This window comes from Pedobacter polaris (genome assembly GCF_005116505.1).
Classification (GTDB): Bacteria; Bacteroidota; Bacteroidia; order Sphingobacteriales; family Sphingobacteriaceae; genus Pedobacter; species Pedobacter polaris.
In genome coordinates this window covers 1-57,671 of sequence record NZ_SWBR01000001.1, presented here as the reverse complement: position 1 = coordinate 57,671, position 57,671 = coordinate 1, and the positions used below count along the sequence as shown (strand labels likewise).

The following is a 57,671-nucleotide window of genomic DNA, read 5'->3' as shown; positions in this document are numbered from 1 at the left end:
ATTGGCGATATGCCTTTGAAAAAATTTGGTTCACAAGGACAACAAAAATCATTTTTAATTGCACTAAAACTGGCGCAGTATAGTTATTTGCAAAAATTCAGAGATTTTAAGCCACTGTTATTATTGGATGATATCTTTGATAAACTAGATGATTTACGAGTGCGCAAATTAATGGAAATGGTGTCTCATCACGATTTTGGGCAAATTTTTATTACTGATACAGGAAAAGAAAGAGTGCTATCTGTTTTTAATGAGATAAAAGTTGATGTAACTTTGTTTGAAGTAGATAATGGAATAATTAAACATGCGTAAGCCCAACGATATCACCCTAAAAGATGCCATTACAAAGATGCTTTCTGTGTATCGTTTGCGTGGCAAATATGATGAGACAGGGGTTGTAGCGCATTGGCCAGAGTTAATGGGTACTGCTGTAGCTAATAGAACAACTCAAATCTATGTAAGTCAGGGAAAGTTATTTGTTCGAATAGAATCGTCTGTAATTAAAAATGAACTATTGATGGTTAGAACGGGTATCATTCAAAAACTGAATGAACGAGCAGGTTCAGCTGTAATTACAGACATTGTATTTTTATAAAAGCCCTCTTTTAAAGGGCTTTTATTTAACCCTTGCCGCCAAACACTTTAGATACTAGCCAAATAATTAGCGCTAAAATAATAACAACTACAATTACGCCAACCCAAACGCCAGCTTTAAAAATTCCTTCAACCAATTCGCAACTGGTTAAAGTTGTACATAACAAGGCAATTGCTGCCAGAGGGATATATCTTCTCATCGTAATTTCGGTTTAATTTTTACTTAAACACGTCAAATCACGAATAGTTTTAATTTGGTATTGATAAAAAATAATCCACAAAAAAAAAGTTCATCTTTTGAATGAACTTTCTATTTGAATTGTAATGTAATTATTGGCCTACTTTAATCAGTTCTACTTCGAAAATTAAAGTACTAAAAGGCGGTATTGCGCCACCTGGAGCTTCTCTTGATCCGTAGCCTAAATTATATGGCACAAAAAAACGGTATTTAGATCCTTCTTGCATTAATTGTAAACCTTCTGTCCAGGCAGCAATAACTTGATTTAAGCCGAAAGTTGCAGGTGTACCTCTCTTGTAAGAGCTGTCAAATTCATAACCATCAAGTAAAGTGCCCTTATAATTTACAGTTACTTGGTCTGCTGCAGATTTGGGTTGAGCACCTGTTCCTTGTGTAATCACTTCATATTGCAATCCACTAGCTGTGGTTTTAACACCTGCTTTAGTTTTATTTGCAGCTAAAAAATCAGCACCAGCTTTAACATTTGGTGCATATTTTTTCATGTCTTCACTTTCTCTCTGTTTGCTAAAACTCATAAAAAGGTTATTCACTGCTTCTTGGCATTTCTCTTGAGATAACAATGGATTAGCTTTAGCAAAAATGTCTTTTAGTCCTTTGTTAAATAACTCATAGTTAAGCGTACTCATTCCTCCAGATTTAAAACTACTTGCCACATTAACCCCTAATGCATAGCTTGCAGAGTCAAGCGTGGTTCTAAATAGAGGCGCTTTGTTAGGCACTACTTTAGATACGTTTTTTACAGTACTTGTAGGTTTTTTAGCTACTGTATTGGTTTTAGTAATCTTTTGAGCATTTACACTATAACTTAACATTGAAATTATAGCTAAAACAAATATTTTTTTCATTTATAGGATATGTTTTGATGGTGATAAATCTAACATGATTTTTTAATTCATTGTATAATTAGTAGATCATGATGGTTGAGCATAGATTTAAGGTCGGAATATACAAAATTAAATACTCCTGTAAAAAGAACGTCACCTTGTAATTAAAAAAGGTGACGTTTAATCTCTACGAATATTTACTTAGAAACGCTCATCTGCTTTGAAGAAGAAATCGCCTTCAATTTGAGCATTCTCATCAGAATCAGAACCGTGAACTGCATTAGCATCAATAGATTTTGCATATTTCTGACGGATAGTTCCTTCAGCAGCTTCTGCAGGGTTAGTAGCACCAATTAAATTTCTAAAATCTTCAATTGCATTTTCTTTTTCTAAAATAGCAGCTACGATAGGTCCTGAAGACATAAAGCTCACTAAATCATTATAGAAAGGACGTGCATTGTGCACTTCATAAAACTTTCCAGCTGTTTCTTCTGTTAGTTTTGTGTATTTTAATGCGATGATTTTAAAACCAGCGTTTGTAATGTCATTTATGATTGCGCCAATATGCCCGTTTGCAACTGCATCTGGCTTAATCATGGTAAATGTTCTATTTGTACTCATTTGTGTTTTAATTGATTTTTTTTGCAAAAATACAATACTTTAACTTAATATTAAAGCTAATCCAATAAAAGCTATCTATTATACCTAAAATTATTAGCTTTGCAGGCGAAAATTATGATATCAATTTCAGAATTAAAAACATTACTGGCAACGCCACAAAAGATTGTAATTACTACACATCATAAACCAGATGGTGATGCGATGGGCTCATCTTTAGGTTTATATGCGTTTTTAATTCAAAAAGGGCATCATGTTACAGTAATAACACCAACAGATTATCCAGATTTTTTACATTGGCTACCTAACAATAGCGAGGTTGTTATTTATACAGAAGCACAAGAGAAATCTATAGCACTAGTTAATGAAGCTAATTTAATTTTTTGCTGTGATTTTAATACGTTAAATAGGATTAACGAATTAGGAGAGCATATTAGAAATGCATCGGGCTTAAAGTTAATGATCGATCATCATTTGGAACCTGAAGATTTTGATGATTATCGCCATTGGAACATTAATGCATGTGCTGCAGCTCAATTGGTGTACGATTTTATCAAAAATGAACTTAATGAAGAAGCGCTGATCAACAAAGATGTAGCCTCTTGTTTATATACTGGAATTATGACTGACTCAGGCTCATTCCGGTTTCCTTCCGCAACATCTTCAGTATATCGCATTGCAGCAGATTTAATAGATTTAGGGGCAGAGCATTGGAGAATACACCAATTAGTGTACGATAATGCATCAGAAAATCGCCTACGTTTTCTTGGTCATTGCTTATCAAACAAACTTGATATTTTAAGAGATTTTAATACTGCAATAATTACGGTTACTGCTGATGAGTTAAAACAATATGATATTGCAACAGGAGATACAGAAGGTATTGTAAATTATGCTTTATCTATTAACGGAATAAAATTAGCTGCCTTTATTATAGAAAGAACTGATAAAGTTAAATTATCTTTGCGCTCCACAGGCGATTTCCCTGCTAATGAGATATGTAAGAAGTATTTTAATGGGGGTGGACATAGAAATGCTGCAGGTGGTGCATCAGATAAGAATTTAGCAGATACAGTAACAGAATTTAAATCAATTTTACCAGAGTATAAAACTCAATTATTACAATAAAAATAAAACGGAGACTTCGTTCTCAATCAATCAAAAAAAATAGAAAATGAAAAAAAGTTTAGTAATTCTTTTAGCTGCAACATTAGGTTTAGCAGCTTGCAACAGAGAGAAAAAAGGAGCTGGAGGTTTGTTGTATACGATCCACAATTCTGAAGAAAAAGAAAAGATTAAAGAAGGCGATATTGTTAAAATGAACTTCGTTCAGAAAAACGATAAAGATTCTGTTTTTTATAGCTCATATGAAAATGAAGTACCACAGGTTTTTCAAGCACAGAAAAAAATGTATGCTGGAGATAACCAGGATGCTTTAACATTGCTTGGAGAAGGCGATAGCGCTACCTTCAAAATCAACTTGGATACAATGGCTCATTATACTAAACAACCTAAAAATGAGATGTTTAAAAACGACAAATACATCACGTTTGTTGTTAAGATAGAGAAAGTATTTAAAAAGAATGCTGGTGAAGCCGATTCGGCCTTCCAAAAAAGAGCAAGTGAATTTTTCCAAGCAGATTTTAAAGCCACTATGGATAAAATTAAAAACGCTGAAGATGGTAAGCTTAAAAAGTATGTTGAAGATAAAGGTCTTAAAACTACAGTTGCCGCAAGTGGATTACATTATGTGATTAAAACTCCAGGTTCTGCACAAAGACCAGTTTTAGGTGATACCGTAGAGATTAACTATACAGGTAGTGCAACTAAAAAAGATAAAGACGGAAAATACACTGTTTTTGATACAAGCGATCAGAAAACTGCAAAAGAAAGTGGTTTAGATAAAAAACAAATGGGTAGAACTTACGGCCCTACTAAAATGGTATATGGTCAAACAGTACCAGGTTTTACAGAAGCATTATCGCTTATTGGTCCTGGAGGTAAAGTTACTGTTGTTATGCCTTCTAAATTAGGTTATGGAGAACAAGGTAACCCTCAGGCAGGTATTACCCCTTATGCGCCAATTGCTTTTGATATCGAAATTGTTAAAATTATTAAAGGTAAGCCAGCTGCAACACCTGCACCAACAATGCCGGTAACTGCAAAACCATAATTAAATAAATTAAGTTATTAAACCCTGTTCTTAACTGAACAGGGTTTTTTTGTGAGTTATAATTTTAAACAGCTAAGAATTAAAAATACCTTTGTATATGCTTTTAACAGATACCCATACTCATCTTTATTATGAAGCTGATTTAGATAAACAAGCCTTATTAATGGATCGCTGTTTTGCATTAGATGTAAAAAGGCTTTTTTTGCCAAATGTAGATGTGAAATCTATTGCAATGATTGATGATTTGGTAGCTAAATATCCTGATAACTGTTTTGCAATGGCTGGCTTGCACCCTTGTGATGTAAAAGATGATTATGAAAGCCAATTATCAATTATTTATAACAGCATAGCTGATAGAAGGATTTATGCCATAGGTGAAATCGGGATAGATTTATATTGGGATAAAACTACATTAGCAATCCAACAAGATGCGTTTAAAAAACAAATTGCTTGGGCAAAAAATCTAAATCTGCCAATTGTTATTCATTGTCGTGAAGCATTTGACGAAGTTTTCGAAGTTTTAGATTCTGAAAAGGATGAGAAATTAAGAGGGATATTCCATTGTTTTACTGGAGATTTAGCTCAAGCTAAAAGAGCCATAGACCTAAACTTCTACCTAGGGATAGGGGGAGTGGTGACTTACAAAAAAGCAGGGTTAGATTTGGTATTAGCAGACATTCCACTTAACCATATCGTTTTGGAGACAGATTCCCCTTATCTAGCGCCCGTTCCTTATCGTGGTAAGCCTAATGAAAGTAGTTACCTTATACACATCGCTCAAAAAGTTGCAGATATTTATAATGTGAGTTTGGATGAAGTGGCAGACGTAACTACAGAAAATTCAAAAAAGATATTCGGAGTTTAATTTAACCGCAAAGAGCGCTAAGTACGCAAAGCATTAATTACAAGAATAAAAAAATTGCTTAATAGTTAAATTAACTATTTGATATACAGTAGCTTATATTTTTGCCCTAAATTGCGGGATGAGAGAAGATGAATTATCAAGTGAAATAATCGGGTTAGCAATTAAAGTTCATACAGCATTGGGACCAGGGCTATTAGAAAGTGTCTACAGGGAATGTTTGTATTATAAGATTAATTAAAGTGGCTTTAAGGTTGAGAAGGAGAAGTCCTTGCCTGTGATTTTTGAAGGTGTAAAATTAGATTGAGGCTTTCGCATAGACATTTTAGTTGAAAATAAATTGCTCATAGAACTAAAAAGTGTAGCATCTTTAAATGAAGTTCATTTGGCTCAGACCTTAACGTATCTTAAATTAGGTGATTATAGACTTGGCCTACTTATAAATTTTAACGTATACAGGCTAAAAGATGGTTTAAAAAGAGTAGTTAATAACCTGTGAGTAATTGATTTTCTAACTTTGCGCTCTTAGCGTTCTTTGCGGTTAATCGTTATTATTTCGCTGTGGTAAAAATAGCTATCTTTGAGGCGTATGACCAAAATTCTTATCATCTATACTGGCGGTACCATTGGGATGGTTAATGATGCTAAAACAGGCACTTTAATTCCATTTGATTTTGAACAAATTCAAGATAATGTACCAGAATTAGCCAGATTAGATTATCAACTTTCAGTTCACTCTTTTGATCCAATTCTAGATTCATCAAATATGAACCCAGAAGTGTGGGCAGAACTTGCGGAACTCATTAAAGAAAAGTATGATGTATTTGATGGCTTTGTGATTTTACATGGATCAGATACAATGTCATTCACAGCTGCGGCACTAAGTTTTATGTTGCAAAATTTAGCAAAGCCAGTTGTTTTAACAGGTTCTCAATTGCCTATAGGAGAGATTAGAACAGATGCTAAGGAAAATTTAATCACAGCGTTAGAAATTGCCGCAACCAAAAAAGATGGAAGGGCAATGGTTCCAGAAGTATGCGTTTATTTTGATTATCAGTTGTTTAGAGGAAACCGTTCCATTAAATACAATTCAGAAAAATTTGAAGCATTTGCATCTCCAAATTATCCAATCTTAGCAGAAGCTGGTGTAAATTTAGATTTTTATCCAAACTATATTTTACCAACCCCAACCCAGCCTTTTCAAATTCATACTTCATTCAATTCAAATATTGGGGTATTAAAAATGTATCCAGGCATAACCGAAAATGCAGTAAGAGCTATAACAGAATCTGATGCTGAAGCCATTATTTTAGAGGCATTTGGGTCAGGAAACACAACAACTGCACCTTGGTTTATTACTTGTTTAAAAGAAGCCGTTGCTGCAAACAAAATCATATTAGATATTTCTCAGTGTAAAGGTGGCTCAGTTCAATTAGGGTTATACGAAACAAGTAGAAAATTGCAGAAAATGGGTATTTTAAGTGGCTCCGATTTAACTTTTGAAGCAGCCGTTACAAAGTTAATGTATCTTTTAGGGCAGGGTTTAAGTACGGCGGAGGTAAAGAGGTTGTTAGAGGTTTCTATTGCTGGGGAGTTGACTAATTAGTTCATTTGTTCAATAGTTCATTAAGGAGAAAAATACTTCTCAATACACTCTTCTCGTATCTCACTTAAGTAAAATTGCTGTAATTATGATGAAAATCATTCTGCTTATAAATTTATAACCCTATTTTTGTTTTTGATTTGAGTGATGTCTCACATCACAAATCTCAATACTCATATCTCAGCAAATGAAAATAGAGCAAATATATACTGGATGTTTAGCCGAGGCGGCTTATTATATTGAGAGCAATGGCGAAGCTGCTATTATTGACCCTTTACGCGAAATAGATCCTTATTTAAAAAAAGCGGCCCAAAACGGAGCAATCATTAAATATATTTTCGAAACTCATTTTCATGCTGATTTTGTTTCTGGTCATGTTGATTTAGCCGAAAAATCTGGTGCAACTATTGTTTACGGACCAACAGCAACAACAAATTTTAAATCTCATATTGCTAAAGATGGCGAGCAATTTAAAATAGGCGATTTAACTATTACAACTTTACATACACCTGGTCACACGCTAGAATCTACTACCTATTTATTAACTGATGCAAATGGAAAAGATTATTGTATTTTCTCGGGTGATACGCTTTTTATAGGCGATGTTGGTAGACCCGATTTAGCACAAAAGGGAGAGTTAACAATGGATGATTTAGCAGGTATGCTTTATGATTCGTTAACTATAAAAATTAAGCCTTTGGCAGACGATGTAATTGTTTATCCTGCCCATGGTGCAGGTTCTGCTTGCGGTAAAAGTATGAGCAAAGAAACCTTTGATACTTTAGGTCATCAAAAAGAGGTTAATTATGCTTTAAAAGCGAGTTCGAAAGAACAATTCATTAAAGAAGTAACAGACGGAATTTTGCCTCCACCACAATATTTTGCTAAAAATGCAGCAATGAATAAAGGTGGTTACGAAAGTATTGATGAGGTTTTTGAAAAAGGACTGGTAGCATTACCTCCTAAAGAGTTTGAGTCTGTTGCCAATTTAACGGGTGCTTTAATATTAGATACAAGAGATCCTCAAGTTTTTGCAAAAGCATTTATTCCTAATTCAATAAATATTGGCTTAAACGGTCAATTTGCACCTTGGGTTGGTGCGCTAATAACTGATTTGAAACAAGAATTATTATTGGTAACAGAAGATGGCAAGGCTGAAGAAGCTATAACTAGATTAGCAAGGGTTGGATATGATAACACCATTGGATATTTAGATGGTGGAATTGCTGCTTGGCAAAATGCAGGAAAAGAAATTGATGAAATTAAATCTATCTCTGCAGCAGAATTTGAAGCAGTTTTAAATACAAATAAAAACATCAATGCATTAGATGTTCGTAAACCCGGTGAGTATGAGTCAGAACATTTAGAAGCTACTTTAACTCGCCCACTAGACTATATTAATGATTGGACTAGTGAAGTTCATCCTGATGAGACTTATTACATCCACTGTGCAGGTGGTTACCGCTCTATGATTGCTGCTTCTATTTTAAAAGCTCGTGGCATAGAAAACGTGATTGATATTGCGGGTGGTTACGGTGCTATTAAGGAAACTAACTTAAAGCGAACTGATTTTTCTTGCCCAAGCAAAGCAATGGAAGGTTAAGGTAACAACTCTGCTAATTTCTTTTTGAGTTCTTCACCTCTTAGGTTTTTGGCTATAATTATTCCCTTCTCATCAATAAGATAGTTTGTGGGAAATGCATTGATGCCATAAATCAAAGCCGCTTCATTTTTATCACCTTTTAAGTCGCTTACATTTTCCCAAGGTAAATTATCATCCTTAATTGCTTTTAGCCATTGTTCCTTTTTCTCATCGGCTGCTACTCCTAAAATCTCGAAGCCCTTGTTTTTATATGCATTGTAAGTTTTAACCAAATTCGGGTTTTCTTCTCTACATGGACCGCACCACGAACCCCAAAACTCTAATAGAATATATTTTGCCTTAATAGCTGATAGTTTAATCTTTTTACCAGTAGCATTAGCCTGTTCAAAATCAACGAATTTTCCTCCAATTTTTATTTCCTTGTTGAGCATTATAAAATCGCTTATAGTTTTTCCATAAGTTGTATTCTTCATATCTGAGCTCAAGTTATTGTAAAGTTCAGCAGATTTTTCTTTCCCCCAATTAGAGGCGTAAACACTTAATATATATGCACTTATTAAGGAATTTGGATTTTCCTTAACATCGTTTATATCAAATTCCCTCTCTGCATTTTTTGCGGTATTTAGTTTTTCTTTCAATTCTTGTTTAGCTGCAATGTCTTTTTCTTTAGCAAGAAGCTGAATTAAACTGTCTTGTAGTTTTCTGTTTGGTTCTTTAAGCTTATTACGAAGATCAGCTTGTAGTTGTGTTTTAGAACCAGTAATAATAGCTTTTTTAAACTCTCCATTCTTTAACTGCAAATGAGTGTTTTGCTCTGCCCAAAAAAATACATAGTTTTCATATTTAGCAGTATAAACAGCTAGTTGGCTAACTTTTTCGTTTGTCTTTCCAACTAAATTAAATTTGCCGTTCTTCACTTTTGTTGAATCTAAAGTTTTTTCTGGAGAGGAAGTCCTGAGGTACAACCAAGTTCCATCAGCAAGCCCTGTGGTTGTACCAGTAATGTTAAAGGTTTGCGCTATAGCCGAAACTGAGGAAATTAATAGCATCAATAAAATGCTTAAGTTTTTTAGGTTTTTCATCATTTTAAAATTTATGTCCAAAAGTAATTGATGGAAATGGTTTCTTTTTTCTAATTAGATTAAAGCCCTAGTTAATTCGACAAATAACCATAATTGGTTTTAGTCTAAAAAATTATGGTTTTAGTCGAAAAATTGTTTTGTGAAAATAGGCTTGCATAAATATTATTTACCTTGGTAAAATGTTAAGGCTTAATAACACATTTGATAAGAAATACTTTAAGATAGAACTTATCTTCTTTGTGCTCTACTTTTATGTTTTCAGGTTTTTAACAGATTTCGAATACAATTTTTGGGAAAGAAAAAAATCTGGAATTTCTTTTTTTGAAGTAGAGTATAACTTGTTGTATGGCACATCTGCACTAATTGCATATTGGATCTTTTATCAAATTATTAGAAGATATCTAATTAGTAAGCGCCTTTTTATATTAATCGCACATATTTTATTATTTCTGGTTTTTTATTCAATTTACCTGAAGGCTACGAGCTATCTTTTTGCTCATTTAGATTTTTTGTCTGAAGAAATGAGAAAATCAGCCCTTCGGCAGTTTAACTTTAAATCCATTGGTTATAGTTTAGCTTATGTGTTAAGAGAGTTTTTTTCAATTAGTTTTTTAGCCTATTTTATTCATGTAGATAAACAGAACGAGCAAGTAAAGTTGTTAAAGGAGCAACAATTAATTTCCGAACTCACTTATTTAAAAGCACAACTACAGCCTCATTTCTTTTTTAATACATTAAACAATATTTATGGTTTAGCTTTAAAACGAGATGAAAATACTGCCCCTTTGGTAGCTAAATTGGCAGAGATGATGCGATACATTTTATACAAGGCTGATGAAAAATTGGTGTCACTAAAAGATGAGATAACGTTTATTCAGAATTATGTTGAGGTAGAAAATATTAGGTATCGCTCTGCAATTAACATTAAGTTTGATGCGCAAGGTATTGATGATAACAGTAAAATAAGTCCGTTATTGTTATTACCTTTTATAGAGAATGCCTTTAAACATGGGATTGAAGAAGAGGAAAAAGAAGGTTTCGTAAACATTATAATTTGTAAAACAGAGGAAGAATTAACCTTGGAAGTGAATAACAGCATAGCAAAAAATAAAGAAAAAACAGGCGGAATAGGTTTAGTAAATGTTAAAAAAAGATTGGAAATTTTATATCCAGAAAAACACAAGCTGGAGATACAAAATGATGAGAAAATTTATCAAGTAAGCTTAACATTAGAAATGAAATGATCAATTGCCTTATTGTTGATGATGAGCCTTTAGCGCAAGATATTTTAGAAGGATATATAAATAGTAAAGAAAATTTATCCTTGGTAAGGAAGTGTAGCACGGCTTTCGAGGCTTTTGAAATATTGCATCAACAGCAAATAGATTTAATGTTTTTAGATGTTAAAATGCCTGGGTTAAATGGAATAGATTTTTTAAAATCACTTAAGAGCCCACCTGCAGTTATATTTACAACTGCTTTTTCAGAATATGCGGTAGACAGTTACAATTTAGAAGCAGTTGATTATTTATTAAAGCCAATAACAATTGATCGTTTTGATAAAAGTTTAACCAAGTTCTTTAAACTACAACCAATTACCATGCACGAAGAAAAAACCTATACCTATTTTAAAGTATCTGGTAAACTGTTGAAGGTTGAGCACTCTTCTATCTTTTTTGCACAGTCAATAAAAGATTATTTACTCTTACATACCAACAATGGAAATTTAATAGTGCACATGACGATGAAATATTTAAATGAATTGATGCCTGAAAAATATTTTGTTAGGGTGCATCGATCTTATTTAGTCAACCAGGCTTACATCACGGCAATTGGTAAAAATCAAGTTCTTATCAATAAAGTAGAAATTCCAATCGGAGAGAGTTATAGAGAAGTTTTATTGCTGAAAAAACTAAACTTATAACTAAGGTATTCTCACATTCTTATCCTTGTTTTTAAGTTGAATGATTAGTTTATCAATGTTTTTCATAATTGTTTCTTCAGTTTTTATAAAACTTAAATATTTGAGGATATCTTTTTTTCTAGCTTCACTTAGTGAATTAAAATTATCATTTAAGTTTTCCTTTTCTAGAATATTAGAAAGTAGCTTAGGCATTGCATACATTTTTACCAATTCTACTTCATTCTGCTCAATAGCAAAAGACGCAACTTTGCCTAAAGCAGTTTTTCCACCTTTCATCATGATAAAGTTTACAAATAGACGATAAGGCGAATTTTTAACAGGAACTAAAGTTTGGATAAAATCGAAATCATTAATTTGACCTTTAATCCGAATATAACCTTTCTCGGGTTTCAGTTTTGCAGTAATTTCCAGTGGAACATCTACCGCCCAATTGATGCCTATTTTATAAATTTTTGCTTTGAAATGGTATTTCATTGTTAACAGTTCTGGCTTCTTCCATTGTTCTCTAAACCCGACAGTAACGAAAATCTCCCGATTCTTTATCGGGAATTGCAGTGTATGGCGGGACTATCCTGCGGCTTAAAATGCTGGCTTCCCTTTTCAAAAAGCTTTTTTATAACCGCAAAGAGACAAAGAACGCTAAGTAATGATGTTATTTTTGTCTAACTAATAGACGATAATATTTATCCCAAAACATGGTGTGCCAATACATTTTGCACCTCATACACATTAACGGATTTGTTAAATTTCTTTTTAATACTTGGTATAGTTTCGCTTGAAATCCATATTTTCAATTCGGCCTCTAAATCGAAAGTCCCAGCAGTTTCTACGCTAAATTTTGAAATGCTTTTATAAGCAACAGATAAATATTCTGTTTTACTTCCTGTTAAACCCTGTACATCTATCAGAATTAAGCGCTTATTTGTAAATATAAAAGTGTCTCTAATTAATTTAAATCCAAGCTCAATTTCTTCGCCATCTATTAGCAACTGACCATAGTTCTTTTTTAAGTCTTCTTGGCTAACTGCTCCTGCATTGCCCATTAACGATGAAAATAATCCCATATTCTATTTGATTTTTTTAACTAGTAGTCTGTTTTGTCTTTAGTCTTTCTCTTTTAGTCTTTCAGCTATAAATCCATCCATCGCATGCTCAACCCCTAAAATATCTTTGGAGGTAATTGCTGATCCGATAACATGATTGCCGGTATTGGGCAAGGCTATTTTTTGTTTTAATGAAGAAGGAGTTCCTAATTCATTGAACATTTTTAACATTGCATCTACTTTTACAACTGGATCTTGCTCTGTTTCACTTTTGTAATAGTATAACATTAAAACTGGTTGTTTCACTTTCGCGAAAAGTTCAGGAGTCATAGTACTTTCTAATAATTCTTCTAACTCTACAAGAGATTCTAAACGATAATTGGTATACCAGAATTTTTTATACGCTATGGTTCTTCCATCTACTTTACGTTCATCCGATCCAACAACTTTACGAGCAATTTGTAAGCCCCAAGGATCATTTAAAAGCCAAGCATTTTTATCATTTATGGCAATATTAGGCGACATTAAAACCAGGCTATTTATTTCTGGATAAGTTGCTGCAAGTTGTAAGGCCAATGTACCACCTGTTGAGGTACCTACAATTATTACTTTTTCACCTAATTTTTTGCCTATTACATAAGCTTCTTTTGCAGTTTCCCAAAGTCTTTCGGCAGTAAAATATTGCATAGGTGCAATAGTGTCTATTCCGTGATCTGCTAAACGAGCCAAATACATATTTGCATGTAAAGCTTTTGCTAAATAATGATATGCAGGATTTCCTTCTTCTTTCGATGCCGAAAAGCCATGTAAATAGACTATTGCATATTCAGTTTGAACAATTTTTCCGCTATCAGCCCATACAATTTCGGCATCATTACCTGGCTTTATTTTATATTTTGCTTCTTGTGAGATTACATATGATGGTAAAACTGGCAATTCTGGTACCACTGGAAGACCTTTTGAATAAGATGGCTTTGCTGGCTTTGGCCCAATAAAATAAACAATCGCCAAAACGATAACTAGCGCAAGTAGAATGTATAAGAATATTTTCACGTTATTAATTTGATTAAAAATACGCTTTTAATAAGTAAGTTTGCAAACACATTTTTTAGCTGAATGCCCGGAATAAATCAGATAAAACTACCCATTGCCGCAGAAATAGATGCATTTGAAGCAAAGTTCAAAGATTCTATGCATAGTGATGTACCCTTACTTAATCGTATAACTCATTATATAGTTAAAAGAAAAGGTAAACAAATGCGACCAATGTTCGTGTTTTTTGCTGCAAAACTGTGTGGTGGGATTATCGAAGCAACACATCGAGGAGCTGCATTAGTAGAGCTCTTACATACTGCAACTTTAGTGCATGATGATGTGGTTGATAACGCTTATGAACGTAGAGGCTTCTTTTCTATTAACGCGCTGTGGAAGAATAAAATAGCAGTTTTAGTTGGTGATTACTTACTGGCAAAAGGCCTATTATTATCTGTAAACAACAGCGAGTTTGCTTTGTTAAAGATAGTATCTACTGCTGTGCAACAAATGAGTGAAGGAGAGCTTTTACAGATAGAAAAAGTAAGAAGGATGGATATTAGTGAAGAACTGTACTTTGAGGTCATTCGACAAAAAACAGCTTCGCTAATTGCTTCTTGTTGTGCTTGCGGTGCTGCATCGGCAGGTGCTGATGAAGAAACTGTAGAGAAGATGCGATTATTTGGAGAGAAAGTTGGAATAGCTTTTCAGATTAAAGATGATACTTTTGATTTTGGAACTGATGATGTTGGCAAACCATTAGGCATAGATATTAAGGAGAAAAAAGTTACACTACCTTTAATTTATGCTTTAAACAGAGCCGAAAAACCAGAAAGAAAAAGAATAATTAATTTAGTTAAAAACCACCAAGACGATCCTAAAAAAATACAGGAAATTATAGATTTTGTAAATAGCAAAAATGGTGTTCATTATGCAAATGAAAAAATGGAGGAATACCAAAAACAAGCTTTCGATATTTTATATCAATTTGAAGAAAGCGATGCTAGAACAGGTTTAGAACAATTGGTTAGATACACTACAGAACGTAAAAAATAATGTCAAACGAACTCTTATTTATTGGTGGCTTCTTGGTTTTTATTGTGCTTATTTTAGCATTAGATTTAGGCCTATTTAGTAAGAAAGACCACGTAATTAGCCTTAAGCAGGCCGGTATCATGAGTTTTATTATGGTAATGCTTGCACTTGGTTTTTACTTCTTGTTAATATTGGAAGGACAAGAGCTGCATGGCATTCGAGATTATACAAAACTGCAAGAAGTTGTAGCTGCACATAAGCATCAAATTACTTTAATACCTGGAAATTTTGAAGAGAGTTTAAAAATTTACAACCAAAACTTAGGGATTGAATTTTTAACAGGATATGTAATTGAATATGCACTTTCAGTAGATAATATCTTTGTAATTGTATTGATTTTTTCTGCCTTTGCTGTGCCAGAAAAGTATTACCATAGAGTTTTGTTCTGGGGTATTTTAGGTGCTATTATTATGCGCTTTATCTTTATTTTTGCCGGAGCTGCACTAATAAACGAATTTTCTTGGATTTTGTATGTTTTTGGAGCATTCTTGGTTTTTACTGGTGTGAAGATGTTTTTCTCGAAGGATGAAGATGATAAGATTGATACTGAAAAACATCCTGTAGTTAAATTTGCATCAAGATTTTTTGCTATTCATCCTAGATATGAAGGGAATAACTTCTTTCACAAAATAAACGGCAAACGCTTACTTACCCCATTGTTTTTAGTATTGTTAATTGTAGAATTTACTGACCTAATTTTTGCTGTAGATTCAATTCCTGCAATTTTTGCCGTTACTAAAGATGCATATATTGTATTTTTCTCTAACATCTTTGCAATTATGGGCTTAAGATCGATGTTCTTCTTGTTGATAAATATCATTCATAAATTTCATTACCTGAAAACAGGATTGGCATTTTTGCTAACTTTTATTGGTGTTAAAATGTTAGCACATCATTACTTAGAAATGTGGGGTTTTACTACCGAGCATTCCTTATTGATTATACTTTTTATTCTTACAGCTAGTATTGTAGCCTCACTGGTATTTCCTAAAAAGAAAGTGCATGTTGTTAAGTAGTTCAATGTTTGGACTAGTTTGAGGAACACGTCTTATCGACAGAGCGCAGCGACGAAATATCCATAGCCTATGGCCACTATCTCTAATCAAGGATTAATGTGTGTTTGTACCCAAGTAACTTAGAGATTTCTCCCTGCGGTTTGAAATGACGGCACCCGCGATTGTAAAAATTCAAGTAGTTAATCTCCATTGCAATCAAAAAATACTATTTTCATCAAAAAATAATATTGATGAAAAATTTCTTTCTTCTGGCACTTGTTAGCATGGGCCTAAGCGTAAGTGCACAAGACAATTTTGGTTCTGTTTTTAATCAGATTAATACTGAAGTACAAGCGAATTCTAAAGCTTATAGCACATTAAAAAATGCTTCCGAAACCATTGGACACCGTTTAACTGGTTCTATTAATGGAGCAAAGGCAGAAGAATATGCCTATAATTTGTTAAAATCTTATGGTTGCGAGGTGAAATATCAACCATTTGAAGTAGAAAGTTGGGATAGAAAGACACTTGCAGTGAAGGTTGGAGGTTCAACAAATGATTTGGCGCCTATGAAAGCGGTAACGCTAGCTCATTCTCCAGTTTCGGCAAAAGTAACTGCAGCTATTATTGATGCAGGGAATGGTTTAGAAACAGACTATCAATCATTAGGCGATAAAGTAAAAGGAAAAATAGCTTTAATATACTTAGGTGTTTTACCAGGCTCGCCACAAGGAACACGTTCATTACATCGCTCTGAGAAAACGGCAATCGCAACCAAATATGGCGCTATTGGTGTAATGATTATCAATACAGTAAAAGACGGAGTTTTATTAACTGGAACTGCTTCTGTTACGGGGAAATTAATCCCTATTCCTGCAGTTTGTATCGGCTTAGAAAATGGAATGGCATTGAAAGAAAAATTGAAAGCTGGTAATCAGATTGCTTCTATTGAAATGACTAACTTTTCTGGTTTAATTAAGGCTCGAAATGTTATTGCCACTTTTAAGGGAACAGCATTTCCTAAAGAAAAAATTGTAGTTGGGGGTCACCTAGATAGTTGGGATTTAGCAACAGGTGCAATTGATAATGGAATTGGTTCCTTTGCGATTTTAGATATGGCTCGTACTTTTAAAAAGTTAAACTTAACCACTAAAAGAACATTAGAGTTTGTATTGTTTATGGGCGAGGAGCAAGGTTTATTAGGTTCTAAAGCTTACGTTGCAAAAGCTAAAAAAGACAAGACTATTGATCAGATAGTGTATATGCTAAATTATGATATGACTAACGATCCAAAAGGTTTTTCTACAACAAGAAAAGAAATGGAACCATTGCTTAAAGGCTGGGGAGCGGAGATTGTAAAGATTGATACTGGATATAAAAATTTATTTCAGGCAGGAGCAGGTCTGCATAGCGATCACCAACCATTTATGCTAGAAGGTATTACAACAGGTGGCGGTGCTGGTGGTAGATTACCCAATAACTCTGGCCCTTATTATCATTCGGATGGAGATTCGTTTAAATTAGTGGATGAGCAAGGGTTAAAAAATACGGTTCGTTTCTCTGCAATGCAGGCATATGCTTTGGCTAACACACCAATAATCCCAGTCACCAAACAAAATGAAGTTGATTTAGAAGCTTTTTTAAGAGCACAAAATTTAAAAGAACCTTTAAAAATTGCAGGCGAATGGAGGTGGAAGGATTAGTTAGTTCATTAGCCATTGGTTCATTAGGGGTAACTTCCAACGAAAAACAATAGTTAGCTTAGAGTAGAGTTATGCTTAACCTTTTAACATCTGAACTGCATTAACTGTTAATATAGTTTTCTAACTGCGATATTGTCTGTTTCTGGTCGGCGATGATAAATTTAACTACATCACCAATAGAAACCATTCCAGCAGTTTTATTGTCTGCTAAAACAGGTAAATGTCTAATGTGTTTTTCCGTCATAATTTCCATGCAAAGATCAATGCTGTCGGATGGGCTAACAGTAATTGGATTGGCAGTCATCGCTTCGCTTATTGGTGTATCTTTTGAAGCTTTACCATATAAAACAATTTTACGAGCATAATCTCGCTCAGTAAAAATACCAAGCAATTGTTCTTCTTCCATAATTAGTAACGCACTAATGTTTTTTTCAGTCATTAGTTTTAGCGCATCCAAAACTGAAGTACTTGCGGTAACACTAAAAATTTGAACAGGTTTTGTGTTAAGGATTTGTTGAACTGTTTTCATATACGGTTGTTTATTAGCTACTTAAATTTACTGAAAATAATAGTAAATCCAAATAGCTACACAACTAAATATGGATTATCTTTTTCTGTCCATCTTTCCAAACTTGATATTTGTCTAATTCTTTAATAACCTGTTTATATACCAAGCCTAAAATAAACGCATCATCAACAAACCCCAATCCAACAAGAAAATCTGGAATGATATCTAATGGAGAAATGAAATAGAGCAAAGCGGCTAAAATTGCAATTATTGAGCTTTTTGGAATAGAGGTGTAAGTTCCATTAGTGTAATCTTTAGACAGGGAAAAGAGCAGTTGTAACTGATCCCATACATTGCTTAGTGAGCCTTTATTTTCTGTGGCTTTTTTTAATCCCTCTTGAACCTTATTTAAGGTCGCTTTTTTGTCTTTTAATAGCACACTGGCAATTTTGCTAAAAGCGGTATAGCTTGATTTTAGTTTGTTGAAATTCATAGCTTGTAGATTTACTAATAGCTATCAATAAACGTACCTAATTAAAGCAATTCTAATATTTCATCAACGTATTGCCTATCGTTAGCTAAACGTGGAACCTTATGTTGTCCGCCCAATTTGCCACGTGCCTTTAACCAATTGTAAAAAGTGTTGGTTGGTGCATTGTGAACTTTTGGTCTACGAAGTGCCATATCCTTAAATCGTTTGGCATCATAATCTGAATTTACTTCACGTAAAGTTTGATCTAGGACATCAACAAATTGCTCAAAATTAATAGGTTGTTTCTCAAACTCTATAATCCATTCGTGGCCACCAGCTTCTTCCCCTTTAAAATAAATAGGGCAAGCGGTATAGTCCTTTATTTTAGCTTCGGTTACACCACAAGCTTTAATTAAAGCATTTTCTGCGTTGTCTATAATTAATTCTTCACCAAATGCATTGATGAAATGTTTTGTACGGCCTGTAATTTTTATTCTAAAAGGAGAGAGAGAAGTAAATTGAATGGTGTCTCCAATCATATATCTCCATAAACCTGCATTAGTAGAAATAATGATAGCGTAGTTTTTATGAAGTTGAACTTGCTCTAATGTTAATGTTTTTGGGTTTTCATCCTCTAAATTTTCAATTGGTAAAAATTCATAGAAAATGCCATAATCTAACATCAACAATAACTCTTCAGACTGATCTTGGTCTTGAATACCAAAGAATCCTTCAGATGCATTGTAAGTTTCTAAATAATACATTTGGTCTGATGGGATCAGCTCTTTAAAATGCTCACGATATGGCGCAAAGTTTACGGCTCCATGAAAATACAATTCTAAGTTAGGCCAAACCTCCAATAGGTTCTTCTTACCTGTAATTTCGAGTACTTTTTTAGCCAATACAATAGTCCATGTAGGTACGCCAGATATGTTGGTTACGTTTTCTTTAATGGTAGCTTCAGCCATTTTATCCATTTTTTCTTCGTAATTATCCATTAATGCGATAGAAATATCTGGAGTTCTATAATATTCGGCCCACATAGGCAGGTTTTTAATCAGCACAGCAGACAGATCCCCATAATGGATATCTTCACATAGTTGGTTAATTTGATGGCTACCGCCTAAAACTAAGCCTTTACCCGTAAACATTTGTGTGTCTGGACGATTATTACAGTAGATAGAAATCATATCCTTACCGCCCTTAAAATGACACTCTTCTAGTGCTTCTTCAGAAACTGGAATAAATTTACTTCGATCACTTGTGGTACCGGATGATTTAGCGAACCATTTAATGTCTGAAGGCCATAAAATATTCTGCTCACCCTTAAGCATCCGCTCGATGTAAGGTTTAAGCGTATCGTAATTTTGGATAGGCACACGCTCTTTAAATTGGGCAATAGTAAGGATGGATTTATACTCGTATAACTTTCCCCATTCTGTATTTTCTGCACTTGATATTAAGGTGTGCAACCATTCTTCTTGAACATCTAATGGGTATTTCATGAATAGCTCAATCTGATGAATGCGCTTTTTCATGTACCAAGTAAAAATCGAATTTACGATTGCCATTTATATCGAGGGTTATAAATTTTTCCTACGCAGTACAAAGTTTGAGCCTAAATATACCTTTCGCACCATTTCATTTGCTGCAAGTACCTCTGGTGTGCCAGATTCTAGGATTTTACCTTCAAAAAGTAAATATGCTCTATCTGTAATAGATAAAGTTTCTTGCACATTATGATCTGTAATTAGGATGCCAATATTTTTCCTCTTCAGTTTTGCTACAATGGTTTGTATTTCCTCAACAGCAATTGGGTCTACACCAGCAAAGGGTTCATCTAATAAAATGAAATTTGGGTTTGCAGCTAAAGCACGAGCAATTTCAGTTCTACGACGTTCACCTCCAGAAAGTAAATCTCCACGATTTTTCCTTACTTTATGTAGGCTAAATTCATTAATCAATTCTTCTAGTTTTTCTTGCCGCTCCTCTTTGTTTAGCTTAGTCATTTCTAGAATGGCCATGATGTTGTCTTCAACCGTAAGCTTCCTAAAAACACTTGCTTCTTGTGCTAAATAACCAATTCCTTTTTGAGCCCTACGGTACATTGGGTTTTTGGTAATGTCTTCACCGTCTAAAAGAATTGTTCCTTGGTTTGGTTTAATTAAACCAACAATCATATAAAATGATGTTGTTTTACCAGCTCCATTAGGACCAAGTAAACCAACAATTTCTCCTTGACTTACCTCAAAAGATACATCATTAACAACAGTTCGCTGCTTATACTTTTTTACCAGATTTTCGGCTTTTAGAATCATTTAGAATTTACGAATTACGGTTTTAGATTTACAATTTGTTGCTAAAGTTAATCCTTATCAATTTTTATTCCTTTTATATTTAGCTGCAAACGCTTTTTATCCTTCCAAACATTTTCTTCAATGGTATAACAAATAGAAAACGGTTTGTTTGGTAATAATATATTTTCAAATTCACCCAATCCAAAAGCAATGCTTTCAAAAATAGCTGAATTTTGTTGTTTTATACTTAATTTTAAATGATTTGTGCCAACAATTTGCGGATTGCCAACCAAAGTTACTCCCTTGCTAACAAATACTGGAGCCATATTTTGTGGTCCGAAGGGAGCCATTTGCATTAATATTCTGTAAAATTTAGCATCAATTTGGCTCAATTCAATTTCACAATCAATCTTAATTTCTGGAATTAAAAGGTTAGGACTGATGGTTGAAGAAACTACTTCTTCAAATTTATCAGAGAATAAGCCTAAATTTTCTGGCTTAATAGTTAAGCCGGCAGCATATTTATGTCCGCCGAATTGTTCTAATAATTCACTACATGAAAGCAGTGCCTCATATAAATCATAACCGACCACAGAGCGGGCAGAACCTGTATAATTTCCATTAGATTCTGTGAGTACTATGGTTGGCCTATAATAGGTTTCGGTTAAACGGGAGGCTACAATTCCAATTACCCCTTTATTCCAATCTTTTTGGTAAACAACAGTAGTTTTTCTGTTTACTAATATTTCGCTTTCTTGAATTATAGCTAATGCCTCTAATGTGATATTTTGATCGAAAGACCTGCGTTCTGTATTTTGAGCGTTAATAAAAGTGCTTTGCTCATCTGCCAATATAACCTCATCACTCAGTAGCATTTTTACTGCATCCTTAGCATCACCCATTCGCCCGGCTGCATTGATACGAGGTGCTAGAAGAAAAACAACATCAGTTATAGAATACGATTCGGTTTTACCAGAAATTTGCATTAAAGCTTTTAGGCCACAGCAAGGGTTTTCATTTAGCTTTACTAATCCAAAATGAGCCATTACTCTGTTTTCATCAACTATGGGAACAATATCAGCTGCAATACTTACCATGCATAGATCTAAGTATTGTTCATACATTTCATCTGGCAAATCATTAGCTTGACAATAGGCTTGTGCTAATTTAAAGCCAATTCCGCAACCAGATAATTCTTTAAAAGGATATTCACAGTCTGCTCTTTTGGGATCTAATACAGCAATGGCCTCTGGTAAAATTTCTCCAGGTAAGTGGTGGTCGCAAATGATAAAATCTATACCTAACGTATTGGCATAAGCAATCTTATCAACAGAACGAATACCGCAATCTAAAGCAATAATTAAGGTGAAACCATTCGCTGCTGCAAAGTCTATTCCGGCAGTAGAAATGCCATAACCCTCTTTATGTCGATCTGGAATGTAATAAGCAATTTCCCTTGTAAACTGACTAAAAAAGCTATATGTTAAAGCAACCGAGGTTGTTCCATCTACATCATAATCTCCATACACCAATATCTTTTCTTCGTTTTCTAGTGCCGATGTAATTCTTGTAATTGCCTGCTCCATGTCCTTCATTAAAAAAGGATCATGCAACTGTGTAAGTGTAGGCCTAAAAAAGTAACGGGCATCTTCAAAATTAGTGATGCCTCTTTGCACCAATATTTGGGCTAAACATTGGTCTATATTCAGTTCGCGGGCAAGTGTTTCGCTTATTTCTTTTGCACCTTGATCAACCTGCGCCCATCTTTTTTCCATCTAGTTTTAGTTGTTATTTAATTGTGACGGAGCTTGTATGACTAACTTTTATAAAGGTTGAAATCATGGTAAGTTCATACAGGTTCCATATATTTGTGGTATTCGTTCGTAAATATATCATTTAATTTCTTTTCATAAAATAGCTATGTCTTTGCAAGTTTACACGTTACATGAAGGTTCTTATTCTGTAGATGCTACCAAGAAATTTATTCCATTTGATCCTGCAATTCATAACCCAAAAGATAGGCCAGCTTCTTTATTTATTCATGTTCAACCATTTTTAGTAAAGCTAAATAATAGTTTAGTTTTATTTGATACAGGCTTAGGTTATAGTAATGAAGAAGGAAAACTACATTTACACGAAAACATTAAAAAAGCTGGTTTTAAACCAGAAGATGTAGAAATGGTACTCATGTCTCATCTACATTTTGACCACTCTGGAGGAATGGTTCACGACAATAAAGGCAAAATGGAATTGAGTTTTCCAGATGCAACTTATGTAATGCAAAGAGGAGAGTGGGAGACTGCATTTTCAAGTACATCATCATCTTACCACACCGATATTTTTGATTTTGTACAACGTAATGCCCAAATTAAACTGGTAGAAGGTTCTGGCAAGTTAACATCAGAAATTAGCTATGAATTAACTGGAGCACATTGCCCATTTCATCAAGTATTTTTAATAGAAACCGAAGGCGAGAAAGTGTTTTTTGGTGGTGATGTTTTACCTGAGCCAGAAGAACTAATTAGAAAATTTATTGCTAAGTACGATTTTGATGGTCGTAAAGCAATGGAATTAAGAGATGAGTTTGGTAAAAAAGCCGCAGCAGAACACTGGAAATGCTTATTCTATCATTCAAAATCTAAATCACAAGCGTTTGTAGAAATAGAGGAAGATAGATTTAAGATTAGCTAAGTAATGCTTGAATAGTTTAATTAAATTCTAATATCCTTTATTAACTCCGTTAAACGTTCCATAGAAAGTGGTTTCGAAATAAACCCTTTTACACTAGTGTAACTTTTGGTTCTTTCAATATCGTTTTCATAAACTGATGAGGATAGGATATACAAATCTACTTTTTGAGTAATTGCCAAAGAAGCATAAGCCTCTACAAACTCCCAACCATTCATCACAGGCATGTTAATGTCTATTAAAATAAGATGTGGTATTGGTCTATCATTTGCAATGACATCTTTTAGAAAGTCTATAGCTTGTTGACCATTACTTTTAGACGTCATTTCGATATCAAAACCCGTCTTTTCTACAATCTTCTTTATAATGAAGATGTTAATGTCGTCATCATCTATAACTAGTAAATTGATTTTAGTATCAAGCATTTTTGTTGTGTGTTGCAAAGAAAGCGTTTTCTTATGCGTTTAAAGTTAGATATTGAGTTTCGAAATATCAACATGTTTTTATACACAAAAGCCCTGTTCATTTTAAATGAGCAGGGCTTTTAATTTTTTTTGGTTAAGATATAACTTATTTTTTAGCTACTAATTTTACACCGATTGTAAATTCGTCATAGATAAAGTTATCGCCAAGACTAGAAAAAACCGATTTAGACTTGAATTGAATGCCGAATTTTGTTCTATCGATTGTAATTTTCTCTGCAGTTGCGGTTACAGTTTGATCAGCATTCCAAACAACAGTTGCAGGGAAAGTGATAGATTGAGTAACACCTTTAATTGTTAAATCTCCTGTAACATTTACGTTAGCACCAGAATTAGTAACTTTTTTGATAACAAAATTAGCTGCTGGGAATTTTTCAGCGCCAAAAAAATCATCAGCTTTTAAGTGTTTTTCTAAACCACCATTTTTGTCAGCATCTTTAATTGTAGTCATGTTAGCGATAAAACCACCTTCGGTTAATTTTTTACCATTAAAAGCTAAAGATCCAGAAGTAAGAGATACTGTTCCATTATGTGAACCTGAGAATTTTTTGCCTTCCCAAGTAATAGTAGATTTAGTTACGTCTACCGTGTAAACATCTGCTTTTGGAGCAAAAGCAAAAAATGTAAAGCTAGCTACAACAGCTAATAATAAGATTGAAGAGATTTTTAATTTCATCTGAATAATTTTAATTTTTGTAAAGGTATTTAATTTTTGCGGATGCCATCTTATCCTATGTTAAGATTTTAAAAAACTGAAAAGGTTTAATGGATAGAAATGTAAATACATAAATTTTTTAGACTTTATTTAAAAATAAGGCAAATGTATTTAAGCCTCAACTTGTGGCTCCCAAGTGCCTTTTTCCTTTGCAATGTCAATTTGTTTTTGACCATATTCGGTCATTAAACCTAGATTGATCATCCTTTCTGCCCTGTCTCGGTTTGGTTGGCTCCACTTACTTTTGGCTTTACGAGGGGTGAAGGTTAAATAATAACTTTCTGCATCTCTTTTTTTGCATAAACTATCAATCCACCCAAAACAGACAGCCTCTTCAGTAGCCTCATTAAGGTTTACACTTTCTATTTTACTTTTTTTATGATAAAGGATCAGCCATACAGATTGTGCTGTCTGATTATTTTTGGCTAACCACTTGCGCCATTCATTTCTTGTTTTAGCATACACTGCTTGTTTCCCATCTTTAGTTTCCATAACTCTTACAGATTTTTCTGAGCCAAAATTTCTAAATAATGTTTGTTGGTCATTATGCCTAGTAAGTTGCCAAATGGATCAACAACCGAAGCAGTTACAAAGTTTCCTTTTCCACCACTGTGGTCTGTTATTGGTTGATATAATGTGGCTCCTTGTGCAATTAATTGATCAAGTGTGCCTTGTAAATCATCAACATGCCAGTATGCAATAGCGCCAGCTGGTTTTTCCGTTGCTCCTTCTGGGGCATATCTGCTATCAATAATTCCAAGTTCATGTTGGTAATCTCCAATGCGAAATTCAGAATAACCAGGTACGTTGAAATAGGGTTCGATACCTAATAATTCACTGTACCATTTGTTTGCAGCAGCTAGATCATTTGTATAGAAACTGATTGTAGCTAAACCTCTTAATAATTGTGTCTTTTCCATTTTATTTTGCTTTAGTGTGATTGTTTAAACAAAAGTAAAGCAGTGAAATGACAGCCCTATGTCAGGGGTTGATTTTAGTTTTGAGAAAGTTTAAAATATTCTTGTAACGTAATTGGATGTGGTTCGAATTTTTCATCTTGGACTTCAAGTTTTTTAATCCGATCCAATCTAAAAAGCCTAAAGCTATTTCGTAAACGACACCAGGCAACTAATAGCCAGTTTCCTTGGGTGCTTAATAAAGCAAAAGGTTCTATTATTCTTTCGGAAGTAGCTGTACTATCTGGTTTTTGATATTCGATTTTTGTTAAATTAAAATTGGTTAAAGCTAATTGTAAACTTGATAAGTAGTTGCTTGTACTTTCAGAAGGGTAGCCTTCGCTAATGGCAATTCTATTAGAGAGTAATTCTGTATTGTCTTTTGTATTTTGACGTAATACCGATTTTATTTTTTCTATTGCCTTCATATACTCTTGCACAAATGAAGTATCCTTATTTTTAATTACCAATTGTTCTGCTGTAATTAAAGCATTAGCTTCGGTTTCTGTAAACATAATGGGCGGTATCCTGTAACCTTCCATTAAAGTATAGCCTTTTCCTTCTTCTGTTAAAATTGGAACTCCAGATTGCTCCAATGCTCTAATATCCCGATAGATTGTTCTAATACTTACATTAAACTTTTTTGCAAGAGCTGTAGATGTAATTAAACGTTTAGATTGCAACTGGGTAATGATTGCTGTTAACCGTGAGATTCGCTTTGTGTCGTTGCCTTCCATTTTAAGATTTAATCTTAGTAATCGTTTTGCCAATAGATTTTGTTGGTTTTTCTATATCCTTAATTACAAAATTTATGGCTTCACTAATGAGCGCTTTTACTTCCTTATTTCTGTAATCGTTCTTTTGCTTTACAGGAATGTGTCTAATTAAATTACCTGTTCCGGTAAGTAATTGATGAGGATCTTTTAGTAAAGTTCCTTTATTAAAGCCCAAATTTAAATGGTTAGCGTAAATTGGGATCATACAAAAAGCATCACCAAGTTTCTCAGATATTGAAAATACTGAAGTTAATGCATGTGTGTGGTAAAGCAATTCATTGCTATTAGGATTTATTTCAAGAACAAATTCCCTTAAATCACAAAAAAGTTCAATAAGGCTTTTTTCTTTTTGTCCTAGTAGGAAAAGAAAATCAGGATGTATTGGTCTAATTGCCATTTAATTATCGGTTGATAAAATACCAAACTATAACGAATATAGTAATTCTGTGATATTGTTCTATTTCTTTTTAAATGCTAGCAATGTAGCTGCAGCAATATCTCTAATTAGTTGAGTAGGTGAGTTACAATCGCAGTTGCTCAACCCGATTATGTAAATATCTTCACTTGGAATATAAACTCCCATTGTTTTAAACCCGAATATGCTTCCTCCATGTTCTCTTGTAGGTGTTCCATCTATTTCTTTGATGTGCCAACCATATCCATAAGTAAATTCTTCACCATTGTTTAGTTTATATGTAGTGAAAGCTTTTTTTGCAGTTTTAGCAGTCAATAATAAATTATGGTTTAATGCATTTTGCCATTTTAACATATCATCTGCAGTAGACATCAATGAACCAGATGAAAACGGAATGCTAAAGCTGATTTTACTTTTATTCACATAGCCATATTCTTTCTTGTTGTAACCATAGGCCCTATTGTTTATAACTGCCACATCACTAGCATAGCGAGAATGATTCATCCCAATTTTTTCAAAGATGTTCTTCTTGATGTAGTTTTCATAAGTTTCTCCTGAAATTAACTCTAAGATGTACCCTAAAACAATATACCCTGAATTGTTATAGTCAAACTTTTCACCAGGCGCAAAATCTGCTGGTTCATTTTTGAAAAAATCTATCAATTCTTTAGGTGATAAATCCTTTTGAGCAATCTGTTGGATGGATTTCATTTTAGTGAAGTCTTTTATTCCAGATGTGTGTGTTAACAAATGGTGTATTGTAATTTTATTGCCAGAGGGATAATCTGGAATATATTTAGAAATGGGGTCTTTTAAATCTAATTTCTCTTGTTCTTCTAACATTAAGATGGCTATGGCTGTAAATTGTTTGGTCATAGAGCCCAATTGAAATACATTTTTGGGGCTCATAGCTACATCTAACTCCAGATTAGCTTTCCCAAAAGCTTTCCTGTAAATCTGCTTTCCATTTTTTGAAATCAAGAATACGGCACCTGGGCCATCCTTGTCTTTGAATACGCTTGAAATTAGGCTATCTGTTTTTGCCTCAGAATTTTGAGCATAAGTAGTTGGAAATAGAATTAAAACACTTATTACAATTAGCAGTATTTTTTTCATTTAATATAAGTTTTAAGCTCATTAGACGCACAACTTTTAAATGAGGTTACGGTTGCGTTGATACTCTTGGTTTATAAACCTAATGGTTGCGAAAACGAAACCATCGCAATGGCAAGTAAAGCGAACAGTAGCACTAACGTTAAAATGAAGCATTGAAGCTGTCTTTCAAAAAAAATAGCCCAAACATTTGTTCGGGCTATTTGTGTTTTTCATCTCGTAAATCTAAGAGCTCAACGAATGAGATTGCCACGTCGCTGCGCTTCTCGCAATGACGATGATTACCGGTTATGCGATTGCTTCTTCTTCCATGTAACTTTCAATAGGAGGGCAAGCACAAATTAATGTTCTATCTCCATGGCTATCATTTACTCTTCCTACAGATGGCCAGAATTTATAAGCTGCTACATAAGGTAATGGGAATGCCGCAGTTTGGCGACTATAACCATGTTCCCACTCATTAGCGGTAACTATGGCTGCAGTATGAGGAGCATTTTTTAAAGGGTTATCTACTTTATCTAAGCTTCCATTTTCTACTTCAGTAATTTCGTGTCTAATGGCAATTAAAGCATCGCAGAAACGATCTAACTCGTGTTTAGGCTCAGATTCAGTAGGCTCAACCATTAAAGTGCCGGCAACAGGGAATGAAACTGTTGGTGCGTGAAAACCATAATCCATTAAACGTTTAGCAATATCAACCACTTCGATACCGAAGTTTTTGAAACCCCTACAATCTAAAATCATTTCGTGTGCACAACGACCTTGAGCACCAGAATATAACACAGGATAATGTGCTTCTAAACGAGCTTTCATGTAGTTTGCGTTTAAAATAGCATATTTAGTGGCGTCTGTTAAACCTTCACCACCCATCATAGCAATGTAAGCATGAGAAATGATCAAAATTGAAGCCGAACCCCAAGGCGCAGAAGAAACAGCAGGAATAGACTTTTCGTTATTGATATTTACTACAGCGTGACCTGGTAAATATTTTACCAAGTGTGCTGCTACACCAATTGGCCCCATTCCAGGACCACCTCCACCATGTGGAATACAGAAGGTTTTATGTAAATTTAGGTGGCAAACATCTGCACCAATATTAGCAGGGCTAGTTAAACCAACTTGTGCATTCATGTTAGCGCCATCCATGTAAACCTGTCCACCATTTTCATGAATGGTTTCACAGATATCGATGATACTTTCTTCGAAAACTCCGTGAGTTGAAGGATAAGTAACCATTAAACAAGATAAGTTTGCAGCATGCTCTTTAGCTTTAGCTTTTAAATCATCAACATCAATGTTTCCATTTTCTAATGATTTAACAACAACAATTTTCATCCCAGCCATCGCTGCAGATGCTGGATTTGTTCCGTGTGCAGATGCTGGAATTAATGCGATATTACGGTGATGATCTCCTCTATCTTGATGGTAAGCCCTGATTACCATTAAACCTGCATATTCACCTTGAGCACCAGCATTTGGCTGTAAGCTCATGGCTGCAAAACCAGTAATTTCGCTTAACCATTTATCTAACTCATTAAAAACAGTGTAATAACCTAGTACTTGATCAGCAGGTGCAAAAGGGTGCACTTTGCCAAATTCTGGCCAAGTAACAGGGATCATTTCGCTAGTTGCATTTAACTTCATTGTACATGAACCTAAAGCAATCATAGAATGACAAAGAGAAAGATCTTTTGTTTCTAAGGATTTAATGTAACGCAACATCTCATGCTCAGAGTGATGAGTGTTGAAAACAGGGTGTGACAAATATTCGGAAGTACGTTGCAATTCTTTTGCAATTGTTGTTGATGCATTTTCTGCAACGTTTAAACTATCTGCAGCAATACCCTTAACTTTAGAGAAGATACGAACTAACAATTTTATATCTTCGAAAGTAGTGGTTTCATCTAAAGCGATGCTAACCAAATTTCCATTATAATTAAGGTTAATATTGTTATCTAAACATTCTTTGTGGATAGAACCAGTTAATTCTCCTAAATCTAATTGGATGGTATCGAAGTAAGATTTACTTAAAACGTTATATCCGGCTTGAGTCAATGATTCTGCTAAAGTAACAGCTAATCCGTGGGTACGTTCTGCAATTAGTTTTAAGCCTTTTGATCCATGATAAACTGCATAAAAACCAGCCATAATTGCCAATAAAGCTTGTGCAGTACAAATATTTGATGTCGCTTTATCTCTACGAATATGTTGCTCGCGAGTTTGCAAGGCCATACGTAAAGCATAATTATTATTACTATCGATAGTTACACCGATAATACGACCTGGAATGGAGCGTTTGTACTCATCTTTGGTGGCAAAATAAGCTGCATGTGGACCGCCAAAACCCATTGGTACGCCGAAACGTTGAGTTGTACCCACTACTACATCAGCTCCCCATTCTCCAGGAGGAGTTAATAAAGTTAAACTTAATAAATCTGCAATTACAGTTAATTTGATGTTCTGGGTATGCAAAGCGGCTGCGAAATCTGTATAATTAAATACTTCACCATTACCTGCTGGATATTGAACAATTGCACCGAAAAATTCATCAGTTGCGGTAAATTCTGCATGATTGCCAATTACCAATTCAATACCGAATGGATTAGCACGAGTTTTTAAAATATCAATTGTTTGTGCGAAGATTAATTCGGACACAAAATATTTAGTTGCTTTTTGATTTTTACGTAAGCTAAATTGCATGAACATTGCTTCTGCAGCTGCTGTACCTTCATCTAATAAGGAAGCATTTGCAATCTCCATTCCGGTTAAATCGATAACCATAGTTTGGAAATTTAATAAGGCCTGTAAGCGACCTTGTGCAATTTCTGCCTGATATGGTGTGTATTGCGTATACCAACCAGGATTTTCCATTACATTACGTAAGATTACACCAGGTGTTAAGGTGTCGTAATAACCTTGGCCAATGTAAGATTTGTAAACTTTATTTAATGATGCAGTTTGCTTTAAACTGGTTAAGTAATCTATCTCAGATTTAGCCTTAGGTAGATTTAAAGGCTGTTTTAACCTGATTTTTTGAGGAACTGTTTGTTTAATAAGTTCATCTATAGAGTTTACGCCAATTGTTTGTAGCATAGCCGCTGTATCTGCACTGTTTGGTGCAATATGGCGGTCTTGAAAATCTTCTTGGTAATGAATGTTTAAGCTCATGAAGTATAGCAATAAATGATTCCGCAAATGTAGTAAATCTGCAACTATTTATTGGTATGAAATGTTAGCTAAAACGTCATATTTTGATGGTAAAAGAATGGCAATAGTCTACGTAATTAGTAGTTTAAGCAAGAAAATTTCCTTAAAGTTAAATAAGTTTCTGCTTTCTGTATTTAGCTTATTTGTTAACTTTCCAGCCTTCTTCCTTATCGAGCTTTAAACGATAGGTTTTGGTAATGAAATCGCTATTGTCATTGTTGTCTTTTTGGAAAGGTGCAAACACAGTATTTACCTTTTTTAATGAAACCGTAACTTTTGCATTATTATCATTAACTCTTGAGAAATTTACTGGTTTTTCACTTGCCAATTCATAATTCACAACTTTAACAGTTGCTTTTGTATCATCTTGTTTCAATACTAAGTCGCTCGCTTTGTCAGTTAATTTTATGATGTAAACAAAACTGCTGTCTTTTGATAAGAATTTCTTTTTCCCTTCTTGTAGTGCTAAAGAAATAAATCCTTCATTTGCTAAAGTTTTATATTTCTCAAGTTCTAGCATGTCTTTTTTGCTGTTAAATCTCATTTCACCAAAGTGAAACTTATCTGTTTTGTATTCAGGATTTCCTTTTAGGTAGTCTACAATGACTTCACCTGCTTCACTTTCGTTAATAGTTGCAACGTTTTTGCATGCGCTAAAAGCAATAATAAATAGAGAGACTAATATATAGGTGTATTTTTTCATGGTATAATTTTTATGATTTAAATAAGAATGCATTAATCCTTATTCTTTTTAAAGATATTCCCCTTTTTTATATTTTCCAAATTTGGAAGAATTAGTGCGCTTATAATAACAACAACGCCTAACCATCTAATTAAGTTTACTTCTTCGTGTAAAATTATACTGCTCATCATTACTGCAACAGGCAATTCTGCAGAACTTAAAATAGAACTTAAGGTTAAACCTATTTTTGGGATACCAGAAGCAAAACATAATGGCGGAATAAAAGTGCCAAAAACAGCTAAAATTATTCCCCACTTTAATAGACTGCCAGATAAAGCACCATTAATTAAAAAAGTAGGAGGTAGGCAAATAAAGATTAAAATGCATGCGCCGGTAATCATTAAAGCACTCTTTTTTAACGGAGGATAGTCATTACCTAATTTGCCATTTAGCATTAAGAATATTGCATAACAAAGAGCGGCTAACATGCCATAAACTATACCTTCAATATTGATTTGATTAGCATTGGTTTCCATAAATCCACTTGCTAAAACTGTTCCGCCTAGAATAATTAAGATGGAGAGTATTTGCATTTTTGTAGGCTTCTTTTTATAAAGAAATAGTTCTAGTAATACACTGATCCATACAAATTGCATTAACAAGATAATTGCCAAAGATGCTGGAACCAGTTTAACACACTGATAGTAAAACATGCTTACCAAACCAGTAAATGTACCAGCAGCTAATAATTTAAACCAATGGGTTTTTGATTTTGGATAAACCTTTTTACCTGTTTTGGTTTGGATGAAATAAAATAACCACAGTAAAATAGCACCGAAAAAGGCTTGTGTTCCCGTTACATCACTTAGTGAATACCCATCAGCATAAGCAAGTTTTACGAAAGTAGAGAGGATGCCGAAACTACAGGCGCCAAAAAGTACAAGGATTATTCCTTTGAGCATAATATGAGTTGAAAGTTGCGGGTTATAGGTTACGGGATATGATGCTTAAGCCTTCAACTCGTAACCCGTAACTCATAACCTAATTAAGTTGTTTTAAATAAAGTTGAATGGTATTTTCCAATCCGAAGTATAATGCATCACTTATTAAGGCATGGCCGATGGATACTTCTAAAAGATTCGGAATGTTTTGAGCGAAATATTTGAGGTTATCCAAGTCTAAATCGTGACCAGCATTTAAACCCAAACCTAATTCATTGGCCTTTTTTGCAGCTGCAATGTAAGGAGCAATTGCCTGTTCTTTGTTTTTATGGTAATAGCTTGCATAAGCCTCGGTATATAATTCAATTCTATCTGTTCCTGTTGCCAAAGCACCTTCTACCATTTCGATAACTGGATCTACAAAGATAGAAACACGAATGCCTGCATCTTGGAAAAGAGAAACCATGTCTTTTAAATAAGATTGCTCTTTAATGGTATCCCAGCCATGGTTAGAAGTGATTTGCCCTAAAATATCAGGTACTAAAGTTACTTGGGCTGGTTTGTTTGCTAAGACAAGATCAATGAATTTTTGTTCTTTACAATTGCCTTCAATGTTAAATTCTGTAGCAATTACTGCTTTTAAATCAAAGGTGTCTTGATAACGAATGTGTCTTTCGTCTGGACGCGGATGTACTGTTATTCCTTGTGCACCAAAACGCTCACAATCTAGTGCAACTTTAACCAAATCAGGGTTATTGCCACCCCGACTGTTACGCAAAGTTGCTATTTTATTGATGTTGACTGATAGTTTTGTCATGATGCAAAGATAGGAGTTTAGGCTGAAAGACTAAAGCTGAAAGGCCAAAGCGAAGATTTTAACCGCAGAGAATGGAGAGTTAGGCAAAGGTTATAATTTAGTTTGCTTGCATTTGGAATATGAAATTAACTTTTATCACAGGGAAAGCACACAAATTGTATATATAAAAATGATAAAGCTTGATTGCTCTATCTTCTCATTGTAAACTCAGTGTTCTCTGCGTTTAATTATTTCTTTTCTGGCAACAAAGTAATTGTTTTTGCTTTAAAACGATTGTTTACAATCTCACCTGTTACAGTAGCTTTGCTAATTACATTGCAAAATCCGTGTTTTTCATCATGGGCATCACCAAAATCATCTACTGTTTTTCCATCAACAAAGTAAGATTTTCCATCTACGCGAATTGCTAAATCACAACTCTTACCTTTCATTTTAAATTTGCATTCGCCACAAGCAATTTCTACAGTTTTGTTTTCAATTTTTGTGGCTTGTTTTGGGTTACTTTGTGCGTTTGCAGCAAAGCTGAAAGATGTTATAATTAGGGCGAATAGTAAGTGTTTCATAATTGTAAATTTGCTCGTCTTGCTGAATTTATTTCAGCATCTGTTTATATAGACTCTGAAATAAATTCAGAGTGATAACCTTTAATACAAATGTAGGTTTTCAGGTTCAAAAGAACTTCAATTCTTTGTAAAATAAACCTGATTGTAGCAATAGCTTTTGAGCTGAAAGCGAAAAGACTTAAGCGGAAAGCAGGGCTGAACTAACCGATGAGCTACTGACAAACTTTTTCTAAATAAATTAACCATATAAGGCATATAAGCTCAAATGCATTTACATTTCTTATATGGTTAAAACCAAAAAGAGACATGCAAAATGCACATCTCTTTTAAGTTGAAAGCTTAAAACCAAAGATAAAAGCAGCTTTAGTCTTTAAGCTTTATGTAACTCTGAAGCCCCTTTAGGGGTTTGGGGTTTAGTATCTATAAGTATCTGGTTTGAAAGGACCTTCTACTGGAACACCGATATAATCTGCCTGGTGCTGATCTAAAACGTCTAATTCTACACCAATTTTTTCTAAGTGTAAACGAGCCACTTTTTCGTCTAGGTGTTTTGGCAACACATAAACTTTGTTCTCGTATTTACCTGGGTTAGTCCAAAGTTCTAACTGGGCCAAAGTCTGGTTGGTAAATGAGTTACTCATTACAAAACTTGGGTGGCCAGTTGCGCAGCCTAAGTTAACCAAACGGCCTTCGGCTAAGATAATTACATCTTTACCGTCGATTGTATATTTGTCAACCTGTGGTTTAATCTCAACTTTGGTATCGCCATACGTTCCATTTAACCAAGCCATATCGATTTCGTTATCGAAGTGACCAATGTTACAAACGATAGCTTTGTCTTTTAATGCCCTGAAGTGTTTTTCGCGAACGATATCACAGTTACCTGTAGTAGTAACAACGATATCTGCCTCTTTAATTGCGGTGTCTAAACGTTTTACTTCATAACCTTCCATTGCTGCTTGTAATGCACAGATTGGGTCGATCTCAGTAACGATTACACGTACACCTTGAGAGCTTAAAGATTCTGCAGAACCTTTACCAACATCGCCATAACCGCAAACAACAGCTACTTTACCAGCCATCATTACATCGGTAGCACGACGGATTGCGTCTACTAATGATTCACGACATCCGTATTTATTATCGAATTTAGATTTAGTTACAGAATCGTTAACGTTAATTGCAGGTAAATGCAATGTGCCGTTTTTCATTCTTTCATATAAACGATGAACACCAGTTGTAGTTTCTTCAGACAAACCTTTGATAGCTGCAATTAGCTCAGGATATTTATCAAAAACCATATTGGTTAAATCGCCGCCATCATCTAAAATCATATTTAGGGGTTGACGATCTGGGCCAAAATGTAAAGTTTGTTCAATACACCAATCAAAATCAGTTTCGTTTAAGCCTTTCCAAGCATAAACCTGAATACCTGCAGCAGCAATTGCAGCAGCAGCATGATCTTGAGTTGAGAAAATGTTACATGAAGACCAAGTTACTTCAGCACCAAGTTCTACCAAGGTTTCGATTAGAACTGCAGTCTGAATGGTCATGTGCAAACAACCCGCAATGCGAGCGCCTGCTAAAGGTTTAGATGGTCCGAATTCTTTTCTAAGCGACATTAGCCCCGGCATTTCTGCTTCTGCTAATCCAATCTCTTTGCGGCCCCATTCTGCCAGTGAAATGTCCTTAACTTTATAAGGAACATAAGAAGTCTCTACTGATGACATATTTTTTGTTTTTAATGAACCGCAAAGTTAAGGCATTCCCTTATCAATAACAAAAAGACGAGCGCTATACATAAAGTAAACGACCAACATTAAGTTTAATTGACAAAATATTGATAAGTTGTATTTTTCTACTATACTAATCCACAATGCCAATTCTTAGCTTAGTAATTATATAGATTAAAAAATAAAGCATAGTTTTTTTAACACGCTTATTGTGCAAATAGCTTTACTAAGAAGAAAATGCTTTTTTAAGGGAGATTTTACCCGAAATTTCTCGCTTTTTAATTTCATAATATCAGCCAAAAACGCTAGTTCATCATGAGATTCGTATCGTTCGTCACCCGAAAATGGTAATTGGCAAAAAAAATACTTTTCTAAAAAACTACTGTTTAAATTAGGTGGCCAGCTTTTAAGTTGGGTTAACAAATTATTTTAACACATAATCAGTTTCTTATGAAAAACAACTAATGCAATCATCATCTTGATTAATTTTCAACAATAGAGTTAGTTTAAGAATTAACTTGATATTTCTAATTAGCAAAAGCTTATGCCATAGACCTTTCGTCAAGAAAAAATACCTTTCCGTATAAAATATTAGCACCATAATATGGAATTTGATAGTTTTCACAATCATTAGCACAAGATAGGATAACCAAATTTATTAACGCTTTTTAAAATTTTTATGATCAGTTGCTACATCCTCAGTGAACCTTCTTCAATGCATACCCTAAAAAAATACATAGAATGGTTTCAGCTAACCACATTAAATGGCCAGGCATTGCCCAATCCCCTTGGTCTAAGTTCAGTTATTAAGGATAGCCCGCATATCTTATTTGTTGATATCAGCCTTGCATCTACTCACAAAGCTACCTTATTAGAAATAGGGCAAAAATCAACCATCATTTACATTGCTAATTGTTATAGCCACGCCTATGATGCTTTTGATACCTTGGGCTTTGATTTTCTCATGATGCCCCTAACATTTGCAAGATTTGAGATGAGTATGAACAAGTTCATGCGCTTTTCTTCATTAGCCGCCTCGGATAGCCTTAGGAAAGAGGAACCCATTACAAATTCATTTTTTGTGAAGGCAGATTCTAAAGGCCAAAAGGAAGTTTTAGTTAGATGTAAAGACGTCATATTTATTGAGGCCCTGCAAAATTACGTGGTATTGCACATGGTTCATGATAAAAAACTGATCTGTCATAATACCATGAAAGAAATGGAAGAATGTTTGCCAGAGGAATTTTTTATCAGGGTACATAAATCTTTCATTATTCACTATGATAAGGTTACCTCTATTGAAGGCAATAACATTGTACTTAACGATAACGAAAACTATAAAATATTAATAGGGGGTACCTATAAAAAACTTTTTTCTGAAAGAAAGAACCAAAAAATGATTAAGAAGAAAAACTATTTGCAAACATTTGATTATTCGATAACAGCCTCTATTTGCTTGTTTTATAGTGGTTTGATGCTTAACTGTATCGATTTACTTGACCTTACCTTATTAAACTTTATTTAAAATGATAAAAAAACTATTCTATATGGTTTTGATGTCCATTGTTTTTTGCTTGTCATGCAATGAATTCATAGAACCATCCCTTAACCATAAAAATATGGTGTTATTAGCACCAACAAATAATTTAGAAACTAGTAATTACCAATTAACTTTTTGGTGGGAAATGCAACAGGATGCCTTAGGCTATCGCTTGCAAGTAGTAAGTACAGATTTTAGTAACATTCAAAAACTAATATTAGATACTTTGGTAAAAAAAGATAAGTTTACTTATACACTAGACCCCGGCAAATATCAATGGAGGGTGAGGGCAGAAAATGGAAGCAGTCAAACATCCTATACCACACAAAGCTTTATTGTGCACCCCTCTTCTTTAACAAATAATGTTATTCAATTAACTAGTCCCACAAATAATTTTTTCACTTCAAGCCCAGATGTTAAACTGGAATGGTTGAATTTATTTGGTGCCACCCAATACCGTGTACAGCTAGATAATCAAAATTTTATAGACGAAAACAACCTTGTCTTAAATGTAACCACTACTAATTTGTCTTTCTTAAAAACGCTTTCAAAAGAAGGAAACTATCAATTTCGAGTAAGGGGAGAGAGCACCACAGAAAACTCAAAATGGTCTGTGGTTCGTAATTTTTCTTATGATGCTACACCCCCTGTCCAAGTTAAATTAACCGCCCCGTTAAACAATAAAACAGTTGCAAAGCCAGTGCAATTAACCTGGAATTCAATTACAGATGCAGAAAAATATGAACTGATAGTTTATCAGAGCGATTTGACTACCCTTTACAGCACTTCTTATCCAATGCTTTTAACCACCAATACTTACACATTTAATGCTGGTGATAGCAATGAAGTAATTGGATGGAAGGTGCGAGCAATTGATAAGGCTGGTAATAAAGGAAGCTTTAGTGATTTATTTAGTTTCACCATTCAATAAGATGAAAAATAAAAAATTCACTTATCTCTTGTTAATTAGTGTGGTTGCACTATGGGGCATTATATTTTATAGAGTTTTTAATTCCATGGCTGCGGAGGATACTCCTATTTTATCAGCAAATACTACTAAAGTAGCATACTTTAACATGGTGAACCATGAGGAAGATCAAGTTTCGCTAAGACTAGATTATAGAAATCCATTTTCCGAAAATAGCCAAGAAATTGTCCATGAAATAGCAAAAAGTCCATCAATAGCCATAGCGGCTGCTCCAATGCACATGAATATAAAAGTTCCAGTAAAATGGAATGCTATACAGTATACTGGATATATCAATAATCCCATAAACAAGAAAAAAGTGGCCATGTTAACACTAGATGGTAAAGAGTTTATGCTAACTGAAGGCCAGCAATTACATGGGGTTAAATTGGTTAAATATGCCACAGATTCTGTTAAGCTACAATACCAAAATGAAAAAAAATACATTAAACTAAAATAGATGCTTAGATACTTGCTTATCCTTTTTTTACTTTGCTTTTCACTGACCCTTAAAGCACAAAACAACGCTGTCAATTTTGATATCAATGACTATAAACACACCATCAATTTTATTGACCATAAAATAGTTTTTCAAGTTAAACCAAACAAAGAACCAAAATCTACTGATCCTATCAGAAAATACCATTGGTACAGTAATAATCGCATTCAAATTACTCAAGGTGGCTTTAGTGGCAAGCTTTTAAATGGTAACTATAACGATTTTTATTTGAGTAATAACCTGAAAGAAAAAGGAGTGTTTAAGGCAGGTTTGAAAGATGGAGAATGGCATATTTGGGCCATTGATGGGGTTTTGATGGAGAAAGTTAATTACAAAGAGGGAATATTACATGGTCAGTTTTTTAAATATGACCAATTAGGCAATTTATTACAAGAAGGTAATTATAAGGCTGGTAAAATTAATGGAATATATAAAACTTATCATGGACCAGATAGTGTTGTCATTTCCAAATATAAAGAAGGCTTAATAGAAAATCCATCTCAGAGTTGGATTAAGCAGGTTTTTGCTAAAAAACACAACTAATGCTAAAAGCAGGTGCCTTATATTTCTCGATTGTAATTGCCTTTTTTATAGCTGTTATTTCTGCATCATTAATTATGTTGGCGGCACATTATAGAAATAGTTATTTAAAAGAAATTCGGTTTAATAGGCTACAGAACAATTTAAATTCTGGTGTTAAATATGTTTTGGCTGAGGATGGCAATTACGGTTTGAAAGGTCTTGATTTATTTGGTAAGGACGCCGATAGCTTAATTATTGAACGAAAACAATGGGGTTTTTATGACTTGGCGGTTATCAAAGCCTTCATTCTTCAAGACACACTTAAAAAAGTTATGCTAATAGGGGTAAGACCAGATTCTACCGTTTTATACCTAAGTGATGAAGATAGACCATTGTCCCTTAGTGGCAATACGAAAATAACAGGAAACGCCGAATTGCCCAAGGCCGGACTAAAAAAATCTTATGCAGAAGGTAAACCCTATGCCAATGCCCAGTTAATTTATGGAGGGAATACCTCTTTTAGTTCAAGAAGTTTGAAGCCCATTAATCAAACCTTATTAAAAGCTATAAAGGACAAATTAGATCTTAGCAGCAAAGAGTTGCCCATGCTTGAAAGAAGTGAACTAAAAGTATCCTTTTTAGACTCTACACAAAGCTTCAGGTTGCTCCAAAAGGCAAATTTGAACAATGTGAACCTCAATGGTAATATCATGTTATTTGCAGATTCCTCAGTTACCATTAGTGCCAGTTCAACATTAAATGGCATACAGCTATTTGCGCCATTTATAAAAGTGGAAGATGGTTTTAAAGGAAGTTGCCAACTTTTTGCTACAGATTCAATTCGTATTGGTAATCAGGTAAATCTCCATTATCCATCTGTTGCTGCGGTGATAAGGACAGAAAAATCAGGAAGCTTGCCCAAAATCGCTTTAGGAGAAAATGTAAACTTTGAAGGTATACTTTTTACTCATGAAGAAAAAAGATCACCGCTGCAAACCATTATCAGTTTAGGTAAACAAAACCATATTAAGGGTGAAGTATTTAGTACTGGTATGGTTAAATTAGAAAAAGGGGTAGTTGTTGATGGAAAGATAGCTTGCAATAGGTTCATCATGCAAACTCCAACAACGCTTTATGAGAATTTCTTAATTGATGTAAATTTTAATAACAAGGCTAGAAGCAGGTACTATTTGAGTGCTAGATTATTCAATACCAATAATGAAAATAAGGTACTCAAATGGCTAGATTGATTAAAAAGAAAATAGCCGGTTCAACTGTAATAGAGGTTGTTATCGCCATGGTAATTATCATGGTTGTATTTGTAATTGCGATGAAAGTTTTTGCAAATGTGTTAAATACCGGTGTTTCTTTTAGAAATATCAAGGCCCAGAACCAATTAAATGTGCTGAGCAAAAAAGTAGAAGAGTTAGGTTATGTAGCAAATGGCCAAGTGCAGATTGATAGCGTAAATTATGAATTGGTTGAAAAAGAAAGTGATGTTAAAAATATGGCAAGCTTAGAGATTAAAGCTACGCAACAAGGTAAATTAATTGGTACTGTAAATACATTATTTAAGGTAAAACCACATGCAGAAAATTAGCGCATATACCTTAATGGAGGTTACGGTAGCCATGTTGCTCTCTGCTTTAACCATTACCATTTGTTACTCGGCTTATGGCATCATCACCAGTTATTTTAAATCGTTTCAGGATAAAAATGCATTGGCAGATGAAGTTTTAGCACTAAGACATACCTTAGATAGAGACTCCGAAAAGAGCAATTATATGCTTAAAACGGATGAAGGTTTTGAATTTTTACAAGATAGCTCGATTATCATTTACTCATTTACCGATCAACATATACTCCGCCGGTTAAGTGAAGTACATACCGATACCTTTAAACTCCAAGCAGTAGAACTGCAGCGCTTTTTTGAAAGCCAAGAGATTGTAGCCGCAGACACCATAGATCAAATTAGTTTCAAATTGGTATTAACAAAAGACCATACAGTATCCATCCAAGTTAACAAGTATTACAGTGCCGCAGCTTTATTTAAATAATTATGCCATCTATAGATATTTCGAACTATAAACAGAAAAAGAAAGCAACAGAGATAGCTGGTGCGGCTAACGTTTTTGCTTTTATGAGCAAAGACATTTCTTTTGGTGATGGGCAATTGGCCGATAAAAAGAAAGAGGCATTTTACAATGAACTAAGTACGTTGATCAATTCTGGAATCGATATTAAAACTGCTTTAGATTTAACGGCAAGTTCTTTTACCCATGAAAAAGACCTTACACTATTTGCAGACATACAAAAAGAAGTGATTGCTGGAAAATCCTTGTCAGAAACTTTACAACACAACAAAAAATTCAGTAGCTATGAATTTTATAGCATCCGCATTGGAGAGGAAACAGGGCGGCTGGGAGAGGTGTTAAATGAATTGGCCAAATATTTTAAGAGCAAGATTACGCAAAGAAGAAAAATAATCGGGGCTATCACTTATCCCTTATTGGTATTGAGCACTTCCTTTGCTGCCATATTTTTTATGATCAAGTTTGTAGTACCTATGTTTGCCGATGTTTTTAAGCGTTTTGGGGGCAAGCTACCTTACATTACCTCTTTAATTGTTAGCTTTTCAGATTGGTTTGATAAGTATATTTTTTTACTCTTACTTATCATCATTTCCCTGATAGCATTTTACCTCCTCAATAGAAAAAAAACTTGGTTTAAGAAATATGCTGCATTGACCTTACTGCGCATACCAATTGTAGGTGAAATACTCAAAAAAATTTATCTGGCTCGTTTTGCCAATACCATGCGGCTGTTAACAGGTACCAATACGCCTTTGCTCCAGGCTTTAGGGATGGTTAAACAAATGATTACTTTTTATCCTATTGAACAATCGTTGATTAAGGCGGAGAAGGACATTTTATTGGGTAGCAGTTTATCGGCAACATTAGCTAAGGATGATTTTTACCCCAAAAAGTTCATCCAGATGATTAAGATTGCCGAAGAGGTAAATAAACTTGAATATTTTTTTGAACAGCTATCTACCCAGTACACAGAAGAGGTAGAATACAAGACCAATGCCATTAGTGGTTTACTAGAGCCATTGATCATTATCTTTTTAGGTTTAGCAGTAGGGGTAATTTTGATTGCGATGTATTTGCCGATGTTCCAAATGAGTAATAGTTTTTAATTAGAGCTGAAAGACCAAAGCTGAAAGACTAAAGTTGGGTTAGGTCCAGATGTTCATGATAAAATCTAAGCGCATAGATTTGGGGATTAATTATTACAATCAACTATGCTAACCCACCTCGCTATCTGCATGTTGCAATGTCCCCTCTGGAGAGTTTATCCCGATTTATCGGGGGGGCGGGGGGAGGAATTAAATATTTTACAATCCATCAGGTTAAGCTCCGTGCTGTCTACACCCTGCATGTCCCCCTCTAGAGGGGGTAGGGGGAGGATTTACATCTACTGTTTTTAAGCTTCCACCCCCTTTGATTCCCCCGCCAGCGGGGGACACTGGGCGCCTATCCTACAGCGATATAGCATTGCCTTTGCTCTTGCACCTTTCCTATCTGCATCCTGCATGTCATCCTCTGGAAAGTTTATCCCGACCCGTCGGGAGGGCTGGAGGAGGTTTAACCTGGCTTCGATCGCTTATCGGGTTTCTTTCGCCTTTGGGTTTTGACTGAATACTAACAGCATCCTAATAGCGTATTATTGTGGTCGACCATCCTTCGTCCTTTCTTCGTCTTTGAACCGAAGCAGTCACGACTACTTCATGACTGTGGTACGACTACTTCACGACGCAGAGACGAAGCCCGACCGAAGCCCACCCGAACAAACGACGAAGCGCAACCGAACAGCAACCGAAGAAGTACCGAAGGAATGGTGCTGAAAATGTCTAGATATAAAGGAGTGTCTTGTTCTGGGATGGTTGCGTTAGTGATGGCAGCGGCATCCTTTTGGCATCGATAAATTTGAAGATTGGTACAAGTGTCAAAAGATACTGCAGACAGCACGCCCGAACGCCCAAATATACCTTTCGTGTTGCCCTCTGTTGAGGTGAGGTTTGAGATTATTATTATCCTTCGACAGGCTCAGGATGACAACACTTCGAATTGTTATAGGCGATAGTGTTTTTACCTACGCTATGTGCACCCTATATGTCCCCCTTTGGAGAATTTAACCGATTCATCGGGAGGGTAGATTTGTCATTCCGACTTCGGAGGAATCTATGAGCCGAATCACAGTTTATTAAAGGTTTTTTTTAAGACTCCACCCCCTTTGATTCCCCCGCCAGCGGGGGAAATTGGATGCCTACCTGCAAGTGATAAATATTCCTTAGCTACGCAAACGCTATCCACACCCTGCATGTCCCCCTCTGGAGAGTTTATCCCGATTCATCGGGATGGTTGGGGAGGAATTGAAACCGATGTCCTTCGACAGGCTACCGATGTAAAATCGGCACACATCAGGATTACAACAAAAACAGTGGTTAGGTTTTTATCTTGTGACAGATTGGGAGGTATGAATTTTAACCAGCAAGCCAACATTTTCAATTTCACGCAGAATCTACCAAAAAACACCAATAATTCTTCGATAATTTCCCATTTTTTTAAATTGAAAATCATCCTAAAATGATAGTTCGTCATGGGATTCCTATAGTTCGTCACCAGATTCATGCTGTTTGCAAAAATATTTCATTATGAATGTGGTTAAGCGCTAGCTTGGTTTCCAATAAATTAAATCTTTCAATTTTGAAATAACATGAAAACGAATCTTTACCTATCCATACTAGCCTTTTTTGTATTTAGTTTTTTTAATCTTTCAGTTTCAAATGCCCAGAACCTAATTGATATGCAGGCATGGCAAGTGGGACAGGGGTCGGTTGGAGGGTTTTCGGCAAACGGTCAGTCCTCGGAAAATATCAGAGAGTGGGGTATAGGTCCGAATGGGAAGTTGGCTATACTTTGGAAGGGACAACCTGAGGGCTTTGCTCACGACGATGGGGGCTTTACCCATACCTTTTTTAATATCAACCATGCCAATATGTACCGATATGCTATCTGGCTAAAAAAAACAAACTCTAATGATGGCGTCTCTTATTTTGGAACAGATAATGTTTCCAATCTTAATGGCCAAAGCCAAGATAATCCCTATTTTTGGTCTGGTGATTTGCCAGAATTGAATAAATGGTACTTGTTAGTGGCCTATGTTCATGGAAGTGGCGATGCTTCAACTACTCATTATGGTGGTATCTATGATGGGGTTACCGGTACCAGGGTAGCTGACGTTACAGATTTTAAATTTGCAACTAGTACCACCACCACCACTATACGCTCTTACTTATTTTATGATGCAAACGTAAATGACAAACAGTTTTTCTATGCCCCTCGTGTAGATGTTGTTAATGGAAGTGAACCTTCAATTGAAAGTCTCTTAAATATTAAAAGTTTAAATGCAGAGCAAGGCTACTTTGCAGGAAGTGTGGGAATCAAAACCCAGGACCCAGGGGCCTACGACCTTGCTGTTAATGGCAAAATTAGATCAAGGGAAATTAAGGTGGAAACTGCAAATTGGCCAGACTATGTTTTTGCGGATAACTATCAAATACCATCGCTTGCTGAACTCGAAAAATATATTAAAGCAAATAAGCACCTCCCGGGAATCCCATCGGCTACCGAAGTAGAGAAGAATGGAATTGAACTTGGGGAAATGAATAAACTATTGCTCAAAAAAATAGAAGAGTTGAGCATCATTCTCATTCAAAAAGATAAAAAGATGTTAGCGGAAAGTGAGCGGCTAAAAAAGGTTGAGGAGAAGCTTGAAATATTAGTTCATCAGCTAAGTAAAAAATAATCATTAGGATATAGGAACACTATCATCGTAATTGGTTAAAATATTAGTTCAGCATAGTTTATGCTGAACTTTTTTGTTAAAGCTCTGCTATTGCTCGCCAACCTCCTATTGCTTGTCTATCTTCAAATAGGTACGAAATTCGTTTTTATAACTTCCAGGGCTATAACAAAAATCGTTCTGCGCTAAAAAACCAAAAGATACTTTGCTCGGGTTTTATAAGGCACCATAACTGTAAGCAGAGCTAAATTCATATTTATCGATATGCAAAGCAATGAGATCACTCATTTACAAGATTGAAAGGATATGCCAAAAACAATAAACTTCAGTGTGCTCTGTGCAAACGCTGTGTTCTTTGCGTTTTAATTTAACGCAAGTTCGGAAGCTTAAACAAAAGTTTTCAGTTCAAAATCCAATTTTACGCAGAATTCATTAAAAAATGAGCAAAAAAGCATTAAAAAAGCTTCGTTTTCAAAAAAAAATATCAGCCCAAAATACTAGTTCATCATGGGATTCATATCGTTCGTCACCTGAAAATGGTAGTTGGCAAAAATATTCTTGTTCGGCAAAACCGCTTTCTAAATTAGGTAGACCGAAAATCTAATTCATTATAGCTTTCAGCACATGAGAAAACCATTATTGTTACTACTGGTCCTTTTTGGACTTTACCAGGGGGTGCACGCACAGAGCCCCATGATCCGTACGGACCTTATTCCCGCCTCGCCAACCGCGGGCAGCATTGCCAAGGCGGGGGAGGTGCCCCTTAACCTGTCATCGGGGCTGCCCTCGCTATCCATCCCCATCTGCACAGTGCAGGGGAACGAGCTGAGCCTGCCCATCTCGCTCAACTATAGCTACGACGGCTTTAGGCCTGCGCAGCCCTCTGGCTGGGCCGGCCTTGGCTGGACACTGGAGGCCGGTGGGGTGATCACCCGTTCGATAAGGGACAAGGTGGATGGCACTATGGGCTCGGGGAACTATAACGGCACAACGGTGCAGACCACCTTGTACAGCCCCAATACTCCCAGCCAGGATTTCCTGAAGTGGGCACCGGTAATGTACGACCTTGAGCCTGACGAGTTCAGCTTCAACTTTGCGGGCTACTCGGGCAAGTTCATCATTCATAATGGCAAGATACACGTTTACCCCAGCCAGAAGCTGAAGGTATGGGGAGGCATTAGCGGTTTTACCATCACTACAGAGAACGGTAACAGGTATCATTTCGGCCAGGTGGAGACTACGAACCCGAAGGGTTCGCCAGGTGCGCCGTACAACCTGCCATCGAGCTACAACTCAGCCTATTATCTTACCATGGTGGAAAATGCTGCAGGGACCGAGAAGATCATACTGACCTACGATTCGGAGGGCAAGATCAGCAACAACGGATCGGCCACCCAGAGCTTCAGGAGAGACTTGAGCATGGTGTATGGTGGGGGGACCCCATCGCCGATTAGCGTCTCCTATCCCACTTACGTGAACCCGGTAAGGCTGAGCTCGATCGTCTCGGAGAAGGTGAGCGTATCATTTATCCCTGGTGCAGACCGCATTGACCTGAACCAGAGCGCCGGGGGCTACGCCAAGGAACTGGCCCAGATAGACGTGAGCGGCAAGGCGGGGCTCGTTAGGCGCTTCAAGCTGGGGCACAGCTATGGTGGCAGTGGCTATTACAGTTCCAATAGCTACCTGATGCTCGATTACATAAAGGAATGCCCGGTAACCTTGCTGGAAACCCCGCTATTGACGGATACCCTCACGCACACCTTTGAATACGAGGGCGTTTCCGGTGTCTCCCATATCTATGCTGCAGTGGACCACTTTGGCTATTCACTGGGGGGCAGTGACTTTGGGGACATGATGATCCCGAGCCATTTGCACCCAACAGGCGTAAACCGTGACCCAAGCTTATCGGGCACCATGCAGGGTGCAATGAAAAAGGTAACCTATCCCTCTGGTGGCAGCACCTCGTTCAGCTACCAGTTGAATATGACCCCTGATGGCATGGGCTATGAAAAGGATCATCACAGTGTAGGTGAGACCATCATCAGGCCATCAGGAGGGCTTTCTACGTTAAATGGCAATTACATGTCATTCACCATAAACGAGGGGCAAACGGTAAACTTCATATTCTCCCGTACCCCATATAACGAACAGTGGGACGGGAATACCAAGGATGTGGAGAACGAGTTCGAGGTGAGCAACTCGTCTGGGCTGGTTTTCGGTGCCAAGATCAGTAAGGAGGCCGACAACGCCGGACTGACGGCAAGTACCTACCTGTCTCCCGGGAGCTACCACATGCAGGTGAAGGCCGACTGGCGGGAGGCCATGGTCTCCGCCTCGATGAGCTACTATACGGTGAGTAACAGGCCTATAGAGGGCACGCCATCGGGTGGGCTAAGGGTGGCCAGCATGACCACCACCCCACAGGCGGGGCCGGCACTCTACCGCGAGTTTAACTATACCACTCCACTGGGCTTCTCCACCGGGGTGGCCCCGGTGAGCGGTTATCACCAATATCCATTCGACGAAATAACTGTTGTGCCATCGGATGCCCCGGTCTATAAAAACTACATGGTGTACACCTCATACGTGGCCGAGGCACCGGTGCTAAGCCTGCCGCACTATTATACCTCGGTGCTGGAGAGGCAGGTTGCAGGCACTGACACCCTGTTTACCCGCCATGAGTTTACGGCATTTGGCTATGCGGGCATGGGCACTGTACCTAGCAGGGTTACCCAGTACCGCAGGAACGGAAGTGGCGTACTTATCCCTGCCACTAGCAAGAGCTTCGAGTACGTGCAGGTACAGGACACCATGTTCAGGAAGATGAAGGCCTTTCAGGTCATGCAGGTGAACAACTCTGGTGGCTGGTGGTCTGGGCCAACCGAAACCTGGGACTACACCGATGAGTTTGTGGCACTGGGCTGGAAATACCTGAGGAGTACCCGTGAGGTGAGCTACGAGGGCAGCGATTCGCTGGTAACGGTGACGAGCAACAGCTATGATGCCAACCGCAACCTTAACCATGTAAGTACTGCCGGTTCAAGGGGGGAGGTGATGGTATCGAGGATGAAGTACCCCGAGAGCTATGACGGCGACCTTGCCTTCATGACCACCAACAACATCGTGAGCCCAGTGATAGAGCAGCAGAGCTGGAACAAAGTGGGCAGCGATTCACTACTGGTCTCGGGTTCCCTTACCGAATATTCTGCCGCCAATTTCAAACCCATCAAACGGTACATGTTGGATGCCAAAGGGATCACTGCGCTCAACAACGAATCGCGTACGGGCACGCTCTACAACAACCTCATGAGCGACACGCGATATGAGGAAAGGGCGAACTATACATATAACCCAACCGGCAGGCTGGTTAGCCAGCAGCTGGTTGGCGGAACACCGGTTTCCTACCAGTGGGGCTATGCATCCTTCCTTCCCTATGGCTATACCAGCCTTGGGCAGCAGAACTATCCGGTTGCAGAGGTGAAGAATGCCCTGCCAAGCGAGTTCTACATGGAGAACTTCGAGGAACATGGCAGCGCAACCACTGGTACAGCAAATACGGGAGATAAATGTTATAGCGGCGACTTCTATCTGAACTGGGCCATCCCGAACTCACGGAGCTACGTGGTCACCTTCTTTTACCTTTCTGCAGGAAAATGGCACTACAAGAGACAGGCCTACACGGGCGCAGTTACCCTGAGCGATGGCGATGCGATAGATGATGTAGCGGTATACCCTGCAGATGCACAGCTAGGCAGCTATACCTATTTCGATGGGATCGGCAGCCGTTCGGCCATAGACGCAAAGGGGCTGAAGATGGACTATGAATATGATGAGCTGAACCGACTGATAAACATCCGTGATCAGAATGGCGACATCGTGAAGAACTACAGGTACAACCAGGGCACGGCCAATGCCTACTATTACAATGCGGCAATAACCGCCAAGTTCACCAAAAACGACTGCGCTTCTGGCCTGCTGGGCTCCCCGGTAAGCTATACAGTTCCGGCCAATACCTACGGTTCTGCCACCAGCCAGGCGGCTGCCGATGCAATGGCAACAGCAACCCTTACCGCCAACGGGCAGGCATACGCCAATGCCAATGGAACCTGTGCAACAGGCGTGGTGGTGAGTTTTGTCAATGCCACCTTTTACCCATTTCAGGGTGCAATTACCCAGTTGCAGGTAAAGGATGCGAGTGGCAACGTGCTGTACACCTTCAATGAGGCACAGGTGATCGCGGGCTTTACCATACCGCAGGGCACCTACACGCTCAGCTTTACCATCATTGCCCTCACTCCTGGCTATTCATGGGGAACTTGCTATGTCTCGTCAACGGCCGGCTACCAGGAGTTCTACACAAATGGCACGACCAACTATAATCTTACGGGCGTAGCACTGACCGCCAGCACGGCATTGATTTACCTGGATTCCTACATTTATTAAGAAACACCATGAAAAAGACGATCAAATTAATACTCGCAACAATCATTTCATTCCCATTCGCCCTGCTTGCCCAGAGCCCCAGCACTTCCCGCAACTTTGTGATGGAGACGGTGGTGAAGACCGCGGGGAAGAAAACCACCGGCTCGCTGGTGGGGCTTCCGGTTGACAGCGCCTCGCGGACGATCGAGTACATGGACGGCCTTGGCCGCCCGCTGCAGACGGTGCAATGGCAGGGCAGCCCTGCCAAAAGGGACATCGTAAGCTATAGCATCTACGACGGGTTGGGCAGGGAGACCAAGAAATACCTTCCCTATGCCGAGCAGGGCACCGGCGACGGGAGCTTCAAGGCCGATCCGCTTGGGGGCCAGTCCGCCTTCTACGGCAGCTCTGGCTGGGATGCGAGTGTAAAAAAGACGCCCCATCCCTACAGCGTTACGGTACTGGAGGCCTCTCCGCTGAACAGGGTACTGGAGCAGGGCTCCCCGGGGGCGGTATGGCAGCCGTATTCTGCAGGGATACCGGGCTCGGGCCATACGGCAAGGCCGGGCTACGGACTGAATGCAACAGGCGAGGTGGCGATGTGGACGGCAACAGGCAGTGGCGCCTCTACAATAGGTAGTTATGCCGCTAACAAGCTCTATAAGTCCATCTCCCGTGACGAGAACTGGACCAGCGGAAAGTCGGGCACGACAGAGGAGTTCAAGGACCTTGAGGGCAGGGTGGTGCTGAAGAGGATATGGGAGACCGAGGGCGTTGCCCTCGACACCCGCTACATCTACGACAGGTACGGCAACCTGGCCTATGTGGTACCACCGGCGGTAACGGCCACCAGTTTTGCGGAAACGGCGGATGCGAACTTCGAGAACTATATCTACGGCTACCATTACGATGGCAGGAAGAGGCTGATAGAAAAGAAGGTTCCTGGGAAGGGCTGGGAATACCTAGTGTACAACAGACTGGACCAGGTTGTGCTCACGCAGGACGCCAACCAGCGCTTGGCAAGCACTTGGGGCTGGACCAAGTACGATGCGATGGGCAGGATGGCGCTGACCGGGCTGCAGCAGGAAACCACCGCGACACGGGAATACCTACAGGGCGTGTTCGATGCTGGTACCGATCCCAACTGGGAGCAAAGGACCACGGCATTCCCCAGCGGCTATACAATTAACACACACCCGAAATCGATTGATGAGGACTATGGGGCGATCCAGACGCATGTGATGAACTACTATGATTCCTATGACATACCCGGCTATGGCAGCAACTATTATCCATCTGTAGCAGTGAGTACCAGGACAAAGGGGCTACAGACGGCAAGCAAGGTACGCGTACTTGGCACAGCAACGATGCTGCTGACGGTAATGTACTATGACGAGGATGGTAGGCTGGTTGAAACAGTGTCTGATACTTATATGGGTGGGCCGGATAGGGTAGTCAATACATATGACTTTTCTGGGCAACTGACCGCAAGTACGAGGACGCACTTTGGCAACGGGAATACAACCATAATATCGAACAGCTATATATACGACCATGCCGGCAGGAAGATCTCCACCAGGCAGAACATCAACAGCCAGGGCGAGGTTACCCTGAACAGGCTGGAGTACAACGAGATCGGGCAGTTGAAGAACAAGAGACTGCATAGCACCGACGGTACGAACTTCTACCAGCATACCGCCTTCGGCTACAACGAGCGTGGCTGGCTGAGAACGAGTTCCAGTACCGAGTTCAACATGGAACTGGGCTACGAGACGGGCACCTATCCACAGTTCAACGGCAACATTGCAAACCAGCGCTGGGGCAGCTCGCTGGGCAACGTGTTCACCTACCAATATGATAAACTGAACAGGCTGACCAGTGCGGCCAGCAGCGGGATCCAGATGAGCGAGGTGCTTAGCTATGATGTGATGGGCAACATTACGAGCCTGAGCAGGGACGGTGGGACGGCGGGCAGCTACGGCTATGTGGGCAACAGGCTGACGGGCATTTCGGGCGGTCCGCTCGCCACGGGCAGCTACGCCTACGATGCCAATGGCAATGCCATTACCGATGGAAGGAACGGTATGGCAGTTGTCTATAATCACCTTGATCTACCTACAACTGTAGGTAATTCTGAAATAACACTAACTTATGACTATGATGCAAATGGGAAGAAATTAAGGAAGTTAAACAGTAATACCATAGGGCTAGACTATGTTGACGGCGGTATACAGTATACCGATGGGGAACTGGATTTCATCCAGACGGAAGAAGGCAGGGCGGTGAACCAGGCCGGAACCTACAGGTATCAATATAACTTGGGCGACCATCTTGGAAATGTGAGATATAGTTTCGATATTTATAACGGAGCTGTAAGAAAGCTCCAGGAGGACAACTACTATGCCTTTGGACTGAGGCATAGCGCAACGGCGGGTACGAACAACTACCTGTACAACGGCAAGGAGCTGCAGGACGAACTGGGACAGTACGACTACGGGGCAAGGTTCTATGATCCGGTAATTGGGAGGTGGAACAGTGTGGATCCGCTGGCGGAAAAGATGAGGAGACATAGCCCATATAACTATGTGTTCAATAATCCGATAAGATTTGTGGATCCGGATGGGATGGCGCCTGGTCCTGGACTAGGCTCTTATATGTTTATGACATTAAAATCGCCAATTGCTATTGTGAGAGGAGCTGGTAAATTGGTTGACAAAGCGTCTGTTAAGATGGGATTTCCTACCCAAAAAGATGCGATGAATCTTTTTGATTCCAAAGTATCTGCTATGGAAAAAGTACGCACGGGGGGTAAAATGGTGAACCTTCTCTTGACCTTTCTTACATTAGGTGGTGAAGGAAAGCCTGGCACGGAAGCACCTACTTTAGGAACTCCCAAAAATGTTAAAGGTCCAACTAACCAAAAATTGCTCAGGACAGAGGGGGGAGAACCAATGGTTGACCCGATGTTGTATGAGAATGGCGGAACCCCAGGACCCCATACACAAATAGGAACTAATAATGGAAGAAAAGGAGAATACAAACAAGCAAGAGAGTTTGATGGTGAAGGAAAACCTGTAAAGGATATAGATTTCACTGATCATGGCAGGCCACAAAACCACCCAAATCCACATCAACACGACTATCTACAGAATTCTACAGGTGGTACTCTTCAGAGGAGTAAAGAAGCTAAGCCTCTAACATTTGGTAAACCGTATAAATTATGAAGTTGAAAAGGATAATAAAAATAAGTGGCGACAAAAATCCAATTTTGTCGGTCAGCTTAAAAGATATTTTGGGTTGTATTAAAAGCATTGAAAGAATTACCTGGGCTATATTATGGTTAGAGGCTGTCGCTGCCTTAGAAAATAACACATCTATTGTTCATTTAGAAGATAAGATTAACAATTCTGATAATGCTACAATAATATCGTGGGAACAATTGTTGATTTTATCAAATCAAATTATTCAAGGGATAAATCTTTTGATTTTAGGAGATAAAAAACAGTCTAATTTAAAAAAATATCTAAAAGATGAAGATATGTTCATGAGCTGTGATTATACAATAGAACTAATAGATTCTTCATACTGGATAATCCACTCTAATGATGAGGATTTTTTTAATAATGTGTTTGAAAGTTTAAGCGGAGTTGAGTATGTTTCATCATAAAATAGATTTGATAGTGGCCCCGCTTAGTACAAGTATGGAGCCCCCTCTAGCGCAAGCGTCCCGCTTGTGATTGGGTTAAATAATTGTTCAGCATATTGTAAAAGGTATGCTGAACTTTTTGTTATGTGGCTAGCAGAGAATATTGTATTTTGGTTTTATAATTTAGGCACAAGCGAGACGCTTGCGCCAGAGGAGCGAGAAGTAAGTAGTAAAGATTCAAGGGCCTATATTAAATCACAAGACTTCAAATTCAAAAAATAATGATAGAACAAAATGAAAATATTCATGATTGGGAAAGAAATCTTTTCAATTCCATTAAGGATATATCTGACATAGATATGCAGAAAAAGTCATGGTTAGGCAAAGATTTGAACTCTATTTCATCATATTCAGAGATTATTAGTGTTTTATATGATGACTTTGACTTCGAAAGATACATCAAATATTACAATACTTTAAAATGAGATAAAGATATTTTATATTCGCTTTTTTCAGATATGAATCAAATGATTAATGGTTATGAAAAAAGGGGCTCTGATGAACAGGTTTTGACTGACCCTGATTGGATTGCGATAACCAAAAAAGCTAAAGAGATAATTTCCATACTTGAAAAACAGAACTTATCCAATGAAAATTCTTAAGCAAGTGACTAGTGTGTGGGATTCTCTGAATTAAAAGCAAATATTAAGCAAAATGGTATCAATGACCCACTTAGCTATGTTGAAAACAATGGTAAAAAATTTGTTGTAGATGGAAATAATCGATTAAAAGCCGCTAGAGAACTGGGAATGAAATCTGTGCCTGTGAATGAAGTAAAACTACCTTATGGTAGCTATAGAAATTTTAATGATCTTGTTTATTCTAGATACTAATGGCAATTTGGCAATATAGATTATTTGTAATACCAGAAGAAGAAATAAATTCCTATTTTCTCAATGAAGATTACCTCAGCGAGGATGCATTTAATGAAATCGATTGGTGGAAATATAAAAGAATAGATGAAATTTCTTTAGGCGATTTAATATCGCTTTTGGCAGAGAGCAAATCATGGTCAAATAATATCTACCAACTTGGCAATATTGAATCCGACTGTTTAGAAATTCTATTCAATAAACAAAAGATTTTAGAGATTTCTATACGTGTAGATTTAAGAAATAATTATAATAGTTTAATTGAAGCCATCTGTAAATTTGGGCGAAGGAATGCATTGATTTTCTTAAATTATAACTTAAAGTTACTTAGTCCTGACGAGATAATATTAAAAGAAGATATTTCTAATTATAATTTGTTCGATGACTTCATTACGAAAAACCAATAAGATATAATAAATTTTGTCCTCTAGCGAAAGTCTAATGAATTGGAGTGGGTGCATGGCCTTGTGCCATCGGCTAAAAAGCGCTGCACTACCCCCCATCTAGCGCAAGCGCCCCGCTTGTGATGTGGTTAAATTAGTTCAGCATATTGTAAAAGGTATGCTGAACTTTTTGTTATGTGGCTAGCAGAGAATATTGTATTTTGGTTTTATAATTTAGGCACAAGCGAGACGCTTGCGCCAGAGGTGACTGTTGACGGGCACAAGGGTGAACGTACTTGGCAGCGGAACGATGCTGCTTTCGGTGAACTACTATGACCGGGACGGAAGGGTTGTTACCTCCAAGTCCCAGCACCACCTTGGCGGTACCGACCTGGTGAGCAGCAGCTACGACTTTTCGGGGCAGCTGACCGAGAGCACAAGGGTACATGCCACCGGTGGCAGCACCACCGCCACGGTGTACAACGCCTATAGCTACGACCACGCGGGCAGGAAGATCTCCACCAGGCAGAACATCAACAGCCAGGGCGAGGTTACCCTGAACAGGCTGGAGTACAACGAGGTCGGACAATTGAAGAACAAGAGGCTGCACAGCACCGACGGCACGAACTTCTACCAGCATACCGCCTTCGGCTACAACGAGCGTGGCTGGATGAGAACGAGTTCCAGTACCGAGTTCAACATGGAGCTGGGCTATGAGACGGGCACCTATCCACAGTACAACGGGAATATAGCGAACCAGAAGTGGGGCAGCTCACTTGGCAACGTGTTCACCTACCAGTATGATAAACTGGACAGGCTGACCCACGGAAATAGTACGGGTACCGCTATGAGCGAAGTGCTCACCTACGATGTAATGGGCAACATCGCGAGCCTGAGCAGGGACGGGGCCACCACCGGCGTCTACCATTACCTGGGCAACAGGCTGAACTACATCATTGACGGTCCACTGGCTACCAACAGCTATGCCTATGACAACAATGGGAATGCGACACTGGACGGTAGGCTGGCCACCTATTTCAGCTATAACCACCTGAACCTTCCGGCAACGGCCGCAAAGAGTGGGCTCAGCCTTGCCTATACCTATGATGCCACGGGGCAGAAGCTGAAGAAGGTGAGCAATATTACAGGCACCACCGACTATGTGGACGGGATCCAGTATACCAACGGAACGATAGACTTCATCCAGATCGAGGAGGGCAGGGCGGTGAACAGTTCTGGCAGCTATAAATATGAGTACAATCTTTCGGACCACCTTGGAAATGTGAGATATAGTTTCGATATTTATAACGGAGCTGTAAGAAAGCTCCAGGGTGACGACTACTATGCCTTTGGACTGAGGTACAACAATACAGCGGGTACGAACAATTACCTTTATAACGGCAAGGAGCTGCAGGACGAGCTGGGGCAATATGACTACGGGGCAAGGTTCTATGATCCCGTTATTGGGAGGTGGAACAGTGTGGATCCGCTGGCGGATCATTCTTTTGATCTTACATCTTATCATTATTGCTCAAATAATCCAATAAATAGATTGGATCCAGATGGTAGGTGTGATAAGCCAAACTGCCCTCATAAGTTTAAGCTAACAGACAGATTGCCAGAAAAAGACCCTGATGGAGATCAGATTGGATTTATTAAAAGTTCGACTGAAAACTATAGATCGAGTTCTCCGGTGAAAGCTGCAATTTTAGACTTATCATTTGATGTGTTAAACGCACTTGGGTTTAATACACTGGATAACGCTTACTATAAAGAAGGAAAACTTACAACAGGAGAAAAAGTATCAGTTAGTTTAGCCGTTTTAACGATATTAGATCCACCACTAGGTAGAGGTGGTAGAGGTAAAGGTAAGAGTTCTGCTTCAGGGCCAGTAGTTATAAAAGAAGAAATTTCAGTACCTACTGCTAATACATCAAGAGCAGCAAGAAGGCAGGCTATGCGTGATTCAGGTATACCGACTAGCCAACAACCAACCTCACAACACAGCAATGCCTCTGGAAAAGAATATAGATATGATGTTCCAGAGAGCTGGGGAGGAACATCACAAAAATCAGTACAACAGCAGACTATGGATAGCTCCCACCCGGGTATGCCTCATTGGGAAGCAGGTAAGGTTAAAACTGAAAATGGAACGGTTAGGACAAATAATTATGGGAGAGCAAAACTAGAAAATAAAAATAAGACTAAAGTAAACTATTGATGGAATCAGTAAATCAGAAGAAAAGGAGAATATTCGGGAAAAAAGATTTTAAGGATTATTTAGAAGAATTAAATAAGTTAGCTAAATTTCCTGTAACTATTAATCATATTATTTCTATAGTTGAAACTGATAAAATTTTAGAGAGTTTTAATGGGAAAAGGATTTATAAAGAACGGATGGAGTTTAAAGATAAAATAAAATTGCAAACAATCTTTTCCAATATATCAAGAATTGTATTAGATGATTTTTTATTATTTACTTCCTATTCTAAAAATTGTGGGGCTATGCACTTAAAGTCAATAAATAATTTTAATCACGCATTCAAATTTAACGATGAACATTCTGGTTTGATAAGCCTAATAAATGAGTGCTTAGATGTTAAAATCGTAATGGACTTTTATGAAGAGCAAAATGAAGAATATTTGGAATTAGAAATTTATACAATTGATAACAAAATAATAAGTACTCCAATACTTGATTCAATAATAGTTTAAAAGGTTATTGGCTTCCCACCCCTCTAGCGCAAGTGTCCCGCTTGTGATTGAGTTAAATAATTGTTCAGCATATTGTAAAAGGTATGCTGAACTTTTTGTTTTGAAAAGCATTGAAATTATTATTTCATTAAAAGGAAATGTGCGATATAGTTTCGATATTTATAACGGTGTGGTTAGGAAGCTGCAGGAGGATAATTATTCACGTTTGGTTGTTGTTTTCAATGGCGTGAATGAGCTCGCAAGCTCGGTTACTATGCCTTTGGACTGAGACATAGCGCAACGGCAGGTACGAACAACTATCTGTACAATGGCAAGGAACTTCAGGATGAGCTTGGGCAGTACGATTATTCATTAGTTATATATTGTTTTAAAGGTATTCATGAGCTCGGCTATGCCTCGGTT

55 protein-coding genes and 1 pseudogene (1 of these 56 running past the window's edge) are annotated in these 57,671 nt (G+C 37.2%); 31 read left to right on the top strand and 25 right to left on the bottom strand.

What is annotated here, in order from left to right; genetic code table 11:
• Nucleotides 1-312, top strand: partial view of a DNA replication/repair protein RecF gene (gene recF / locus FA048_RS00270; protein WP_136838001.1) — the 3' portion only. It extends 792 nt beyond the left edge of the window; only the last 312 of its 1,104 coding nucleotides appear in the window; the start codon falls outside the window, past its left edge; the stop codon is at nucleotides 310-312.
• Nucleotides 305-595: a DUF721 domain-containing protein gene (locus FA048_RS00265; protein WP_136838000.1), complete on the top strand. Its 291-nt coding sequence runs from the start codon at nucleotides 305-307 to the stop codon at nucleotides 593-595. The genes recF and FA048_RS00265 overlap by 8 nt, the downstream gene beginning before the upstream one ends.
• A gap of 25 nt (nucleotides 596-620) precedes the next feature.
• Here the strand turns inward: FA048_RS00265 and FA048_RS19650 are convergent, their stop codons facing one another.
• From FA048_RS19650 to FA048_RS00255, 3 genes are all read right to left on the bottom strand, one after another.
• Nucleotides 621-794, bottom strand: a complete 174-nt coding sequence (locus FA048_RS19650) for a hypothetical protein (RefSeq protein ID WP_169306788.1) — start codon at nucleotides 792-794, stop codon at nucleotides 621-623.
• Nucleotides 795-924: 130 nt separating this feature from the next.
• Entirely contained in the window at nucleotides 925-1,698 is a 774-nt protein-coding gene (locus tag FA048_RS00260; protein ID WP_136837999.1) for an FKBP-type peptidyl-prolyl cis-trans isomerase, read from the bottom strand.
• Nucleotides 1,699-1,878: 180 nt separating this feature from the next.
• Complete coding sequence (locus FA048_RS00255) at nucleotides 1,879-2,298, bottom strand: nucleoside-diphosphate kinase (RefSeq protein WP_136837998.1); 420 nt, start codon at nucleotides 2,296-2,298, stop codon at nucleotides 1,879-1,881.
• 114 nt (nucleotides 2,299-2,412) lie between these two features.
• Here FA048_RS00255 and FA048_RS00250 point away from each other — a divergent pair, with 114 nt between their 5' ends.
• From FA048_RS00250 to FA048_RS00225, 6 genes and pseudogenes are all read left to right on the top strand, one after another.
• Nucleotides 2,413-3,423 (top strand): DHH family phosphoesterase, encoded by a 1,011-nt coding sequence (locus FA048_RS00250; protein WP_136837997.1) that lies wholly within the window; start codon nucleotides 2,413-2,415, stop codon nucleotides 3,421-3,423.
• Nucleotides 3,424-3,469: 46 nt separating this feature from the next.
• Nucleotides 3,470-4,468 (top strand): FKBP-type peptidyl-prolyl cis-trans isomerase, encoded by a 999-nt coding sequence (locus tag FA048_RS00245; RefSeq protein WP_136837996.1) that lies wholly within the window; start codon nucleotides 3,470-3,472, stop codon nucleotides 4,466-4,468.
• A gap of 97 nt (nucleotides 4,469-4,565) precedes the next feature.
• On the top strand, nucleotides 4,566-5,333 hold the full coding sequence (locus FA048_RS00240) for a TatD family hydrolase (RefSeq protein WP_205943403.1): 768 nt from the start codon (nucleotides 4,566-4,568) through the stop codon (nucleotides 5,331-5,333).
• 118 nt (nucleotides 5,334-5,451) lie between these two features.
• Nucleotides 5,452-5,829 (top strand): annotated as a pseudogene (locus FA048_RS00235) (GxxExxY protein).
• Between the two features lie 90 nt (nucleotides 5,830-5,919).
• The gene (locus FA048_RS00230; RefSeq protein ID WP_136837994.1) at nucleotides 5,920-6,936 is read left to right on the top strand and encodes an asparaginase; all 1,017 of its coding nucleotides are present in this window, start codon (nucleotides 5,920-5,922) and stop codon (nucleotides 6,934-6,936) included.
• A gap of 184 nt (nucleotides 6,937-7,120) precedes the next feature.
• Complete coding sequence (locus FA048_RS00225) at nucleotides 7,121-8,536, top strand: MBL fold metallo-hydrolase (protein WP_136837993.1); 1,416 nt, start codon at nucleotides 7,121-7,123, stop codon at nucleotides 8,534-8,536.
• On the opposite strand, the gene FA048_RS00220 is transcribed toward FA048_RS00225, so the two are convergent.
• On the bottom strand, nucleotides 8,533-9,621 hold the full coding sequence (locus tag FA048_RS00220) for an AhpC/TSA family protein (protein WP_205943402.1): 1,089 nt from the start codon (nucleotides 9,619-9,621) through the stop codon (nucleotides 8,533-8,535). The two genes, FA048_RS00225 and FA048_RS00220, sit on opposite strands and share 4 nt — an antisense overlap.
• A gap of 176 nt (nucleotides 9,622-9,797) precedes the next feature.
• On the opposite strand from FA048_RS00220, the gene FA048_RS00215 reads away from it, so the two are divergent.
• Together FA048_RS00215 and FA048_RS00210 are read left to right on the top strand one after the other, a co-directional pair.
• A complete protein-coding gene (locus tag FA048_RS00215; protein WP_136837992.1) occupies nucleotides 9,798-10,862 on the top strand; it encodes a sensor histidine kinase in 1,065 nt (354 codons plus the stop codon).
• Entirely contained in the window at nucleotides 10,859-11,542 is a 684-nt protein-coding gene (locus tag FA048_RS00210; protein ID WP_136837991.1) for a LytR/AlgR family response regulator transcription factor, read from the top strand. Before FA048_RS00215 ends, FA048_RS00210 begins: the two co-directional genes overlap by 4 nt.
• On the opposite strand, the gene FA048_RS00205 is transcribed toward FA048_RS00210, so the two are convergent.
• The 3 genes from FA048_RS00205 to FA048_RS00195 form a co-directional block, all read right to left on the bottom strand.
• A complete protein-coding gene (locus FA048_RS00205) occupies nucleotides 11,543-12,016 on the bottom strand; it encodes a YdeI/OmpD-associated family protein (RefSeq protein WP_136837990.1) in 474 nt (157 codons plus the stop codon). It abuts the gene before it with no gap.
• 209 nt (nucleotides 12,017-12,225) lie between these two features.
• Nucleotides 12,226-12,606, bottom strand: a complete 381-nt coding sequence (locus FA048_RS00200; protein ID WP_136837989.1) for a PH domain-containing protein — start codon at nucleotides 12,604-12,606, stop codon at nucleotides 12,226-12,228.
• A 39-nt stretch (nucleotides 12,607-12,645) separates the two neighbouring features.
• Nucleotides 12,646-13,638 (bottom strand): alpha/beta hydrolase, encoded by a 993-nt coding sequence (locus FA048_RS00195; protein ID WP_136837988.1) that lies wholly within the window; start codon nucleotides 13,636-13,638, stop codon nucleotides 12,646-12,648.
• 63 nt (nucleotides 13,639-13,701) lie between these two features.
• On the opposite strand from FA048_RS00195, the gene FA048_RS00190 reads away from it, so the two are divergent.
• From FA048_RS00190 to FA048_RS00180, 3 genes are all read left to right on the top strand, one after another.
• Entirely contained in the window at nucleotides 13,702-14,673 is a 972-nt protein-coding gene (locus tag FA048_RS00190; RefSeq protein WP_136837987.1) for a polyprenyl synthetase family protein, read from the top strand.
• Entirely contained in the window at nucleotides 14,673-15,728 is a 1,056-nt protein-coding gene (locus FA048_RS00185) for a TerC/Alx family metal homeostasis membrane protein (protein WP_136837986.1), read from the top strand. The genes FA048_RS00190 and FA048_RS00185 overlap by 1 nt, the downstream gene beginning before the upstream one ends.
• 230 nt (nucleotides 15,729-15,958) lie before the next feature.
• Nucleotides 15,959-17,410: a M20/M25/M40 family metallo-hydrolase gene (locus FA048_RS00180; protein WP_136837985.1), complete on the top strand. Its 1,452-nt coding sequence runs from the start codon at nucleotides 15,959-15,961 to the stop codon at nucleotides 17,408-17,410.
• A 100-nt stretch (nucleotides 17,411-17,510) separates the two neighbouring features.
• Here FA048_RS00180 and FA048_RS00175 read toward each other — a convergent pair whose 3' ends face one another.
• From FA048_RS00175 to recJ, 5 genes are all read right to left on the bottom strand, one after another.
• Nucleotides 17,511-17,939 carry a CBS domain-containing protein gene (locus FA048_RS00175; RefSeq protein WP_136837984.1) on the bottom strand — a complete coding sequence of 143 codons (429 nt, stop codon included), beginning with the start codon at nucleotides 17,937-17,939 and terminating at the stop codon, nucleotides 17,511-17,513.
• Nucleotides 17,940-18,003: 64 nt separating this feature from the next.
• Nucleotides 18,004-18,411 (bottom strand): YkvA family protein, encoded by a 408-nt coding sequence (locus tag FA048_RS00170; RefSeq protein WP_136837983.1) that lies wholly within the window; start codon nucleotides 18,409-18,411, stop codon nucleotides 18,004-18,006.
• Nucleotides 18,412-18,452: 41 nt separating this feature from the next.
• Complete coding sequence (locus tag FA048_RS00165) at nucleotides 18,453-19,961, bottom strand: GH3 auxin-responsive promoter family protein (RefSeq protein ID WP_136837982.1); 1,509 nt, start codon at nucleotides 19,959-19,961, stop codon at nucleotides 18,453-18,455.
• Nucleotides 19,962-19,973: 12 nt separating this feature from the next.
• Nucleotides 19,974-20,708, bottom strand: a complete 735-nt coding sequence (gene lptB / locus FA048_RS00160) for an LPS export ABC transporter ATP-binding protein (protein ID WP_136837981.1) — start codon at nucleotides 20,706-20,708, stop codon at nucleotides 19,974-19,976.
• A gap of 47 nt (nucleotides 20,709-20,755) precedes the next feature.
• On the bottom strand, nucleotides 20,756-22,462 hold the full coding sequence (gene recJ, locus FA048_RS00155) for a single-stranded-DNA-specific exonuclease RecJ (RefSeq protein WP_136837980.1): 1,707 nt from the start codon (nucleotides 22,460-22,462) through the stop codon (nucleotides 20,756-20,758).
• Nucleotides 22,463-22,613: 151 nt separating this feature from the next.
• Here recJ and FA048_RS00150 point away from each other — a divergent pair, with 151 nt between their 5' ends.
• Nucleotides 22,614-23,378: an MBL fold metallo-hydrolase gene (locus FA048_RS00150; protein ID WP_205943429.1), complete on the top strand. Its 765-nt coding sequence runs from the start codon at nucleotides 22,614-22,616 to the stop codon at nucleotides 23,376-23,378.
• Nucleotides 23,379-23,398: 20 nt separating this feature from the next.
• Here the strand turns inward: FA048_RS00150 and FA048_RS00145 are convergent, their stop codons facing one another.
• The 13 genes from FA048_RS00145 to ahcY all read right to left on the bottom strand — a co-directional run bounded on the left by FA048_RS00145 (nucleotide 23,399) and on the right by ahcY (nucleotide 35,772).
• Complete coding sequence (locus tag FA048_RS00145; protein ID WP_136837978.1) at nucleotides 23,399-23,800, bottom strand: response regulator; 402 nt, start codon at nucleotides 23,798-23,800, stop codon at nucleotides 23,399-23,401.
• Between the two features lie 145 nt (nucleotides 23,801-23,945).
• On the bottom strand, nucleotides 23,946-24,533 hold the full coding sequence (locus FA048_RS00140) for a YceI family protein (RefSeq protein WP_136837977.1): 588 nt from the start codon (nucleotides 24,531-24,533) through the stop codon (nucleotides 23,946-23,948).
• 150 nt (nucleotides 24,534-24,683) lie between these two features.
• Nucleotides 24,684-25,064 carry a YdeI/OmpD-associated family protein gene (locus FA048_RS00135; RefSeq protein ID WP_136837976.1) on the bottom strand — a complete coding sequence of 127 codons (381 nt, stop codon included), beginning with the start codon at nucleotides 25,062-25,064 and terminating at the stop codon, nucleotides 24,684-24,686.
• Nucleotides 25,065-25,069: 5 nt separating this feature from the next.
• On the bottom strand, nucleotides 25,070-25,492 hold the full coding sequence (locus FA048_RS00130; protein WP_136837975.1) for a VOC family protein: 423 nt from the start codon (nucleotides 25,490-25,492) through the stop codon (nucleotides 25,070-25,072).
• A gap of 74 nt (nucleotides 25,493-25,566) precedes the next feature.
• Entirely contained in the window at nucleotides 25,567-26,265 is a 699-nt protein-coding gene (locus FA048_RS00125; RefSeq protein ID WP_136837974.1) for a helix-turn-helix transcriptional regulator, read from the bottom strand.
• A 1-nt stretch (nucleotide 26,266) separates the two neighbouring features.
• Nucleotides 26,267-26,701 carry a DUF1801 domain-containing protein gene (locus FA048_RS00120; protein WP_136837973.1) on the bottom strand — a complete coding sequence of 145 codons (435 nt, stop codon included), beginning with the start codon at nucleotides 26,699-26,701 and terminating at the stop codon, nucleotides 26,267-26,269.
• A gap of 60 nt (nucleotides 26,702-26,761) precedes the next feature.
• Nucleotides 26,762-27,835 (bottom strand): serine hydrolase domain-containing protein, encoded by a 1,074-nt coding sequence (locus FA048_RS00115; RefSeq protein WP_136837972.1) that lies wholly within the window; start codon nucleotides 27,833-27,835, stop codon nucleotides 26,762-26,764.
• 285 nt (nucleotides 27,836-28,120) lie between these two features.
• The gene (gcvP, locus tag FA048_RS00110; protein WP_136837971.1) at nucleotides 28,121-31,000 is read right to left on the bottom strand and encodes an aminomethyl-transferring glycine dehydrogenase; all 2,880 of its coding nucleotides are present in this window, start codon (nucleotides 30,998-31,000) and stop codon (nucleotides 28,121-28,123) included.
• Nucleotides 31,001-31,178: 178 nt separating this feature from the next.
• Nucleotides 31,179-31,742, bottom strand: coding sequence for a hypothetical protein (locus FA048_RS00105; protein WP_136837970.1), 564 nt, complete (start codon nucleotides 31,740-31,742; stop codon nucleotides 31,179-31,181).
• A gap of 32 nt (nucleotides 31,743-31,774) precedes the next feature.
• A complete protein-coding gene (locus FA048_RS00100) occupies nucleotides 31,775-32,683 on the bottom strand; it encodes an EamA family transporter (protein WP_136837969.1) in 909 nt (302 codons plus the stop codon).
• Between the two features lie 79 nt (nucleotides 32,684-32,762).
• Entirely contained in the window at nucleotides 32,763-33,479 is a 717-nt protein-coding gene (locus tag FA048_RS00095) for a pyridoxine 5'-phosphate synthase (protein ID WP_136837968.1), read from the bottom strand.
• A gap of 227 nt (nucleotides 33,480-33,706) precedes the next feature.
• Nucleotides 33,707-34,042 (bottom strand): DUF6370 family protein, encoded by a 336-nt coding sequence (locus tag FA048_RS00090; protein ID WP_136837967.1) that lies wholly within the window; start codon nucleotides 34,040-34,042, stop codon nucleotides 33,707-33,709.
• Nucleotides 34,043-34,455: 413 nt separating this feature from the next.
• Nucleotides 34,456-35,772 (bottom strand): adenosylhomocysteinase, encoded by a 1,317-nt coding sequence (ahcY, locus tag FA048_RS00085; protein WP_136837966.1) that lies wholly within the window; start codon nucleotides 35,770-35,772, stop codon nucleotides 34,456-34,458.
• A gap of 682 nt (nucleotides 35,773-36,454) precedes the next feature.
• On the opposite strand from ahcY, the gene FA048_RS00080 reads away from it, so the two are divergent.
• From FA048_RS00080 to FA048_RS00005, 17 genes are all read left to right on the top strand, one after another.
• Nucleotides 36,455-37,300, top strand: coding sequence for a LytR/AlgR family response regulator transcription factor (locus tag FA048_RS00080; protein ID WP_136837965.1), 846 nt, complete (start codon nucleotides 36,455-36,457; stop codon nucleotides 37,298-37,300).
• A 94-nt stretch (nucleotides 37,301-37,394) separates the two neighbouring features.
• Entirely contained in the window at nucleotides 37,395-38,246 is an 852-nt protein-coding gene (locus FA048_RS00075; protein ID WP_136837964.1) for a hypothetical protein, read from the top strand.
• Between the two features lies 1 nt (nucleotide 38,247).
• Nucleotides 38,248-38,742 (top strand): hypothetical protein, encoded by a 495-nt coding sequence (locus tag FA048_RS00070; protein ID WP_136837963.1) that lies wholly within the window; start codon nucleotides 38,248-38,250, stop codon nucleotides 38,740-38,742.
• On the top strand, nucleotides 38,743-39,324 hold the full coding sequence (locus tag FA048_RS00065; RefSeq protein ID WP_136837962.1) for a toxin-antitoxin system YwqK family antitoxin: 582 nt from the start codon (nucleotides 38,743-38,745) through the stop codon (nucleotides 39,322-39,324).
• Nucleotides 39,324-40,553 carry a hypothetical protein gene (locus FA048_RS00060; RefSeq protein ID WP_136837961.1) on the top strand — a complete coding sequence of 410 codons (1,230 nt, stop codon included), beginning with the start codon at nucleotides 39,324-39,326 and terminating at the stop codon, nucleotides 40,551-40,553. Before FA048_RS00065 ends, FA048_RS00060 begins: the two co-directional genes overlap by 1 nt.
• A complete protein-coding gene (locus FA048_RS00055) occupies nucleotides 40,541-40,903 on the top strand; it encodes a type II secretion system protein (protein ID WP_136837960.1) in 363 nt (120 codons plus the stop codon). The genes FA048_RS00060 and FA048_RS00055 overlap by 13 nt, the downstream gene beginning before the upstream one ends.
• Nucleotides 40,890-41,360 (top strand): PulJ/GspJ family protein, encoded by a 471-nt coding sequence (locus FA048_RS00050; protein ID WP_136837959.1) that lies wholly within the window; start codon nucleotides 40,890-40,892, stop codon nucleotides 41,358-41,360. Before FA048_RS00055 ends, FA048_RS00050 begins: the two co-directional genes overlap by 14 nt.
• A 2-nt stretch (nucleotides 41,361-41,362) precedes the next feature.
• Nucleotides 41,363-42,502, top strand: a complete 1,140-nt coding sequence (locus FA048_RS00045; RefSeq protein WP_136837958.1) for a type II secretion system F family protein — start codon at nucleotides 41,363-41,365, stop codon at nucleotides 42,500-42,502.
• Nucleotides 42,503-44,082: 1,580 nt separating this feature from the next.
• Nucleotides 44,083-45,174: a hypothetical protein gene (locus tag FA048_RS00040; RefSeq protein WP_136837957.1), complete on the top strand. Its 1,092-nt coding sequence runs from the start codon at nucleotides 44,083-44,085 to the stop codon at nucleotides 45,172-45,174.
• A 436-nt stretch (nucleotides 45,175-45,610) separates the two neighbouring features.
• On the top strand, nucleotides 45,611-45,775 hold the full coding sequence (locus FA048_RS19645) for a hypothetical protein (protein ID WP_169306787.1): 165 nt from the start codon (nucleotides 45,611-45,613) through the stop codon (nucleotides 45,773-45,775).
• Nucleotides 45,776-45,795: 20 nt separating this feature from the next.
• Nucleotides 45,796-49,614 carry a DUF5977 domain-containing protein gene (locus FA048_RS00035; protein ID WP_136837956.1) on the top strand — a complete coding sequence of 1,273 codons (3,819 nt, stop codon included), beginning with the start codon at nucleotides 45,796-45,798 and terminating at the stop codon, nucleotides 49,612-49,614.
• An 8-nt stretch (nucleotides 49,615-49,622) separates the two neighbouring features.
• The gene (locus FA048_RS00030) at nucleotides 49,623-52,817 is read left to right on the top strand and encodes a DUF6443 domain-containing protein (protein WP_136837955.1); all 3,195 of its coding nucleotides are present in this window, start codon (nucleotides 49,623-49,625) and stop codon (nucleotides 52,815-52,817) included.
• The gene (locus tag FA048_RS00025; protein WP_136837954.1) at nucleotides 52,814-53,260 is read left to right on the top strand and encodes a hypothetical protein; all 447 of its coding nucleotides are present in this window, start codon (nucleotides 52,814-52,816) and stop codon (nucleotides 53,258-53,260) included. Before FA048_RS00030 ends, FA048_RS00025 begins: the two co-directional genes overlap by 4 nt.
• Nucleotides 53,261-53,916: 656 nt before the next feature.
• Nucleotides 53,917-54,132, top strand: a complete 216-nt coding sequence (locus FA048_RS00020) for a ParB N-terminal domain-containing protein (protein ID WP_136837953.1) — start codon at nucleotides 53,917-53,919, stop codon at nucleotides 54,130-54,132.
• Nucleotides 54,132-54,578: a hypothetical protein gene (locus FA048_RS00015; protein ID WP_136837952.1), complete on the top strand. Its 447-nt coding sequence runs from the start codon at nucleotides 54,132-54,134 to the stop codon at nucleotides 54,576-54,578. Before FA048_RS00020 ends, FA048_RS00015 begins: the two co-directional genes overlap by 1 nt.
• A gap of 262 nt (nucleotides 54,579-54,840) precedes the next feature.
• Complete coding sequence (locus tag FA048_RS00010; RefSeq protein ID WP_136837951.1) at nucleotides 54,841-56,775, top strand: RHS repeat domain-containing protein; 1,935 nt, start codon at nucleotides 54,841-54,843, stop codon at nucleotides 56,773-56,775.
• The gene (locus tag FA048_RS00005) at nucleotides 56,775-57,269 is read left to right on the top strand and encodes a hypothetical protein (protein WP_136837950.1); all 495 of its coding nucleotides are present in this window, start codon (nucleotides 56,775-56,777) and stop codon (nucleotides 57,267-57,269) included. Before FA048_RS00010 ends, FA048_RS00005 begins: the two co-directional genes overlap by 1 nt.
• The last annotated feature ends 402 nt before the right edge of the window (nucleotides 57,270-57,671 follow it).

Bases quoted from the DNA above. Each gene is read 5' to 3' on its own strand.
- FA048_RS00265 (WP_136838000.1), top strand. From the start codon at position 305: ATGCGTAAGCCCAACGATATCACCCTAAAAGATGCCATTACAAAGATG.
- FA048_RS19650 (WP_169306788.1), bottom strand. From the start codon at position 794: ATGAGAAGATATATCCCTCTGGCAGCAATTGCCTTGTTATGTACAACT.
- FA048_RS00260 (WP_136837999.1), bottom strand. From the start codon at position 1,698: ATGAAAAAAATATTTGTTTTAGCTATAATTTCAATGTTAAGTTATAGT.
- FA048_RS00255 (WP_136837998.1), bottom strand. From the start codon at position 2,298: ATGAGTACAAATAGAACATTTACCATGATTAAGCCAGATGCAGTTGCA.
- FA048_RS00250 (WP_136837997.1), top strand. From the start codon at position 2,413: ATGATATCAATTTCAGAATTAAAAACATTACTGGCAACGCCACAAAAG.
- FA048_RS00245 (WP_136837996.1), top strand. From the start codon at position 3,470: ATGAAAAAAAGTTTAGTAATTCTTTTAGCTGCAACATTAGGTTTAGCA.
- FA048_RS00240 (WP_205943403.1), top strand. From the start codon at position 4,566: ATGCTTTTAACAGATACCCATACTCATCTTTATTATGAAGCTGATTTA.
- FA048_RS00230 (WP_136837994.1), top strand. From the start codon at position 5,920: ATGACCAAAATTCTTATCATCTATACTGGCGGTACCATTGGGATGGTT.
- FA048_RS00225 (WP_136837993.1), top strand. From the start codon at position 7,121: ATGAAAATAGAGCAAATATATACTGGATGTTTAGCCGAGGCGGCTTAT.
- FA048_RS00220 (WP_205943402.1), bottom strand. From the start codon at position 9,621: ATGATGAAAAACCTAAAAAACTTAAGCATTTTATTGATGCTATTAATT.
- FA048_RS00215 (WP_136837992.1), top strand. From the start codon at position 9,798: ATGTTAAGGCTTAATAACACATTTGATAAGAAATACTTTAAGATAGAA.
- FA048_RS00210 (WP_136837991.1), top strand. From the start codon at position 10,859: ATGATCAATTGCCTTATTGTTGATGATGAGCCTTTAGCGCAAGATATT.
- FA048_RS00205 (WP_136837990.1), bottom strand. From the start codon at position 12,016: ATGAAATACCATTTCAAAGCAAAAATTTATAAAATAGGCATCAATTGG.
- FA048_RS00200 (WP_136837989.1), bottom strand. From the start codon at position 12,606: ATGGGATTATTTTCATCGTTAATGGGCAATGCAGGAGCAGTTAGCCAA.
- FA048_RS00190 (WP_136837987.1), top strand. From the start codon at position 13,702: ATGCCCGGAATAAATCAGATAAAACTACCCATTGCCGCAGAAATAGAT.
- FA048_RS00185 (WP_136837986.1), top strand. From the start codon at position 14,673: ATGTCAAACGAACTCTTATTTATTGGTGGCTTCTTGGTTTTTATTGTG.
- FA048_RS00180 (WP_136837985.1), top strand. From the start codon at position 15,959: ATGAAAAATTTCTTTCTTCTGGCACTTGTTAGCATGGGCCTAAGCGTA.
- FA048_RS00175 (WP_136837984.1), bottom strand. From the start codon at position 17,939: ATGAAAACAGTTCAACAAATCCTTAACACAAAACCTGTTCAAATTTTT.
- FA048_RS00170 (WP_136837983.1), bottom strand. From the start codon at position 18,411: ATGAATTTCAACAAACTAAAATCAAGCTATACCGCTTTTAGCAAAATT.
- FA048_RS00165 (WP_136837982.1), bottom strand. From the start codon at position 19,961: ATGGCAATCGTAAATTCGATTTTTACTTGGTACATGAAAAAGCGCATT.
- lptB (WP_136837981.1), bottom strand. From the start codon at position 20,708: ATGATTCTAAAAGCCGAAAATCTGGTAAAAAAGTATAAGCAGCGAACT.
- recJ (WP_136837980.1), bottom strand. From the start codon at position 22,462: ATGGAAAAAAGATGGGCGCAGGTTGATCAAGGTGCAAAAGAAATAAGC.
- FA048_RS00145 (WP_136837978.1), bottom strand. From the start codon at position 23,800: ATGCTTGATACTAAAATCAATTTACTAGTTATAGATGATGACGACATT.
- FA048_RS00140 (WP_136837977.1), bottom strand. From the start codon at position 24,533: ATGAAATTAAAAATCTCTTCAATCTTATTATTAGCTGTTGTAGCTAGC.
- FA048_RS00135 (WP_136837976.1), bottom strand. From the start codon at position 25,064: ATGGAAACTAAAGATGGGAAACAAGCAGTGTATGCTAAAACAAGAAAT.
- FA048_RS00130 (WP_136837975.1), bottom strand. From the start codon at position 25,492: ATGGAAAAGACACAATTATTAAGAGGTTTAGCTACAATCAGTTTCTAT.
- FA048_RS00125 (WP_136837974.1), bottom strand. From the start codon at position 26,265: ATGGAAGGCAACGACACAAAGCGAATCTCACGGTTAACAGCAATCATT.
- FA048_RS00120 (WP_136837973.1), bottom strand. From the start codon at position 26,701: ATGGCAATTAGACCAATACATCCTGATTTTCTTTTCCTACTAGGACAA.
- FA048_RS00115 (WP_136837972.1), bottom strand. From the start codon at position 27,835: ATGAAAAAAATACTGCTAATTGTAATAAGTGTTTTAATTCTATTTCCA.
- gcvP (WP_136837971.1), bottom strand. From the start codon at position 31,000: ATGAGCTTAAACATTCATTACCAAGAAGATTTTCAAGACCGCCATATT.
- FA048_RS00105 (WP_136837970.1), bottom strand. From the start codon at position 31,742: ATGAAAAAATACACCTATATATTAGTCTCTCTATTTATTATTGCTTTT.
- FA048_RS00100 (WP_136837969.1), bottom strand. From the start codon at position 32,683: ATGCTCAAAGGAATAATCCTTGTACTTTTTGGCGCCTGTAGTTTCGGC.
- FA048_RS00095 (WP_136837968.1), bottom strand. From the start codon at position 33,479: ATGACAAAACTATCAGTCAACATCAATAAAATAGCAACTTTGCGTAAC.
- FA048_RS00090 (WP_136837967.1), bottom strand. From the start codon at position 34,042: ATGAAACACTTACTATTCGCCCTAATTATAACATCTTTCAGCTTTGCT.
- ahcY (WP_136837966.1), bottom strand. From the start codon at position 35,772: ATGTCATCAGTAGAGACTTCTTATGTTCCTTATAAAGTTAAGGACATT.
- FA048_RS00080 (WP_136837965.1), top strand. From the start codon at position 36,455: ATGATCAGTTGCTACATCCTCAGTGAACCTTCTTCAATGCATACCCTA.
- FA048_RS00075 (WP_136837964.1), top strand. From the start codon at position 37,395: ATGGTGTTATTAGCACCAACAAATAATTTAGAAACTAGTAATTACCAA.
- FA048_RS00070 (WP_136837963.1), top strand. From the start codon at position 38,248: ATGAAAAATAAAAAATTCACTTATCTCTTGTTAATTAGTGTGGTTGCA.
- FA048_RS00065 (WP_136837962.1), top strand. From the start codon at position 38,743: ATGCTTAGATACTTGCTTATCCTTTTTTTACTTTGCTTTTCACTGACC.
- FA048_RS00060 (WP_136837961.1), top strand. From the start codon at position 39,324: ATGCTAAAAGCAGGTGCCTTATATTTCTCGATTGTAATTGCCTTTTTT.
- FA048_RS00055 (WP_136837960.1), top strand. From the start codon at position 40,541: ATGGCTAGATTGATTAAAAAGAAAATAGCCGGTTCAACTGTAATAGAG.
- FA048_RS00050 (WP_136837959.1), top strand. From the start codon at position 40,890: ATGCAGAAAATTAGCGCATATACCTTAATGGAGGTTACGGTAGCCATG.
- FA048_RS00045 (WP_136837958.1), top strand. From the start codon at position 41,363: ATGCCATCTATAGATATTTCGAACTATAAACAGAAAAAGAAAGCAACA.
- FA048_RS00040 (WP_136837957.1), top strand. From the start codon at position 44,083: ATGAAAACGAATCTTTACCTATCCATACTAGCCTTTTTTGTATTTAGT.
- FA048_RS19645 (WP_169306787.1), top strand. From the start codon at position 45,611: ATGAGCAAAAAAGCATTAAAAAAGCTTCGTTTTCAAAAAAAAATATCA.
- FA048_RS00035 (WP_136837956.1), top strand. From the start codon at position 45,796: ATGAGAAAACCATTATTGTTACTACTGGTCCTTTTTGGACTTTACCAG.
- FA048_RS00030 (WP_136837955.1), top strand. From the start codon at position 49,623: ATGAAAAAGACGATCAAATTAATACTCGCAACAATCATTTCATTCCCA.
- FA048_RS00025 (WP_136837954.1), top strand. From the start codon at position 52,814: ATGAAGTTGAAAAGGATAATAAAAATAAGTGGCGACAAAAATCCAATT.
- FA048_RS00015 (WP_136837952.1), top strand. From the start codon at position 54,132: ATGGCAATTTGGCAATATAGATTATTTGTAATACCAGAAGAAGAAATA.
- FA048_RS00005 (WP_136837950.1), top strand. From the start codon at position 56,775: ATGGAATCAGTAAATCAGAAGAAAAGGAGAATATTCGGGAAAAAAGAT.